The sequence below is a fragment of the Pseudolabrys sp. FHR47 genome, from assembly GCF_005153485.1.
Taxonomy (GTDB): Bacteria; Pseudomonadota; Alphaproteobacteria; order Rhizobiales; family Xanthobacteraceae; genus Pseudolabrys.
In genome coordinates this window covers 2,007,587-2,061,437 of the sequence record NZ_CP039740.1, presented here as the reverse complement: position 1 = coordinate 2,061,437, position 53,851 = coordinate 2,007,587, and the positions used below count along the sequence as shown (strand labels likewise).

General features: G+C 63.8%; 57 protein-coding genes and 1 tRNA gene (2 of these 58 cut by a window edge). 25 read left to right on the top strand and 33 right to left on the bottom strand.

Going from position 1 to position 53,851, the window contains the following annotated elements; genetic code table 11:
* The 4 genes from E8Q40_RS10145 to E8Q40_RS10130 all read right to left on the bottom strand — a co-directional run.
* Positions 1–670, bottom strand: partial view of a ribonuclease activity regulator RraA gene (locus E8Q40_RS10145; RefSeq protein WP_137046666.1) — the 5' portion only. The gene continues 59 nt to the left of window position 1, outside the view; only the first 670 of its 729 coding nucleotides appear in the window; its start codon is at positions 668–670; its stop codon lies beyond the left edge, outside the window.
* Between the two features lie 39 nt (positions 671–709).
* Positions 710–1,273, bottom strand: a complete 564-nt coding sequence (locus tag E8Q40_RS10140) for a VUT family protein (RefSeq protein WP_137044306.1) — start codon at positions 1,271–1,273, stop codon at positions 710–712.
* 13 nt (positions 1,274–1,286) lie between these two features.
* Positions 1,287–2,012, bottom strand: coding sequence for a 7-cyano-7-deazaguanine synthase QueC (gene queC, locus E8Q40_RS10135; RefSeq protein WP_137044304.1), 726 nt, complete (start codon positions 2,010–2,012; stop codon positions 1,287–1,289).
* 136 nt (positions 2,013–2,148) lie between these two features.
* Positions 2,149–2,964, bottom strand: coding sequence for an aldo/keto reductase (locus E8Q40_RS10130; RefSeq protein ID WP_137044303.1), 816 nt, complete (start codon positions 2,962–2,964; stop codon positions 2,149–2,151).
* 295 nt (positions 2,965–3,259) lie between these two features.
* Between E8Q40_RS10130 and E8Q40_RS10125 the strand changes: the two genes are divergently transcribed.
* Together E8Q40_RS10125 and E8Q40_RS10120 are read left to right on the top strand one after the other, a co-directional pair.
* Positions 3,260–3,592, top strand: coding sequence for a cupredoxin domain-containing protein (locus tag E8Q40_RS10125; protein WP_137044301.1), 333 nt, complete (start codon positions 3,260–3,262; stop codon positions 3,590–3,592).
* Positions 3,593–3,615: 23 nt separating this feature from the next.
* Positions 3,616–4,440 (top strand): FTR1 family protein, encoded by an 825-nt coding sequence (locus E8Q40_RS10120; protein ID WP_137044299.1) that lies wholly within the window; start codon positions 3,616–3,618, stop codon positions 4,438–4,440.
* Here the strand turns inward: E8Q40_RS10120 and E8Q40_RS10115 are convergent.
* From E8Q40_RS10115 to E8Q40_RS10105, 3 genes are all read right to left on the bottom strand, one after another.
* Positions 4,437–4,721 carry a DNA-binding transcriptional regulator gene (locus tag E8Q40_RS10115; protein WP_137044297.1) on the bottom strand — a complete coding sequence of 95 codons (285 nt, stop codon included), beginning with the start codon at positions 4,719–4,721 and terminating at the stop codon, positions 4,437–4,439. The genes E8Q40_RS10120 and E8Q40_RS10115 overlap by 4 nt on opposite strands.
* 161 nt (positions 4,722–4,882) lie before the next feature.
* Entirely contained in the window at positions 4,883–5,971 is a 1,089-nt protein-coding gene (locus E8Q40_RS10110; protein ID WP_137044296.1) for a hypothetical protein, read from the bottom strand.
* Positions 5,968–7,272, bottom strand: a complete 1,305-nt coding sequence (locus tag E8Q40_RS10105; protein ID WP_246663064.1) for an APC family permease — start codon at positions 7,270–7,272, stop codon at positions 5,968–5,970. Before E8Q40_RS10105 ends, E8Q40_RS10110 begins: the two co-directional genes overlap by 4 nt.
* Positions 7,273–7,526: 254 nt before the next feature.
* Between E8Q40_RS10105 and E8Q40_RS10100 the strand changes: the two genes are divergently transcribed.
* Positions 7,527–8,645, top strand: coding sequence for an alpha/beta hydrolase (locus tag E8Q40_RS10100; protein ID WP_137044292.1), 1,119 nt, complete (start codon positions 7,527–7,529; stop codon positions 8,643–8,645).
* A gap of 9 nt (positions 8,646–8,654) precedes the next feature.
* Here E8Q40_RS10100 and E8Q40_RS10095 read toward each other — a convergent pair whose 3' ends face one another.
* The 3 genes from E8Q40_RS10095 to mgtE form a co-directional block, all read right to left on the bottom strand.
* Positions 8,655–9,827: an isovaleryl-CoA dehydrogenase gene (locus E8Q40_RS10095; protein ID WP_137044291.1), complete on the bottom strand. Its 1,173-nt coding sequence runs from the start codon at positions 9,825–9,827 to the stop codon at positions 8,655–8,657.
* A gap of 148 nt (positions 9,828–9,975) precedes the next feature.
* Positions 9,976–11,745, bottom strand: coding sequence for a bifunctional diguanylate cyclase/phosphodiesterase (locus tag E8Q40_RS10090; RefSeq protein WP_205995759.1), 1,770 nt, complete (start codon positions 11,743–11,745; stop codon positions 9,976–9,978).
* A 264-nt stretch (positions 11,746–12,009) separates the two neighbouring features.
* Positions 12,010–13,419: a magnesium transporter gene (mgtE, locus tag E8Q40_RS10085; RefSeq protein WP_137044287.1), complete on the bottom strand. Its 1,410-nt coding sequence runs from the start codon at positions 13,417–13,419 to the stop codon at positions 12,010–12,012.
* Positions 13,420–13,640: 221 nt separating this feature from the next.
* On the opposite strand from mgtE, the gene E8Q40_RS10080 reads away from it, so the two are divergent.
* The 4 genes from E8Q40_RS10080 to E8Q40_RS10065 all read left to right on the top strand — a co-directional run bounded on the left by E8Q40_RS10080 (position 13,641) and on the right by E8Q40_RS10065 (position 16,344).
* Complete coding sequence (locus tag E8Q40_RS10080) at positions 13,641–14,420, top strand: polysaccharide deacetylase family protein (RefSeq protein ID WP_137044285.1); 780 nt, start codon at positions 13,641–13,643, stop codon at positions 14,418–14,420.
* A gap of 200 nt (positions 14,421–14,620) precedes the next feature.
* The gene (locus E8Q40_RS10075) at positions 14,621–15,604 is read left to right on the top strand and encodes a polysaccharide deacetylase family protein (RefSeq protein WP_137044283.1); all 984 of its coding nucleotides are present in this window, start codon (positions 14,621–14,623) and stop codon (positions 15,602–15,604) included.
* A 92-nt stretch (positions 15,605–15,696) separates the two neighbouring features.
* On the top strand, positions 15,697–16,110 hold the full coding sequence (locus E8Q40_RS10070) for a DUF3830 family protein (RefSeq protein WP_137044281.1): 414 nt from the start codon (positions 15,697–15,699) through the stop codon (positions 16,108–16,110).
* Between the two features lie 149 nt (positions 16,111–16,259).
* A tRNA-Leu gene (locus tag E8Q40_RS10065) sits at positions 16,260–16,344 on the top strand.
* Between the two features lie 78 nt (positions 16,345–16,422).
* Here E8Q40_RS10065 and E8Q40_RS10060 read toward each other — a convergent pair.
* On the bottom strand, positions 16,423–16,665 hold the full coding sequence (locus tag E8Q40_RS10060; protein WP_137044279.1) for a FliM/FliN family flagellar motor switch protein: 243 nt from the start codon (positions 16,663–16,665) through the stop codon (positions 16,423–16,425).
* Positions 16,666–16,744: 79 nt separating this feature from the next.
* Between E8Q40_RS10060 and lipB the strand changes: the two genes are divergently transcribed.
* The gene (gene lipB, locus E8Q40_RS10055; RefSeq protein ID WP_246663063.1) at positions 16,745–17,482 is read left to right on the top strand and encodes a lipoyl(octanoyl) transferase LipB; all 738 of its coding nucleotides are present in this window, start codon (positions 16,745–16,747) and stop codon (positions 17,480–17,482) included.
* On the opposite strand, the gene E8Q40_RS10050 is transcribed toward lipB, so the two are convergent.
* On the bottom strand, positions 17,449–17,874 hold the full coding sequence (locus tag E8Q40_RS10050; RefSeq protein WP_137044278.1) for a 4-oxalocrotonate tautomerase family protein: 426 nt from the start codon (positions 17,872–17,874) through the stop codon (positions 17,449–17,451). The genes lipB and E8Q40_RS10050 overlap by 34 nt on opposite strands.
* Positions 17,875–17,954: 80 nt before the next feature.
* On the opposite strand from E8Q40_RS10050, the gene E8Q40_RS10045 reads away from it, so the two are divergent.
* The gene (locus tag E8Q40_RS10045) at positions 17,955–18,827 is read left to right on the top strand and encodes a LysR family transcriptional regulator (protein ID WP_137044276.1); all 873 of its coding nucleotides are present in this window, start codon (positions 17,955–17,957) and stop codon (positions 18,825–18,827) included.
* Positions 18,828–18,964: 137 nt separating this feature from the next.
* Positions 18,965–19,894, top strand: coding sequence for a PepSY domain-containing protein (locus tag E8Q40_RS10040; protein WP_246663062.1), 930 nt, complete (start codon positions 18,965–18,967; stop codon positions 19,892–19,894).
* On the opposite strand, the gene E8Q40_RS10035 is transcribed toward E8Q40_RS10040, so the two are convergent.
* From E8Q40_RS10035 to E8Q40_RS10025, 3 genes are read right to left on the bottom strand one after another with little or no spacing between them, the layout of a single operon-like run.
* Positions 19,864–20,163 (bottom strand): acylphosphatase, encoded by a 300-nt coding sequence (locus E8Q40_RS10035; protein WP_137044272.1) that lies wholly within the window; start codon positions 20,161–20,163, stop codon positions 19,864–19,866. The genes E8Q40_RS10040 and E8Q40_RS10035 overlap by 31 nt on opposite strands.
* Before the next feature lie 13 nt (positions 20,164–20,176).
* A complete protein-coding gene (locus E8Q40_RS10030; protein WP_137044270.1) occupies positions 20,177–20,638 on the bottom strand; it encodes a gamma-glutamylcyclotransferase family protein in 462 nt (153 codons plus the stop codon).
* A gap of 27 nt (positions 20,639–20,665) precedes the next feature.
* The gene (locus tag E8Q40_RS10025; RefSeq protein WP_137044268.1) at positions 20,666–20,986 is read right to left on the bottom strand and encodes a hypothetical protein; all 321 of its coding nucleotides are present in this window, start codon (positions 20,984–20,986) and stop codon (positions 20,666–20,668) included.
* Between the two features lie 169 nt (positions 20,987–21,155).
* Between E8Q40_RS10025 and E8Q40_RS10020 the strand changes: the two genes are divergently transcribed.
* The gene (locus E8Q40_RS10020) at positions 21,156–22,460 is read left to right on the top strand and encodes a chloride channel protein (RefSeq protein ID WP_137044267.1); all 1,305 of its coding nucleotides are present in this window, start codon (positions 21,156–21,158) and stop codon (positions 22,458–22,460) included.
* 13 nt (positions 22,461–22,473) lie between these two features.
* Here the strand turns inward: E8Q40_RS10020 and E8Q40_RS10015 are convergent, their stop codons facing one another.
* Entirely contained in the window at positions 22,474–24,489 is a 2,016-nt protein-coding gene (locus E8Q40_RS10015; protein ID WP_137044265.1) for an acetyl/propionyl/methylcrotonyl-CoA carboxylase subunit alpha, read from the bottom strand.
* Between the two features lie 57 nt (positions 24,490–24,546).
* Positions 24,547–25,848, bottom strand: a complete 1,302-nt coding sequence (locus E8Q40_RS10010; protein ID WP_168197794.1) for a DUF4010 domain-containing protein — start codon at positions 25,846–25,848, stop codon at positions 24,547–24,549.
* 193 nt (positions 25,849–26,041) lie between these two features.
* Between E8Q40_RS10010 and E8Q40_RS10005 the strand changes: the two genes are divergently transcribed.
* A complete protein-coding gene (locus tag E8Q40_RS10005) occupies positions 26,042–26,701 on the top strand; it encodes a peroxiredoxin (RefSeq protein ID WP_137044261.1) in 660 nt (219 codons plus the stop codon).
* 132 nt (positions 26,702–26,833) lie between these two features.
* Entirely contained in the window at positions 26,834–27,235 is a 402-nt protein-coding gene (locus tag E8Q40_RS10000; RefSeq protein WP_137044259.1) for a PaaI family thioesterase, read from the top strand.
* A 3-nt stretch (positions 27,236–27,238) separates the two neighbouring features.
* Here the strand turns inward: E8Q40_RS10000 and E8Q40_RS09995 are convergent, their stop codons facing one another.
* Positions 27,239–28,159, bottom strand: coding sequence for a DMT family transporter (locus tag E8Q40_RS09995; protein ID WP_246663061.1), 921 nt, complete (start codon positions 28,157–28,159; stop codon positions 27,239–27,241).
* 195 nt (positions 28,160–28,354) lie between these two features.
* Here E8Q40_RS09995 and E8Q40_RS09990 point away from each other — a divergent pair, with 195 nt between their 5' ends.
* The gene (locus E8Q40_RS09990) at positions 28,355–28,687 is read left to right on the top strand and encodes a hypothetical protein (RefSeq protein ID WP_137044257.1); all 333 of its coding nucleotides are present in this window, start codon (positions 28,355–28,357) and stop codon (positions 28,685–28,687) included.
* A gap of 72 nt (positions 28,688–28,759) precedes the next feature.
* Here the strand turns inward: E8Q40_RS09990 and E8Q40_RS09985 are convergent, their stop codons facing one another.
* Positions 28,760–29,899: a calcium:proton antiporter gene (locus E8Q40_RS09985; protein WP_205995757.1), complete on the bottom strand. Its 1,140-nt coding sequence runs from the start codon at positions 29,897–29,899 to the stop codon at positions 28,760–28,762.
* 246 nt (positions 29,900–30,145) lie between these two features.
* On the opposite strand from E8Q40_RS09985, the gene E8Q40_RS09980 reads away from it, so the two are divergent.
* The gene (locus E8Q40_RS09980) at positions 30,146–31,234 is read left to right on the top strand and encodes an amidohydrolase family protein (RefSeq protein ID WP_168197793.1); all 1,089 of its coding nucleotides are present in this window, start codon (positions 30,146–30,148) and stop codon (positions 31,232–31,234) included.
* Positions 31,235–31,337: 103 nt separating this feature from the next.
* On the opposite strand, the gene E8Q40_RS09975 is transcribed toward E8Q40_RS09980, so the two are convergent.
* Positions 31,338–31,655: a hypothetical protein gene (locus tag E8Q40_RS09975; RefSeq protein ID WP_137044254.1), complete on the bottom strand. Its 318-nt coding sequence runs from the start codon at positions 31,653–31,655 to the stop codon at positions 31,338–31,340.
* A gap of 234 nt (positions 31,656–31,889) precedes the next feature.
* Here E8Q40_RS09975 and E8Q40_RS09970 point away from each other — a divergent pair, with 234 nt between their 5' ends.
* A complete protein-coding gene (locus tag E8Q40_RS09970; RefSeq protein WP_246663060.1) occupies positions 31,890–32,765 on the top strand; it encodes a hypothetical protein in 876 nt (291 codons plus the stop codon).
* A 62-nt stretch (positions 32,766–32,827) separates the two neighbouring features.
* Here E8Q40_RS09970 and E8Q40_RS09965 read toward each other — a convergent pair whose 3' ends face one another.
* Positions 32,828–33,409 carry a hypothetical protein gene (locus E8Q40_RS09965; protein WP_137044252.1) on the bottom strand — a complete coding sequence of 194 codons (582 nt, stop codon included), beginning with the start codon at positions 33,407–33,409 and terminating at the stop codon, positions 32,828–32,830.
* Positions 33,410–33,606: 197 nt separating this feature from the next.
* Here E8Q40_RS09965 and E8Q40_RS09960 point away from each other — a divergent pair, with 197 nt between their 5' ends.
* Positions 33,607–34,758, top strand: a complete 1,152-nt coding sequence (locus E8Q40_RS09960; RefSeq protein WP_137044250.1) for a DUF4189 domain-containing protein — start codon at positions 33,607–33,609, stop codon at positions 34,756–34,758.
* Between the two features lie 592 nt (positions 34,759–35,350).
* Here the strand turns inward: E8Q40_RS09960 and E8Q40_RS09955 are convergent.
* From E8Q40_RS09955 to E8Q40_RS09935, 5 genes are all read right to left on the bottom strand, one after another.
* Positions 35,351–35,650, bottom strand: coding sequence for a hypothetical protein (locus E8Q40_RS09955; RefSeq protein ID WP_137044248.1), 300 nt, complete (start codon positions 35,648–35,650; stop codon positions 35,351–35,353).
* Positions 35,651–35,691: 41 nt separating this feature from the next.
* Positions 35,692–36,102: a GFA family protein gene (locus E8Q40_RS09950; protein WP_137044246.1), complete on the bottom strand. Its 411-nt coding sequence runs from the start codon at positions 36,100–36,102 to the stop codon at positions 35,692–35,694.
* 59 nt (positions 36,103–36,161) lie between these two features.
* Positions 36,162–36,746 (bottom strand): hypothetical protein, encoded by a 585-nt coding sequence (locus tag E8Q40_RS09945; RefSeq protein ID WP_137044245.1) that lies wholly within the window; start codon positions 36,744–36,746, stop codon positions 36,162–36,164.
* Positions 36,739–37,626 carry a hypothetical protein gene (locus E8Q40_RS09940; RefSeq protein WP_137044243.1) on the bottom strand — a complete coding sequence of 296 codons (888 nt, stop codon included), beginning with the start codon at positions 37,624–37,626 and terminating at the stop codon, positions 36,739–36,741. Before E8Q40_RS09940 ends, E8Q40_RS09945 begins: the two co-directional genes overlap by 8 nt.
* Positions 37,627–37,695: 69 nt before the next feature.
* The gene (locus E8Q40_RS09935; protein WP_137044241.1) at positions 37,696–39,222 is read right to left on the bottom strand and encodes an acyl-CoA carboxylase subunit beta; all 1,527 of its coding nucleotides are present in this window, start codon (positions 39,220–39,222) and stop codon (positions 37,696–37,698) included.
* 120 nt (positions 39,223–39,342) lie between these two features.
* On the opposite strand from E8Q40_RS09935, the gene E8Q40_RS09930 reads away from it, so the two are divergent.
* The 3 genes from E8Q40_RS09930 (at position 39,343) to E8Q40_RS09920 (ending at position 41,980) form a co-directional block, all read left to right on the top strand.
* Positions 39,343–40,989, top strand: a complete 1,647-nt coding sequence (locus E8Q40_RS09930) for a tetratricopeptide repeat protein (protein WP_137044239.1) — start codon at positions 39,343–39,345, stop codon at positions 40,987–40,989.
* Between the two features lie 77 nt (positions 40,990–41,066).
* Positions 41,067–41,582 carry a Dps family protein gene (locus E8Q40_RS09925; RefSeq protein WP_137044237.1) on the top strand — a complete coding sequence of 172 codons (516 nt, stop codon included), beginning with the start codon at positions 41,067–41,069 and terminating at the stop codon, positions 41,580–41,582.
* 11 nt (positions 41,583–41,593) lie between these two features.
* Positions 41,594–41,980, top strand: coding sequence for a DUF4260 domain-containing protein (locus tag E8Q40_RS09920; RefSeq protein ID WP_137044235.1), 387 nt, complete (start codon positions 41,594–41,596; stop codon positions 41,978–41,980).
* Between the two features lie 46 nt (positions 41,981–42,026).
* Here the strand turns inward: E8Q40_RS09920 and E8Q40_RS09915 are convergent, their stop codons facing one another.
* Genes E8Q40_RS09915 through E8Q40_RS09905 form a run of 3 tightly spaced genes read right to left on the bottom strand, consistent with a single transcriptional unit; the run spans position 42,027 to position 44,917 of the window.
* Positions 42,027–42,983: a threonine/serine dehydratase gene (locus tag E8Q40_RS09915; protein WP_137044233.1), complete on the bottom strand. Its 957-nt coding sequence runs from the start codon at positions 42,981–42,983 to the stop codon at positions 42,027–42,029.
* A gap of 5 nt (positions 42,984–42,988) precedes the next feature.
* On the bottom strand, positions 42,989–43,960 hold the full coding sequence (locus tag E8Q40_RS09910; protein ID WP_137044232.1) for a hypothetical protein: 972 nt from the start codon (positions 43,958–43,960) through the stop codon (positions 42,989–42,991).
* 42 nt (positions 43,961–44,002) lie between these two features.
* A complete protein-coding gene (locus E8Q40_RS09905; RefSeq protein WP_137044230.1) occupies positions 44,003–44,917 on the bottom strand; it encodes a LysR family transcriptional regulator in 915 nt (304 codons plus the stop codon).
* 139 nt (positions 44,918–45,056) lie between these two features.
* Between E8Q40_RS09905 and E8Q40_RS09900 the strand changes: the two genes are divergently transcribed.
* On the top strand, positions 45,057–45,521 hold the full coding sequence (locus tag E8Q40_RS09900; RefSeq protein ID WP_137044228.1) for a DoxX family protein: 465 nt from the start codon (positions 45,057–45,059) through the stop codon (positions 45,519–45,521).
* A gap of 176 nt (positions 45,522–45,697) precedes the next feature.
* On the opposite strand, the gene E8Q40_RS09895 is transcribed toward E8Q40_RS09900, so the two are convergent.
* The gene (locus E8Q40_RS09895) at positions 45,698–46,471 is read right to left on the bottom strand and encodes an ATP12 family chaperone protein (RefSeq protein WP_137044227.1); all 774 of its coding nucleotides are present in this window, start codon (positions 46,469–46,471) and stop codon (positions 45,698–45,700) included.
* A 316-nt stretch (positions 46,472–46,787) separates the two neighbouring features.
* Between E8Q40_RS09895 and E8Q40_RS09890 the strand changes: the two genes are divergently transcribed.
* The 4 genes from E8Q40_RS09890 (at position 46,788) to E8Q40_RS09875 (ending at position 52,568) form a co-directional block, all read left to right on the top strand.
* Entirely contained in the window at positions 46,788–48,590 is a 1,803-nt protein-coding gene (locus tag E8Q40_RS09890) for an FAD-dependent oxidoreductase (protein ID WP_137044225.1), read from the top strand.
* Positions 48,560–50,404 carry a 2-oxoacid:acceptor oxidoreductase subunit alpha gene (locus E8Q40_RS09885; protein WP_168197792.1) on the top strand — a complete coding sequence of 615 codons (1,845 nt, stop codon included), beginning with the start codon at positions 48,560–48,562 and terminating at the stop codon, positions 50,402–50,404. Before E8Q40_RS09890 ends, E8Q40_RS09885 begins: the two co-directional genes overlap by 31 nt.
* Positions 50,401–51,456, top strand: a complete 1,056-nt coding sequence (locus tag E8Q40_RS09880; RefSeq protein ID WP_137044221.1) for a 2-oxoacid:ferredoxin oxidoreductase subunit beta — start codon at positions 50,401–50,403, stop codon at positions 51,454–51,456. Before E8Q40_RS09885 ends, E8Q40_RS09880 begins: the two co-directional genes overlap by 4 nt.
* A gap of 161 nt (positions 51,457–51,617) precedes the next feature.
* The gene (locus E8Q40_RS09875) at positions 51,618–52,568 is read left to right on the top strand and encodes an aldo/keto reductase (protein ID WP_137044220.1); all 951 of its coding nucleotides are present in this window, start codon (positions 51,618–51,620) and stop codon (positions 52,566–52,568) included.
* Between the two features lie 112 nt (positions 52,569–52,680).
* Here the strand turns inward: E8Q40_RS09875 and E8Q40_RS09870 are convergent, their stop codons facing one another.
* The 3 genes in view from E8Q40_RS09870 to E8Q40_RS09860 are tightly spaced (each overlapping or abutting the next) and all read right to left on the bottom strand, a layout consistent with a single transcriptional unit that may run on beyond the window.
* Positions 52,681–53,232 (bottom strand): SRPBCC domain-containing protein, encoded by a 552-nt coding sequence (locus tag E8Q40_RS09870; protein ID WP_137044218.1) that lies wholly within the window; start codon positions 53,230–53,232, stop codon positions 52,681–52,683.
* Positions 53,229–53,666, bottom strand: coding sequence for an SRPBCC family protein (locus E8Q40_RS09865; protein ID WP_137044216.1), 438 nt, complete (start codon positions 53,664–53,666; stop codon positions 53,229–53,231). The genes E8Q40_RS09870 and E8Q40_RS09865 overlap by 4 nt, the downstream gene beginning before the upstream one ends.
* On the bottom strand, positions 53,659–53,851 hold the 3' portion of the coding sequence (locus tag E8Q40_RS09860; protein ID WP_137044214.1) for a helix-turn-helix transcriptional regulator. It continues 125 nt past the right edge of the window; the window shows 193 of its 318 coding nt (coding positions 126–318); its start codon lies off the right edge, out of view; it ends in the stop codon at positions 53,659–53,661. The genes E8Q40_RS09865 and E8Q40_RS09860 overlap by 8 nt, the downstream gene beginning before the upstream one ends.

Below are 53,851 nucleotides of genomic sequence, written 5' to 3'. Positions count from 1 at the left end.
GGCCGGGCAGCTTCTCGCCTTTCTCCACTTCCTGCACGAGCCAGCTTTCCATCAGCTCGTGCTCGGCGCCTTCATGCGCGACGAATTCGACCAGGTCCCGCGGGACCACCACCGCGCCGTCGTCATCGGCGACAATGATGTCGTCCGGGAAGATCGCCGCGCCGCCGCAGCCGATCGGCTCGTTCCAGCCGACGAAGGTCAACTGGTTGACGGAAGCCGGCGCCGCGACGCCCTGACACCACACCGGCAAGCCGGTGCCGAGCACGCCGTGCCGGTCGCGCATGACGCCGTCGGTGATGAGCGCCGCGACCTTGCGCTTGACCATGCGCATGCAGAGGATGTCGCCAAAGATGCCGGCGCCGGTCACACCCATGGCGTCGGCGATGCAAATGCAGCCTTCCGGCATGGCCTCGATGGCCGAGCGCGTCGAGATCGGGTTGAGCCAACTCGCCGGCGTAGCGAGATCCTCGCGCACCGGCACGAAGCGCAAGGTGAAGGCCGGGCCGACGATGCGCTTGCCGGTATGGCCGAACGGCATCGCGCCCTTCATCCAGGCATGGCGAATGCCCTTCTTCAGCAGCATCGTTGTGACGGTGCCGGTCGTGACCGTGCGCAGCAAATCGAGGGTCGCCGCGCTCACCGTTGCGGTCGCGGGCGATGTCATGGTCATGGGCTGCACGGGCGTGGTCATGGATATCTCGCTAAAGTTTCAAACGGAGGCGAGGCCAAGCCGCGCGTCACGGCGGCGAAGATAGGCCACCAACGGGATCGCGAACAGCACCATCCAGCTCTTGCCGACCACCTGCCCCGCCAGGAATTCCAGCGAGCCGAAGGCCAGCCAGAGGAATACGATGGAGTCGATCACCAGTCCGACCAGGCCGGAGGCAACCACGGCCATCACCAGCCGGCGACGCGCCAGCGGCGTATAGACGGCGAAATCGGCCAGCTCGGACAGCAGGAAGGCGGCGGTCGAAGCCACCACCAGCGCCGGCGGCGCGATCGCCGCCGAAATCCCTGCCCCGGCAATGATCGCGCCGATACCGAATTCGACGCCAAGGCGGCGCTGCACCAGATCGCGCAGCACCAGCGCCGCGCCGATCATCAGCACGCCTGAGGGCGCCATGAGATTCGGCGCCACCGGGATCAGGCACGGGCTGTTGGCGGGGCATACCGTGCCGACGTTTCCGATCATCCAGTTGGCGGCCGGAATCGTGAGACAGAACAGCACGAGGAAGATCGCGCCTTCGACGTTCTTGCGTATTTCGATGGTCATTGCGAGGACTGTTTCAATTCGGATTATCGGCGAGGAATTTATCGTAGCCCTGCCGGCGCAGGTCGCAGGCCGGGCACGTGCCGCAGCCATACCCCCAAGCGTGGCGGTGCGAGCGGTCGCCCAAGTAGCAGGTGTGGGTATGTTCGACAATAAGGTCGAGGAATGCCCGCCCCGCGATATCGCGGGCCAAATTGCGGGCCATGGCGAAAGTTCCTGCCTTATCGACCCACATCAGCGGGGTATGGATGGTCACTTTCCGGTCGAGCCCGAGGCTGAGCGCGACCTGCATGGCCTTGATCGTGTCATCCCGGCAATCGGGATAGCCCGAATAATCGGTCTCGCACATGCCGGCGACGATGTGACGGGCGCCGCGCCGGTAGGCAAGCGCAGCGGCGAAGGTGAGGAAGATCAGATTGCGCGCTGGCACGAAGGTGTTGGGCAGCCCGCTGTCGGCAAAGGCGATGGCGGTCTCGCGGGTCAGCGCAGTATCGGAGATCGCCGCCAGCGCGTCGAGCGTCACCATATGGTCCTCGCCCAGCCGCTGCTGCCATTCGGGCTTGAGCGCGGCGATCAGTTCGCGCAGCCGCGGCCGCACCTCCAGTTCGACGGCATGACGCTGGCCGTAACGAAAGCCGACAGTCTCGACCCGCGCGAAGCGATCGAGCGCCCAGCCGAGGCATGTCGTCGAATCCTGCCCGCCCGAGAACAGGACGAGCGCGGCATCATTGGCGATGGTCATAAGCTAGATTCCTCAGACGTCATCGCCCGCGAAGGCGGGCGATCCAGCGCTTGAAAACCAAGGGCTGGATGGTCCGCGTGCGCGGACCATGACAGCAATACGCATAATTGCGCCTTCTCACATTCGCACAGCCGGTTCAATCCCACTCCGGCGACCAGGCGAGGTTGACGATCCGCTTCTGCGTCACCGACAGCGCCGCGATCTCGGCCATTTCGGCCGGCGACAGCGCAAAGTCGAAAATGGCGAAGTTCTCTTCAAGCCTTTCGCGCTTGCTGGTCCGCGGGATGACGACGATGCCCTGCTGGATCAACCAGCGCAGTGACACCTGCGCCGCCGACTTGCCGTGCGCGCGCCCGACGCGCTCAAGCACTGCATGGCCGGACGCCGAGCCGCGCGCAATCGGGCTGTAGGCGACCACCGCCATGCTGTGCGAACGGGTGGCGGCCACGACCTTGGTCTGGTCGAGGAAGGGATGATACTCGATCTGATTGCACACCAGCGGCTCGTCGGTCGCCTTCACGGCTTCGTCCAGCAGCTTCACGGTGAAGTTGGATACGCCGAGTTGCTTCACGTAACCCGCCTGTTTCATCTTCGCCATCGCACCGAGGGTCTCGGCCAGCGGAACGCGATCGTTCGGCCAGTGAATGATGAGAAGATCGATCTCGTCGATATGCAGCTTGCGCAGGCTTTCCTTCACCGAGCGCTCGACATCCTGCGGCGCCATGCTGGTATGCGCGACCTTGGTCGTCACCATCACCTCTGAGCGCTTGCCCGATTTGCGCACGCCCTCCCCAACTTCGGCCTCGTTGGCGTACATCTGCGCCGTGTCGATGTGGCGATAGCCGAGGTGGATCGCCTGCTCGACGAGGCGCGCGCATTCGCGGCCGCGCAGTTCCCAGGTGCCCAGTCCAATGATCGGGATCTTGAAGCCTTTGGCTTCAACGGCTTGCATCGCGACCTCCCCTCATGCGACCCGTACAGGCCTGCCCTTGGTTTCCTCTCGAGGCGCCGGATCGGGCCGCGAGAATGACTCCCCGGTAAGAACCTGCCAACCGCCCATGCGCCAGGACAAACCATCGCGGATGTTGCTCAGATTTAATATTGGCCCTCCGGGCGAACATCACCCGTCCTGTCAGTCAGTTGGCTCCAGGACGGCCTGATTAGAACATTTCCAAACAAATTTAAGGACTTGCGCCGCATCGTGATCGTGATTTGGTGGTGCGACAATCTGTACAGCCGGGGACCTCATGCGCCGCCTCTTCGCCTCTGCCGCTATTGCCGCCGCCCTCGCAATTGCACCGCTCACCGCCAAGGCCGTCGACGACTTCACGCTGACCATCAAGGACCACAAGTTCTCGCCCGCCGAACTCAAGGTTCCGGCGAACAAGCGCGTCACCATCACAGTCGTCAACGCCGACCCCACCCCTGAAGAATTCGAGAGCGACGAGCTCAAGGTCGAGAAGATCATAGCCGGGAATTCGAAAGCCATCGTGCGCGTCGGACCGCTCAAGCCGGGCCGCTACGGCTTCTTCGGCGAGTTTCACGAAGACACCGCCAAGGGCGTCGTGATCGCCGAATAATCGAGATTGAAGAAAGCTTCCCCATGCTTGGCGCCCTGGTCATCGTCTTTCGCGAAGTTCTCGAAGCCGGTCTCATCATCGGCATCGTCATGGCGGCAACGCGTGGCGTCACTGGGCGCGGCCGATGGGTCACGATTGGCGTCGTTGCCGGCATTCTCGGCGCGGCCATCGTTGCCGCCTTTGCCGGTGTCATCGCCGACGCGTTCGAAGGTATCGGTCAGGAGCTGTTCAACGCGCTGGTGCTCGGCGCCGCCGTGATCATGCTGATGTGGCACAACGCCTGGATGGCGAGACACGGCCGCGAGATCGCGATGGAGATGCGTCAGGTCGGTAGCGCTGTGAGCGAAGGATCCAAATCGCTGGCCGCGCTCGCCGTGGTCGTCGGTCTTGCCGTGTTGCGCGAGGGCTCGGAAGTGGTGCTGTTTCTCTATGGCATCTTCGCCCAGGGCACGTCGGCTCTGTCGCTGCTCACCGGCGGTGCGCTCGGCATCCTCGCCGGCGCGGCGTTCACGGGACTCACTTATGCGGGGCTGCTTGCCATTCCGCAGCGCTACATCTTCGCGGTGACGAGCTGGCTGATCGCCCTGCTTGCCGCCGGCATGGCAGCGCAGTCGGCGCAGTTCCTCTACGCCGCCGGCATCATCAACCGGCTCGGCGAGACGATGTGGGATACGTCGTGGCTGCTCACGGAAAAGAGCCTGTTCGGCCAGCTCATGCACACTTTGGTCGGCTACGTGTCGCGGCCGACCGAACTGCAGCTCGTCGTTTATATCGCTGCGCTGTTCGCGATGTTCCTGCTGATGCGGATCGCGCGCTACCGGCCGGCGGCGCGGCCGATCGAAGCCTAACGCCGGCCGCCAAGCGCGGCGAAGGCGGCATCCGGCGAGCGGTCGATCACCTTGAGCAGCGCGCGAGCCGGACCGCGCGGATTACGCTTGCCCTGCTCCCAGTTGCGCACCGTTTCGATCGGCACTTCGATTTTCTCGGCGAAGGCTGCCTGGGTCAGGCCGCAGCGCGCCCGCACCTGGCGGACGAAAGCCGCCGGATCGCGATGCTCGACCGCGATTTCACTGCCGTCCGGGGCAATTTCGACGATGCGCCCATCCGCCTTCAAGCGTACCCGCATCATGGCTTCGGTTCCCATTGGTTAGGTCGTCCAATGGGCTAGGCGATTCGGCCGAAGCAAAAGTTAATGATACGCGCCCCTTTTTCTTTTGCGCATGATCTTGTCCGAAAACCGGTTTCCACCCCCGATCAAGTCGGGGGCAGGCTTTTTCGGGATCACGCGCGTTACTGCGGCTTCTTGACCGCCATCAGCAGGTTGGATTCGCCGGTGCGCCAGCGATAGCCGAGCCCGAAGTCGATCTTGGCAGCCTTGCCGAACACCTCGCGGGCAAGCTTGCTCTGCCGGCCTTCCGGGAAGAGGTCCAGCGGCTCGTGATACTTGCCGAAGGGATAGAGGTCCCAGACATTCCGGTCGAAGTAGCGCAGCGGAATGCCGCTATCGTCCTGGACGATGGTTTTCGTCTGCGCCAGCACGAAAGAGCGGATCTGCGAGAAGTTGTCGGTGTGCATCAGATACGAAGCGCTTTTGTGGAACGCATCGGCGGGCCCAAGCTTGCCGGCGAATTTGAGGAAGCCGCCGCGCTTGACGCCGCCATTGGAAAGATCGGTGGTCAGGTAATAGAGCGTGCGCGCGCGGCCATCCAGACCGGCGAAAGTGATCTTCACGCCGCGCGCCGAGGTCTTGCCCTTCTTGTCGTCCGGCTTCACCTCGCCCTCGTCGTCGACCATCACGAGGCTGGCATCACGAACGTCCATGCCCGAGCGGGCCAGGAAGACGTAGAGGATCGGAATGGTGCCGCGCAGGTTCGAGCCGCCGAGGGTCTCCTGCATCTCCTTGGTGATGAAGAAGCTGACCGCGAGCAGCGTGCGCATCGCATTCTGCAGATTGCCGAGCCCTGGCACCTCGCCGCGCCGCTGCATTTTCATGAGGTCGGGAATATCGCCGGACGGTTCGAGGCCGACCAGCAGATAAGTCGACGCGTCGGGATAGAATGCATTGGCGAACAGGAAGTCCGGCCCGCCGAACATATAGAGCAGCGTCGACTGTGGCGACTTGACGTTGTCGCGCGACCACGCCCGCACTTTCGTCAGCGTGCTCTTTTCGATGCTGGCGAAGGCCGCGTCCATCGTCTTGGCATGGCTGCGCCAATGCGCGCTCTTGGTCAGCGTTTCGAGCGGCGAGCCGACCGACGGCGGCAGGCCGGCGAGGAAGCGCGCGGTGTCGGCCGCCGTGGCCTCGAGGCTGCGCGCAGGCGTGACGACAAGACCGAGCCAGCTCAAAGCGAGCGCGGCGACAAGAGCGATGCGATTCATTTAATGACCGTGGCCTTCTCCGCGGCCGGCACGGCCGCGTGGTTCTGTGCGATGGAGTAGATGACGAGACCCGCCAGCATCAACGCGACGCCGGCCAAAGCCTGGGCCGGACGGCTGACCATGAGGTAGTAGAGCATGAATCCAGTGACGGCGAGGAAGATCAGCGGCGTCACCGGATAACCCCAGGTCCGATAAGGCCGCGGATGGTCGGGCTTTGTGAAGCGCAGCACCATCACGCCGAGCACGGCGCAGAACGAGCACAAGGTCAGGCTGAACTGGATAAAGTCCAGCACCGCCTCGAAGCTCTGCGTCAGCAACAGCAGGCTCGCCACCACGAGTTGGAAGCCGATGGCGAAAGACGGCACGCCGAAGCGGGAACGCCAGGCGAAAAGGCGCAGCAGCCGGAAATCCTCGCCCATGACCATGGTGACGCGCGGCCCGATCCACATCATCGCGCTGATCGACGAAATGAGCCCGATGCAGATCAGCGCGCCAACCAGATTGCCCCCGAACGCGCCGAAGACATGCTCGCCGACAATGGTCGCGACCTGTATCTGACCGGCGAATTTCGCAACCGGCGTGGTGTAGAGAAACACCGCGTTGAGCGCGACATAGAGCACCAGCACGACGAGGACGCCGGCGAACAACGCGAACGGCAAGGTACGGTGCGGATCGCGGATTTCGCCGATGATGTAGGTCGAGGCATTCCAGCCCGAATAGGCATACATCACGAAAGCAAGATTGATGGCGAAAGCCGCGGTGAATATCTGCCCGAGGTCGCCGGCTGCCGGCGCGAACGAGATCGGCTGCGGCTCGCTATAGGCAAGCCCGGCGACGATGAAAGCGACGATCAGCAACAGCTTGATCACCGTCGAGACATTATGGAAGGCGGCGCCGGTGCGCAGACCGGTCAGATGAAAGGCCGTCGCGATCCAGATGACACCGAGGCCGAGCACCAAAGGCGACACGCCGGGCAGCAAAGGTCGCGCATATTCGCCGAAGGCCATGGCCGCGAGCGCGACCGGCGCGGCGAAGCCGACCGTCGCCGACAGCCAGCCGGCCATGAATCCGACCGCCGGGTGATAGGTCCGGTGCAGGAAGTTGTATTCGCCGCTCGAGCGCGGAAACATCCCGGAGAGTTCGGCGTAACAGGCGGCGCCGCACAGCGCGACAATGCCGCCGACCACCCAGAGCAGGATCAGCGAGAAGCCGGAGCTGAGCGTCTGGACCTGGAAGCCAAGACTCGTAAAAACGCCGACGCCGACCATGTCGGCAATAACCAGCGCCGTCGCCGCGAACATCGTGATACCCGATGCTCCGGCCGCCTCCCCCTTTGCTCCCGCCACGAAACGCCCCCGCGCCGCTCGAGTCGTTAATTCTTTATTGATCATATTGATATGACCTCACGGACGGCAACACCCAAGATGGGACGCTGCCGGAGTGGATGCCGCCGCAATGTCATCCCAAAGGCGTTTTACGTATACAGCGCCGTTGCCGTCCCGAATGGGCACAGCCGCGGGAGCAACCGGCAGGCGATACCGGAGACGATCCGACCTTGCGTGACCACCGCGCAGGCCCAGACGCGCGAACGACACGGCGCCGCCGCGGCTGGATGCTGCTGGTGCTGACGGCCGGCCTGTTCGCGGGCGGCACCGCCTATTCACAGACCAATAGCGATGTTTTTGCGGCGCGCTGGCCGGCCAATGATGTAACGGGCACTGTTGGCGTCAAAACCGTCCCGCTGCCCGCTCCGCGCCCGCAACCCCGCATGGAACGCCAAGCTGCGATCACACCGCCGGCGCACAATCCGACCCGGGCAGCGCCGCGCACCGCGCTGGTCAAATTCGCCTCCGCGCCCTTCCCCTATAACGGCACCGTACCGGCGACCGGTGAGCCGTTCCTCAACGTCACCGAGAACGGCCGCAAGGGACACCGCACCTGGCGCGGCGGCGTGCTGTGGGAAAACACCACCTTCGGCGACAACCGTGTGCTGCTGCACATTCCGCGCGGCTTCGACGTGACGCGTCCAGCCGTCATGGTGGTGTTCTTCCATGGCCACGGCGCCGAGCTGACGCGCGACGTGCTCAACCGCCAGAACGTGCCGGAACAGATCACCGCCTCAGGCATGAACGCCGTGCTGGTTGCGCCGCAATTCGCCGTCGATGCCGCCGACTCCAGCGCCGGCCGCTTCTGGGAGCCCGGGGGCTTCAAGCGGTTCGTCAAGGAAGCTGGCGAGAAGCTCGCCGCCCTCGACAACAACCCGGCCGCAGCCCTGCGCTTCGGCAGTCTGCCGGTGATCATCGTCGCCTATAGCGGCGGCTATTCGCCGGCCGCCTACGCCATTCGCCAGGGCGGGCTCGGCAAGAAGCTCAAGGGCCTTGTCCTGATGGACGGCCTCTATGGCGAGATGGACGACTTCATCCACTTCATCAGAAATTCGAAATCGTCGTTCTTCATTTCATCCTACACGTCGTCGACGCGACGGCAGAACATGGCGCTAGCCGAGCGGCTTAAGGCGCAGCACATCGCCTATGACACCTCGATCCGCAAGAATTTGTGGCGGCGCGGCGGCGTGGCGCTCATCGAAACCGAAAACACCGTGCGCCACCGCGACTTCGTCACCGAAGCCTGGACCGGCAATCCGATCGCCGACATCCTCGACAAGCTGGATTGAGCGGGCGCTTTACCGCGTCTTCTCGAAAATCTCGCGCCCGATCAGCATGCGGCGGATTTCGCTCGTCCCCGCCCCGATCTCGTAGAGCTTGGCGTCACGCAGCAGGCGTCCGGTCGAGAAATCGTTGATGTAGCCATTGCCGCCGAGGCACTGGATCGCCTCCAGCGCCATCCAGGTCGCCTTCTCCGCCGCATAGAGGATCGCGCCAGCGGCGTCTTCGCGCGTGGTGCGGCCGTCGTCGCAGGCTTTCGCCACCGCGTAGACATAGGCCTTCGCGGAATTCATCGTCACATACATGTCGGCGAGCTTGGCCTGGATGAGCTGAAAGCGGCCGATGGCCTGGCCGAACTGATGGCGGTCGTGGACGTATGGGATCACCACGTCCATGCAGGCCTGCATGATGCCGAGCGGTCCCGCAGCCAGCACCACGCGCTCATAGTCGAGGCCTGACATCAACACGTTCACGCCGTTGCCCTCGACGCCGAGCACGTTCTCTTCCGGCACCTCGCAATCGGTGAACACCAGCTCCGAGGTGTCGGAGCCGCGCATGCCGAGCTTGTCGAGTTTCTGCGCCGGCGCAAAACCCTTGAACCCCTTCTCGACAATGAATGCGGTGATGCCGCGCGAACCGGCGGTGCGATCGGTCTTGGCATAGATCACCAAAGTGTCAGCGACCGGCCCATTGGTGATCCACATCTTCGAGCCGTTGAGCACGTAGCGATCGCCGACCTTGTCAGCGCGCGTTTTCATCGACACGACGTCGGAGCCCGCCCCCGGTTCCGACATCGCCAGCGCGCCGACGTGTTCGCCGGATACAAGTTTGGGCAGATATTTCTTCTTCTGCGCGTCGGTGCCGTTGCGGCTGATCTGGTTGACGCAGAGATTGGAATGCGCGCCGTAGGACAGACCGACCGCCGCGGACGCCCGCGACACCTCCTCCATGGCCACGCAATGCGCCAGATAACCGAGGCTGGATCCGCCATATTCCTCGCTGACGGTTATGCCGTGCAGACCGAGCGCGCCCATCTCGGGCCACAGCTCGCGCGGAAAGGTATTGGTGCGGTCGATCTCGTCGGCACGGGGCGCGATGCGGTCGCGGGCGAAATCGCCGACCGACTGGCGCAACATGTCGACGTCGTCGCCGAGCCCGAAATCGAAGCCCGACCAGGCATTGGGGATCATGGAAGTGTCTCCGGCACAGGTTGGAACGGCAACTCTAGCCGCAATCGCCGCGTCCGCGAAACGGCGATACGCCGAAAGTTTATCGTGTCGCTTGTGCCGGCCGCAAACCGGTATCCGCTTCGTCCGGGAAGGTGCGAGTGGAAGAAAGTTACGCCGTCAGCGCCTGATCCGGGTCCGGCAGCGTTTTTCCACCATTGTGCTTCTGCTGCTTCAGCAGCCGGTCGATCGCAACCGCCGGCGCAGGCTTGGCAAACAGGAAGCCCTGCATCTCGTCGCAGCCGGCAAGCCGCAGCAGAACCCGCTGTTGCTCGGTTTCAACGCCCTCGACCAGGATCGACAGGCCAAGCGCCCGCCCGAGCGCGACGATGGCCTGGATGATAACGCCGCCATTGGCGGACGAGCCCAGCGCGGTGACGAAGCTGCGGTCGATCTTGAGCTTGTCGAGCGGAAAGCGCTGCAGATAACTCAGGTTCGAATAGCCGGAGCCGAAATCGTCGAGCGCCACCCGTACGCCGAGCGCATGCAAATCCTCGATGCGGCGAACCATCTCTTCCGGGTTGTCGATCAGAACGCCTTCGGTGATCTCCAGCATCAGCCGCGACGGCGGCACGCCGCTCTCGGTCAATGCCGAACGCACGGTTTCGACGATCGAGCCGTCCCGCACTTGCAACGGTGACAGATTGACGGCGACGTACAGGTCCGGCCAGCGCTTGGCCTCCTGCAAGGCGCGGCGCAGCACGAAAGCGCCGATGACATCCATCAAACCCATCTGCTCGGCGATCGGAATGAACACTGCCGGGCCGATCGCCCCACGCTGCGGATGCGTCCAGCGCAGCAAGGCCTCGACGCCGACGATGCGGCCGCCATGCGCGGCAATGATCGGCTGGTAGTGCAGTTCGAGTTCATGGGCACTGACGGCGCGCGGCAATTCGCGCTGGATAAACTTCTGGTCCGCCGAGACGGTATCGAGCGGCGCTTCGAAAGCGACCCAGGCGCCCGGCCCTTTCTGCGCGGCAGCGCGCAGCGCAAGTTCGGCGCGGCGGGTCAGTTCGCCGCGAGTAGCAGCATGGTGCGGCGCCTTCGCAAAGCCGGCGTGAGCGCTGACGCGCACCACGGTGTCGAACCAGTGGGGCCGCGCGATATTCTCGATTACCGCTGCGACGATCTTGCCGATGTCTGTATCGTTCGGCGTCGTGAGCAACATCGCGAATTCATCGCTGCCGATGCGCGCGCACACCGCCCCTTCGGGCGCCGCTTCGCGAATACGGCCGGCCAATGCGATAATCAGTTCGTCGCTGCCAAGCACACCGAAATTCGCGGCGACGTCCGCCATGCCGTCGATCTCGAACACGGCAAAGACCGTGGTTTCGTCATTCATCCGCTCAGCCAAAGCAAGGTCGAGCAGTTCGAGCAGTTTGGCATGATTGGGCAGGCCAGTGATCTTGTCCATGTCGGCGGCGCGGCGCGCCAGCGCTTCGCTTTCGATCAAATCCCGGCTCGCACGCCGCAGATGCCAGACCGAGAAGCCCGCGAAACCGATAAGCGCCATCGCCAGGACGGCGACGAAAGGCATGATAGCCTTGGCTGTCTCGGCCATTGGCACACTTCTTTGCCAGGTGAAAAACCCGGCGATGCGGCCGCCGGCATCGACCACCGGCTGGATTTCCCGGCCATCGTCGATCGGCGCGACTTCGAACTTCAGATCTTTGAGGCGGGCACTCTGCTCGACCATTCGCACGAAGCGCGGATCGATTTCGCCGGCTTGCTCGAAAAGGGCCCGGAACTCGGCAACAGCGTTGCGGAGCGCGGCGCGTTGCTCCTGGAGTTGGGCCTCGTCATGATTGCGTGCAATCTGATAGCCGACGCCGGTGCTGACCATGGTGGCGATGACGGCCACGAGAGCCAGTATCACAATCATGCGACGCGAGGACGGACCTTTGCCGCGCCATGCGAGCGCGTTCGTCCCGGCCGAGCCCGGACGCAAATCGGCGCTGTCCGCGCCTAAGCCCGGCAGGTCTGTCTCGCCCTTACGCAACACACATACTCCCCCGCGCGAACACCGCGGCATTGAGTAAGGTTTTACCCGGACAGCCTTAATGCAGGGTCAGCAAACGAGGTGAATGAAGAGTAACCATGTCGATGCATGCGCCGAAAAATACAGATAATTCCTGCATTTAAGAGATTAGCGCAGACCGAACCACAGAGACGCGATGGCAAGGAATGAGAAAAAGCCGACCACGTCCGTTACGGTGGTAACGAAAGGGCTCGATGCCACCGCCGGATCGATTTTGAGGCGGTGCAGTCCCAGCGGAATGAGAATGCCGCCGGCCGCCGCCGCGAGCATGTTGCAGATCATGGCAAGGCCGATGACGACGGCGAGCCCGGGCACATCGAACCAGACATAGGCGGCGATGCCGGTGATGACGGCAAACGCGACTCCGTTGAGCAGGCCGACCATCAGTTCGCGGGCGATCACCCAGCGCGCATTGCCGCCGTTCAGTTGCTGGGTCGCCAACGCCCGCACCGCGACCGTCATGGTCTGTGTCGTGGCATTGCCGCCCTGGCTCGCCACGATCGGCGCCAACACCGCCAGCGCCACCATTTTCTGAAGCTCACCTTCGAACAGGCCAAGCACGGACGAGGCCAGAAAAGCCGTGGCGAGATTGACCAGAAGCCAGTTGAAGCGGTAGCGCGCGATGGTCCAGACGGTGTCCGAAAGTTCTTCCTCGGACTTGACGCCGCCGAGCGCCTTCATGTCCTCGTCGGCTTCCTCCTGGATGACGTCGGCGACATCGTCGAAGGTGACGACGCCGACCAGCTTGTCGCCTTCATCCACGACCGGCACCGAGACCATGTCGTAGCGCTGGAACAGATGCGCGACGTTCTCCTGTGTCTCGGTCGGCAGCACGCGTCGGCGCTCTTCATCCATCAGTTCGGAGACCGGCACCGGGCGCTTGGCCCGGAGCAGCCGGTTCAGCGGCACCGCGCCGAGAAAGCGTCCGGTCGCATCGACGACATAGAGTTCGTAGAATTGGTCCGGCAGATCTTCGGTCTCGCGCAAGTGGTCGATGATGCGGCCGACATTCCAGTCCGGCGTCACGGCGATGAAATCCGGCTGCATCCGCCGGCCAGCCGAGAACTCGGGATAGTCGAGGCTGCGGGTCAGCGCGATGCGCTCGTCCGGCGGCACATGGCCGAGAATTTCGTTGCGCTCGTCGCTCGGAATATCAGCAAGAATGGTAACGGCGTCGTCGGTGTCGATGTCTCTGACACCCTCGGCAACGGTTTCGGGATCGAGTTCCTCGAGGATTTCCTCGCGCACCGTCGCGTCGAGTTCCGTGAGCGCGGTGAAGTCGAAATCGAGGCCGAGAAGTTCGACCAGCCGCGGCCGATCGTCCGGCTCCAGCGCGGCCACCACGGCGGCAAGGTCGGATTCGTGGATGTCAGCGACCAGGTCGCGCAGCGTGTCGGTGTCGCCGGTCTCGACGGCCCTGGTAACGCTCGCGACGAAGTCGGAGCGCAGGGCGCCGCTCTCATCGCGCAGCGCGACCTCGGGCTGCGGCTCGTCGATACGCGTCGGTGCCGAGGTCATGGCTGCTCCCGCTCGCCCATTCCCGACCACCCGGGATGGGACCGCCACCGTGGTTCATTCTGGCGAAGGCCGTATGTCGTTTCGCCCCCAAAAGCGACGCGACAACCGCAAAGCGGGCTTGTACGCTTGACCCGCGGGATCGCGCAATCGCAAAGCACGGTCGATGCCGCCTCGTTTGGCCGATTCTCCACCCGTAAGATCGCCGCCCAGGATCGCCGCTGATGCACCGCCTCGTCGCTTCGCTGATATCCTTCCTGGCGATCGTCGCCATGCCCTCCGTCGGGGTCGCCGGTAGCTGCGCCGGCCGGCCGGACGCGCTCGGCACGTCCCGGACCCTCGCCGTCAGCGCGGCCACCACGCCCCGCGTCGGCCGCAAGCATTTCCCCGATACGCTGCCCCTCGCCGACAAGGAACTGGTGCTCACCTTCGACGACGGCCCCTGGCCGACGACCACGCCACGGGTACTCGACGCGCTCAAGGCCGAATGCGTCCGCGCGACGTTCTTCCTGCTCGGGCGCAATACCGACGCCCATCCGGCGCTGGCCCGCCGCGCGTTGGCGGAGGGTCACAGCATCGGGCATCACACCTATTCGCATCCGCTCCTTAGCAACCTCCCGCTCGCCAAAGCCGAGGCCGAAATCAACCGCGGCATCGCGCGCGATGAATTCGCATTGACTGGCGTTGCTCGCAGTACGCCGTCAACGCCGTTCTTCCGCTTTCCGGGATTTGCCTCGAGCCAGCTTTTGCTCGACCGGCTTCAGGACCGTGGCATCGTCGTGTTCGGTGCCGATGTGTGGGCCAGCGACTGGGAGCCGATGTCGCCCGACGTGCAGTTGCAGAAGCTTCTGCGGCGGATCGAGCATGTCCGCCGGGGCATCGTGCTGCTGCACGACACCAAGGCGCAGACCGCCGCGATGTTACCCCGGCTGCTGCGCGAGCTGAGAACCCGCGGCTATCGCATCGTTCATGTCGTGCCGGCGGTTGGCATTGTTACGAACTGAGACAAAACCGTCCCCCGAACTGTTCCCTTTTTGCCGCACCCTCCGAAAATACGTTTGAAAACAAGGTCTCACCTGGCGGCCATGGTTGATTTTCCCTTAATGCGCCAGCCCGGTAACGTTAAGGTCCTGCCCGCCCGCATCCAACGCGCTTCGAAGAAAGCGCGCACGCGGCGCACAGGGGTCTTGGGGGCGTTCGTTCCATGTTTCGTTTGCGTATGGCGTTGCGGCCGGTTTGCGTCGCAATCATCGGCCTTTCCGGCTTGGCAACGGCCACAAAGGCCGAGACCTGCAGCAATCCGGACGCGCTCGGCACCAGCCGTACGGTAACCGTCGATAGCAGTGACCTGCCGCGCATCGGCACGATGCAGTATCGCCGCACGTTGCCGCTCGACGATCATGAAGTGGTCATCACCTTCGACGACGGCCCGCTTCCGCCTTACACCAACCGTGTGCTCGACGCGCTCGCCGCCGAATGCGTCAAGGTCACCTACTTCCTGATTGGCACCATGGCGCGCGCCAATCCCGACCTCGTGCGCCGCATCTACAATGCGGGGCACATCGTCGGCACGCACAGCCATCGTCATCCATTCAACATGGACCAGATGGAGCGGTCGCGCGTCGTCAGCGAAATCGACGGCGGCATCGCCGCGGTCACGGCCGCGCTCGGCGACGAACGCGCGCTGGCGCCGTTCTTCCGCGTGCCGGGGCTCGCCCGATCGCGGCAGATCGAGACCTATGCTGCCGCGCAGGCGCTGTCGGTGTGGAGCGCCGACGAAGTCGCCGACGACTGGCATCGCGGCATCACGTCGGAACAGATCGTGCAGCGCGCGATGGCCCGCATCGAGGCCAGAGGCCACCGGGGTGTGTTGTTGCTGCATGATATACACCCCGCCACGGCGCGCGCCGTGCCAATGCTGCTCAAGCGTCTCAAGGCCGGCGGTTACCGGATCGTGCAAGCGGTGCCGACAGGCGATCGGCCGGCTTCGGTGCCCGAGCGCAGTCCGGTGCTGGTTGCCGCGGCGGAGAAGCCGGGCTGGCCGCGCATCGTTCAACCGCCCAAGCAGCCTGGCAGCAAGGTCAAGATGGCTGCGAAGAAGGATGCCGCGCTGCGCGCCAAACTCGCCAGCCGCAAGTCCCCGACGGTCGTCGCGACCTCGGGCTTTGGCGCGTTCTTCAATCGCTAACGCCGCCAGACGGATTGTCACGCGGCGCCCGCCGGTGCAGCATCGCCCGTGAAAACGGGGCTCGCGGCCCTTCGACCTATCAGGAGCAATTCATGGACAAGCTTCGTATCACCGCCGGCTCATTCGTCTTCGACGCCAAGTTCGAGACCGAACTAGCCCCCAAGACCGTCGCGGTGTTCAAGAAGCTGCTGCCCTACGAGGAGAAAGTCATCCACGTGCGCTGGAGCGGCGAAGGTGTCTGGGTCCCGCTGGGCGATCTGGATCTAGGCCTCACTTACGAGAACCACACCAGCTATCCGCATCCCGGCCAGATGATCGTCTATCCCGGCGGCATCAGCGAGACGGAGATCCTGCTGTCCTACGGCGCCGTGCATTTCGCCTCGAAGCTCGGCCAGCTCGCCGGCAACCACTTCATCACCCTGACCTCGGGCCTCGACCGGCTGTACGAATTCGGCCGCGCCGTGCTCTACGAAGGCGCCAAGCCGATCCGCATCGAGGCGGTGTGAGGCACAAATCGACAGCCCGGCTAACGGTTTGACGGGACGACGAAAAATCCGGCGACGAAGGCTTGGGAAAGCCCCCTCGGCCCTTGTGTGGCGGGACCCTATTTGATACAGGGACCGCCGCTGAGGGTGATTTCGGTCCCCTTTGAGATGCGGCCGTGGCGGAATTGGTAGACGCACTGCCTTGAGGTGGCAGCGGGTAAAACCGTGGAAGTTCGAGTCTTCTCGGCCGCACCAAAATCGAAAAACCGGTTTTGCAAAAGAAAAGCCCCGCTCGCGGGGCTTTTTTCGTCGCTGAATGCGTCTGGAGATGCGTTACCGCATGTCCGGCGAGCGCGGCAGAAGTTCACCGACTTCGACCGCGATGCGGTTGCCGTTGACCACGACGGTGCCCTGCGCCACCGGCAGGTTGTTGGCGAGCACCTTCACGGCGTCGTCTTCGGTGGCGTCGAGCTCGATGATGGCGCCGCGGCCGAGCCGAAGCACCTGATGGATCGGCATGGTCGTCGTGCCCAGCACGACCGTTATGTCGACCGAAACCTTGTCGAAAGTGGCCAAGTTCCCAAATTCCTGTATGTCGTTTTATGCCCGTTCCTGTGACCGAGCTTCGCCAAGGTCGCCCCACTATGGTTAACCGGTGATTAACGCCCGCGATCTCCTCGAAGTCGGCATGCCGGCGGCCAAAGGCGCGCCGCCGGTCGAATGGCGGATTTCCGAGGGTTTGACTCCCTATCCGGAGGCTGTGGCCTTCATGGAGGCCCGTGCCGAGGCGATCAGCCGAGGCGAGGCCCCGGAACTCGTCTGGCTCGTCGAGCATCCCCCGCTCTACACGGCGGGCACCTCGGCCAACCGCGCCGACGTCCTGGACGCCCGATTCCCGGTGTTCGATTCGGGCCGCGGCGGCCAGATGACCTATCACGGCCCCGGCCAGCGGGTCGGCTATGTCATGATCGACCTCAAGCGGCGCGGACCGGACGTGCGCCGCTTTGTCGCCACGCTCGAGGAATGGATCATCCGCAGCCTCGGGGCCTTCAACGTGCGTGGCGAGCGCCGCGAGGACCGCATCGGCGTCTGGGTGAAGCGGCCCGATAAGGGTGATGGCTTCGAGGACAAGATCGCCGCCCTCGGCATCCGCGTGCGCAAATGGGTGACGCTGCACGGCGTCGCCATCAATATCGATCCCGACCTCTCCCACTTCGGCGGCATCGTGCCCTGTGGCGTGTCGGCGCAGCGCTACGGCGTCACCAGCCTCGCCGATCTCGGCCATACGACGACGATGCCGGAATTCGACATCGCGTTACGGAAAGCGTTCGAGGAGCTGTTCGGGGCGACCGCCGACGCTCAGGCCGCGTCCGCCGCCGGCGCTACGAGCTGACGCGCAATATAGCGCCGCCCTTGCGTCAAGCCGCCGAAGCCGTAGGCGTCGTCGCGGACGTCGTGGACGTGCACATAACTCTCTTCATGCAGCGGCCCGAGCAGCCGGCCGAATGCGGCATAGGTCTCGGCGATGAAGGCTGCCTTCTCGTCCTTGGTGTTGGTACCGTCGGTGATGTGGATGTCGAGCCAGACGCTCGCGAGCTTCTGCTCGGCGAGCGAGCGACCGCCACAGAACCAGTCCTCAGGCGGCACCGTGGTGACGATGATGGCGGTCACCTTGGGATCCTTGCCGAGGATGGACGTCGAAAGACGGATGACCTCGGCGGCGACCGCCGCTTTGGCCGGCACGGTCTGATGCGGGCTGGACATTGTGACGGTGATCAGGGGCATTAGCGTTTCTCCATCGAAGGGGATGGACGGAGATCTAGCGCCGACGCTATGATTTTGAAACATCATGGCAGACTATAACAATGATAACCGATCAAAATCATTCGCCGGCCCTCGACATCGACGCCGTTCGCGCCTTCGCCCTGGTCGCGGAGTTGGCAAGCTTTACCCGCGCCGCGCAGACCGTCGGCATGACGCAATCGGCCATCAGCCTGAAGCTGAAGCGGCTGGAAGAACGGCTCGGTCACCGGCTGGTCGAGCGCACGCCGCGCTCGGTACGGCTGACCGGCGACGGCGCCTCGTTTCTGACGCGGGCCCGCGACCTGCTTGCGGCCCATGACCGCGCTTTGAACCTTCAGGATGCGCCGGCGCGGCGGCTGACCATTGGTTTCAGCGACCACGTCCTCGGCCCCGACCTGACATCGCTTCTGGCGCGTATCTCCGCTTTCGATGCCACCTTGCGGCTTGACGTGCGGATTGGTCTGTCCGGCGATCTGGTCGATGCGTTCGAAGCCGGCGAGCTCGATGCCGTCGTCGTGCGGCGCGAACGCCATCGCCGCGGCGGCGAGACGCTAGCCGAAGATGCCTTCGGCTGGTTCGCCGCGCCGGGCTACCGCCAGCCTTCCGGCGAACCGCTCAGGCTCGCCATGCTGGCCGCGCCGTGCGGCGTGCGCAATCACGCGATCCGCACCCTCGACAAGGCGAAGGTCGATTGGGTCGAAGCCTTTACCGGCGGTGGAGTGACCGCCATTGCCGCCGCGGTCCAAGGCGGTCTCGCCATCGCGCCGCTGGCGCGTCGCATCGCGCCGCCGGGCCTGATGGACATTGGCCCGCACTTGAAGTTGCCATCACTCGGCAAATCGAGCGTCGTGCTCTACGCCCGCGCCGCCGATGCGCGGACCGGTGCGTCACTGCGTGTTCTGGCAGCGGCATTTCGCGGCATGACCGCCGCGTGACGAAGCGGACGTCATGGCCCACAGTACTCCGATAAGGACTTCATGACATAACTGTCATGTCTTGCGGCATATCAAGCCGCAGGAAAGAGCCATGCGTAACGTTATTCTATCGAGACCACCCCTCCTCGAGGCTCCCCATGCTCAGGTTCTGGCTGCTGCGCTTTCATCGCTGGATCGCGCTCACGCTCTCCATTCCACTCGCCGTCGTCATCGTCACCGGATTGATCCTGTCCTTCGAGCCGATGGTCGTGGGCGCGGGCAATCCCACGGTTACGCCTGCTTCGATCAGCGCCGCGCTCGTCAAATACGATCCCGAAGGCAAGGCACGTTCCATTTCCGTCCGTGGCTATGACGGCACCTTGTCGATTGGCAACCGCAATCAGGCCACCATTGTCGACCTTGCGACCAACGAGCGAGCCGCCGCGCCGGGCACGCTTGCGACCGTGTTCGGCACATCGCGCCGGCTGCACGAGAACTTCATCTACGATCTGCGCTGGGTCGTGACCGCCTCGACCATCGGCATGCTCGCGATGATCTTGCTCGGAATCGCCATGGGCTGGCCGCGCATCCGCAATTCGGTGTCGGGCTGGCACCAGGGCGCCGCATGGTTCGTGCTGCCGCTGGTGATCCTCAGCCCGCTGACCGGGCTGGCGCTCGCCTTTGGCATCACCTTTGCGTCCCCGGTCGCACGGCCGGCGGGCGCACCAGTGTCCTTGAGTGAGGCATTGAAGATCGTCGGCGCGCAGTATGACCTGTCGCGCATCACCTGGGTTCGTCCGCTCGGGCCGACACTGGCGGCACGCGTCAACGACAATGGCGAGATGCGCGTGTTTGCGGTGACACGCGACGGCCTTAAGCCCTTCGCGCGCAACTGGCCGCGGCTCGTCCACGAAGGCAATTGGAGCGGCATCGTCGCGCCGATGCTGAACGTCATCACTTCAATCGCGCTGATGATCCTGGTGGTGACCGGACTGTGGATCTGGGGACGCCGAAAATTGCGCAAGCGTCAGCCACGGCCGGCGCGCCCTGCCCGCGGTCAGATCGTCGGCAGCACCGAGAACGCCTGACCCGGCACACGCTCCTTCAATGATGAGGCGCTGCCCGCGGCACGATGGATGGCATCGACACGCGCACTGATCGGGCCGCGCCGGCAGGCCTCGATCATGTCATCGACCACCGACGCATCACCGGCGAGCAAAGCTTCGACGGTACCGTCACGGCAATTGCGCACCCAGCCTGTGAGATCGCGCGAGCGCGCCTCGCGCTCGACAAAGGCGCGATAGCCGACGCCCTGCACGCGGCCATGCACAACGAGATGGACGATCACCTCCGCCATCGCCACGCCTCCCTCAGGCCTCGCCCTGCGCAATCACGCGGCTGCCGGTCCAGCGCGATATCGACCAGCGCGCGATGACGCGCACATGACGGTCCGGCAAATCCCATGTACGCGCGGCGGCGGCGCACATCTCGGCATAGCCGGGCTTGGGCCGGCCGGCGACGGCGCGGCGCAGCAGATAGACCATCGCCAGCGCTGTGCGCGAACCGACCCGGACCGGCAAATAGCGCACGAGGTAGATTTCCTTGTGCAGCAGTTCATAGGCATGCAGCGCCGCCATGTCGCGCGGCGTCAGCCGCCACAGCACGCCATGCACGGTTTTTCCCGGCACCCGGCGCACCGAGCCCCAGCCGTCAACGCCGATGAAAAACTCATGGCCCTCAAGCCGCGCCGGGCCGATGGCCCGCGCGCCGGGGCAGCGCGCCGTCATGGCGGCGCGGTGCATGTTGGAGCCGTAGGCAAAGTAGAGAGTCACCCGGCAAGGATAGCAGACGACGGCCTGTCAGTGGACGGTCTCGTCGTCGGATTCCTCGTCCTCATCGAGCTCGACGCCGTCGATGCTGTCGATGCTGTCGATGCTGTCGATTTCGCGCTCGTAGTCCTCCGGCGCGAGATCCTCCTCATCCTCGTCATGGACGGGATGCTGCGGATTGCCGCCATCATCGGTCGGCGTGAAGCCGCCGCCCGCCGGCACCTCCTCGCCGCGCTCGCCGAGCGTCTCGGGGCGCGTTTCCGGCAGATCGCGGCGGCGATCCTCGTCGATAAGGTCGGGAGCGGTGTTGCTTTCGAGATCGGTGTTGCGCGGCTTGCGGGTCGGAGGCATCGGCGATCTCCTTGAGAGCTGTCTTCCAGCCCTCAACGCGCGCCGGCGAAGTGCGGTTCCTGCGGGCGAGGCTTCGTCCAAATTCACGGTTGCCACATCCGGACAGCGGACCTAGAGCTTGACGGCTGTGCGCTGCCCATGCGCCCGCGACTTGATGAGATCGCGCCCGATGATTCCGATCCCCCCAGCCCGTCGCCGCCGCCGCATGAAGGTCCAGGCCGGGCGCTGGCAACGACGGTTACTGTTTCTTATCGGCGGCATCGCCGTCGGCGCTGCCGCCGTGTTGATTGCGCTGCTGGCGGACAAGGCGCAGCACATCTTCGCGCTGCTGATCGGCCAATGGCGTTACGCATCGCTCGCATTGACACCGGCCGGCTTCGTGCTCGCCGTGTTCCTGACCAACCGCTATTTCCCCAACTCCCAGGGCAGCGGCATTCCGCAGGCGATCGCCGCGCGCCGCCTGACCGGTCATGCGGCACGCAAACGGCTGCTGTCGATGCGGGTCGCGGTCGGCAAGATTCTGCTGATGCTGCTCGGCCTGTTGTGCGGTGCCTCCGCCGGGCGCGAGGGCCCGACCGTGCAGGTCGGCGCCTCGATCATGTTCACCGCCGGCGGCCTGTCGGCGCGCCGCCAGTCGGGCCTCGTTCTTGCCGGCGCCGCCGCGGGTGTCGCCGCCGCCTTCAACACACCGCTGGCCGGCATCGTGTTCGGCATCGAGGAGATGAGCCGCAGCTTCGAGAGCCGGTCCAGCCGGCTCATCATCGGGGCGGTGATCGCCGCCGGCCTCACCACGCTCGCCCTGGTCGGCAACTACACCTATTTCGGCCGCACCCCGATGATGCTCGAGAATGGCATCGACTGGCTGGCGGTGCCGATCTGCGGCGTAATTGGCGGCGTCGCCGGCGGCCTGTTCAGCCGCTTCGTCATCGCCATGGCGCGCGGCATTCCCGGTGTCATCGGTGGCGCACTGAAGAAGCGGCCGCTTCTGCTGGCCGGGTTATGCGGACTAGGCGTCGCGCTATGCGGTATCGCATCCGGCGATATCGTCTACGGCACTGGCTACGAGCAGGTGAAGACCGCGCTTGAGAACGGCACGCCGCTGCCGGATAGTTTCGGCCTACTGAAGCTTCTGGCCACCGCGTTGACCGCGGTCAGCGGCATTCCCGGCGGCATCTTCGCGCCATCGCTCGCGGTCGGCGCCGGCATCGGCAGCGATATCGCACAGTTTTTCCACGGCACGCCTGTCGGGCCGATCATCATTCTCGGCATGGTGAGTTATTTCGCCGGCGTCGTGCAGGCGCCGATCACGGCCTTCGTTATCGTGACCGAGATGACCGACAACCACGCCATGGTGGTGCCGGTGATGGCCGCGTCGGTGATCGCCTATGCCTGCTCGCGCGCGGTTTGTCCGGAAGGCATTTATCACGCGCTGGCGCGAGGCTTCCTGCGCGAAGAGACGTCCGCCAGGACCTAACGACGCAACAGCGTCAGGCGAATTCCAAAATCACCGCGTCCACCGCCAGGCTGTCGCCGGGCTTGGCGTTGATTTTCTTGACCGTGCCGTCGATCTCGGCGCGCAGCACGTTTTCCATCTTCATGGCCTCGACCACGGCGACGGTCTCGCCGGCCTTCACTTCCTGGCCTTCGGCAACGGCGATGGAGACGACGAGACCCGGCATCGGGCACAGCACCAGCTTGGCCGTATTGGCCGCCTGCTTCACCGGCATCAGCCGCGCATAAGCGGCCTCGCGCTCGGTGAAGACATAGGCTTTGGCCTCGACGCCGCGATAAGACAACGCGAAGCCGTTCGGGATGGTGCGCACCTGCACCGCGACCGGCTTTGAATCCAGGGTGCCGGCCCATAGTGCCTCGCCCGGCTTCCAGCTCGACTCCAGATGACGCACGGCATTCTTGGTGCCGTCCTTGCCGTCGAAGCGAACGCCAATGGTGCCGTTCTCCCGCCTGACCTCGAGGCGATATTCCTGATCGCCAAGCCAGACTGCGCGATTGGCGTCGCGCGTCACCGCCCGTCCGCTCATCTGGCCGGAGATCTGCCGCTTGCGCTCGCCGAGGACGTGATCGATCGCGGCTGCCACGGCGGCAATGACTTCGGCGCGCTCGCCGTCCGGCGCCTGCGGGTGGAAACCTTCGGGGAATTCCTCGGCGATGAAGCCGGTCGACAGCTTGCCGGACTTCCAGCGCGGATGCGCCATCAACGCCGAGAGGAACGGAATGTTGTGGCGGATGCCGTCGATGACGAAGGCATCGAGCGCATCGCCCTGCGCCTCGACCGCTTCGGCGCGCGTCGGCGCGTGCGTGACGAGCTTGGCGATCATCGGATCGTAGAACAGCGAAATCTCGCCGCCCTCATAGACGCCGGTATCATTGCGCACGGTGATGCCGTTGATGACTTGTTCGACCGGCGGACGGTAGCGCGTCAGGCGCCCGGTGGACGGCAGGAAGTTGCGGTACGGGTCCTCGGCATAGACTCTGGATTCGACCGCCCAGCCCTTGAGCTTCACGTCCTCCTGCTTGATCGACAGCTTCTCGCCGGCGGCGACGCGGATCATCTGCTCGACGAGATCGATGCCGGTGATCAGTTCAGTCACCGGATGTTCGACCTGCAGGCGCGTATTCATCTCGAGGAAGAAGAAGCTCTTGTCCTGCCCGGCGACGAACTCGACTGTGCCGGCGGAATCGTATCCGACGGCCTTGGCCAAAGCGACCGATTGCTCGCCCATCTTCCTGCGCGTCGCCTCATCGAGCAGCGGTGACGGCGCTTCCTCGATGACCTTCTGGTTGCGGCGCTGAATCGAACATTCGCGCTCGCCGAGATAGATGACGTTGCCGTGCTTGTCGCCGAGCAGCTGAATTTCGATGTGACGCGGATCGGTGATGAACTTCTCGATGAACATGCGGTCGTCGCCGAATGACGACTTGGCTTCCGAGCGCGAGCGGGCAAAACCTTCGGCGACTTCCTTCTCTGACCAGGCGATGCGCATGCCCTTGCCGCCACCGCCGGCCGAGGCCTTGATCATCACCGGATAGCCGATCTCATTGGCGATCTGCACCGCCTCCTTCTCGTCGGCGATCACGCCGAGATAGCCGGGCACGGTCGAGACCTTGGCGGCGGCGGCCGCTTTCTTGGACTCGATCTTGTCGCCCATGGCGGCGATGGCCTTGGGGTTGGGGCCGATAAAGACGATGCCGGCGGCCTCAAGCGCCTTGGGGAAAGCCTCGCGCTCGGACAGGAAGCCGTAGCCGGGGTGAACCGCCTCGGCGCCGGTTTCCTTACAGGCGGCGATGATCTTCTCGATGATCAGATAGCTCTGCGCCGCCGGCGGGGGACCTATGAGCACGGCCGTATCGGCCATCTCAACGTGCAGCGCGTCCTTGTCGGCCTCCGAATAAACGGCGACCGTCTCGATCCCCATCTTGCGGGCGGTCTTGATGATACGGCAGGCGATTTCGCCGCGATTGGCAATCAGAATGCGCTTGAACATGAAGGTGGTCGGTCCCCGCCGCTAAACCGAGGCACTCTGCGGCACTGCAATAAAATGTCAATGCGGGACGGCAAACCCGGCCGAGACCGCCAGCCAGAGGCCTATCGCGCCGGCCAGCCAGCAGAGGACCGTCATCGCCGCCACCTCGACCGCGAAGCGCCCTCGCCCCATGACGGCGGCCAGGACGAGTTTGCTGGCGGTGTTGGCGACCACGGCGACCAAAATCGTCATGCTGGCGGCAATCCAGTCCAGCGGGGCCGGCACCAACCGGCTGGTCGCCGCCGTCACGGCATCGACATCGGCTAACCCCAGGGCAACCGCGCCAAGCAGAGTGCCGCCGGTGCCGAAGGTCTCGGCAATCAGCCGGCCGGCGACCATCGTGACGCCGAGCAGCACCGCAAAACCGACCACCGGCCAGAAGCTGAATGGGTTGCTGAACGCGTCGGGCCGAACCCGGCCGCCATGGCCGGCATCGCGCCAATACACCGTGACGATGGCATAGCCCGCCGCGACAAGCGCAGCGGGACCGAGCGCCGGCCCGACGAGCGCCAGCAGCCCGGGCTGCAATGCCGCAACGATGGCGGTCACGCGCAGGAACGACAGCGCGGTGGCGATCGCCACGCCCGAAGCCAGCAGCCCCACAGCCCCCTCGCCCGCAACGGCGCGACGGGCATTGGCGACGGTGACCGCGGTCGACGACACCAGCCCGCCGGCCAGCGCACTGACCAACACACCGCGCTCGGTGCCGAACACCTTGACCGCGGCGTAGCCGAGAAACGACACGCCCGCGAGCACGATGGCGATGAGCCAGACTTCGCGCGGGTTGATGCCCGGATCGGGGCCGATGGCCGTATCGGGCAAGACGGGAAGGACGATGAAGCTCATGGCCAGCAGCACCAGGACAGAACGCAACTCCGGCCATGTGATGCGTTCGATCCAGCCATGGACTTCGGTGCGGATCGCCAGCACGCCGGTCATCGCGACCGCGGCGGCGGCCGCCACGCGGCTGTCGCCAGCCACGGCAAGCGCGCCGAGGGCAAAAGTCAGGAGACCGGCCAGGATGGTCGTCGCGGAAAAGCTTCCGGCAGCACGGTCGGCGTCACGCTGCAGCACCGTGAAGACGGCCGCATAGACGGCGAAGCCCAGTCCGATGACGATGCCGGCGCCATAGCCCGGCCCCGCCAATTGGGCCAGCGCGGCGATGACGCCGCCGAGCAGACCGCAGAGTGTAAAGGTGCGAATACCGGCCGCCCGCGACCCCGGCGTCATAGTGCGCGTCTTCCAGCCGCGCTCGACGCCGACCAGCAGGCCGATACCGAGAGCGATGGTCAGACGCAGCAGAAGGTCGTCAATTGTCATTGCGAAATCCGGCCTATGGTTCGCGCAGGGCAGATGAATATGCTGCCCTCGAGGCGTCATGTAAAACCGGTATCCCCTCCTGATCGGATGCGAGGGTGAAATTTCCCTTTTCGCGCCACGCCTGTTTCGCCCCGATGGCTATCCTTATATAAGGGCCAGCGAATTCTAACCCGATCAGCGTTTGGAGACTGCAATGACCCTGGCAATCGGCGATATCGCGCCGGATTTCGAAGCGGACGCCACCGAAGGCAAAATCCGCTTCCATGAATGGCTCGGCGATTCATGGGCGGTGCTTTTCTCGCACCCCAAGGACTTCACGCCGGTCTGCACCACCGAACTCGGCACCATGGCGCGGCTGAAGCCGGAGTTCGACAAGCGCAACACCAAGATCATCGGCCTGTCGGTCGATCCGGTCGACAACCACGCCAAGTGGTCGGTCGACATCAAGGAGATCGTCGGCTTCGCGCCGAACTATCCGATGATCGGCGATACCGACCTGAAAGTGGCCAAGCTCTACGGCATGCTGCCGGCGTCGACTTCGGGCACCTCGGAAGGCCGTACCCCGGCCGACAACCAGACCGTCCGCAACGTCTTCGTCATCGGCCCGGACAAGAAGATCAAGCTGATCCTGGTCTATCCGATGACCACCGGCCGCAACTTCGACGAGATCCTGCGCGTCATCGACTCCCTGCAGCTCAATGCCAAGCATCGCGTCGCGACGCCGGCGAACTGGAAACAGGGCGAGGACATCATCATCACCGGCGCGGTGAGCGACGAGGAAGCCAAGAAGATCTGGCCCGGCGGCTACAAGCAGCCCCGCCCCTATATCCGCATCGCGCCGCAGCCCAAGTGAGGGTCGAGTGAGGGCGAAGTCAGCGGCGAAATAGGCCGCGACAGCGCGAACCCGGTTTGGCTATAGATCGAGGGCGCGGGCACCAACCCGCGCCCTTTTGCTTTTTGCCTGGCCGGTCCGGAGCTCTTTCGAATGTCTGTCAACGAAGTCGCCTTCAAGCAACCGCCCTTTGCCGACTACCTCGGCCTGAAAGTCACCCACATGTCGGCCGACAAGGTCACCGCCGAACTGCCGATGCGCGAGGATCTCAACAACCGCTTCAACATCATGCATGGCGGTGCCATCATGGCGCTGGCCGATAATCTCGGCGGCACCGCGACCTCGGCCAATCTGAAGCCCGGCCAGACCACGACGACCATCGAGAGCAAGACTAATTTCTTTGCCGCCATCCCGGTTGGCGACACGGCTTACGCCGAGTGCACGCCTCTGCATCGCGGCCGCACCACCATGGTCTGGCAGACCCGCATCACCCGCAACGACGGCCGGCTTTGCGCGCTGGTCACGCAGACGCAGTTGGTGATGGAGAAGAAGTAGCCGTTATTTGGCACGTGACGCCGCGGCCGGCTTTGCCGGTCCGGCGCGATTGACGATGAGCACACCGGCGGCACACACCACCATGCCGAAAATCGACAGCGCGTCGAGTTTCTCGCCGAACAAGAAATAGGCCATCAGCGCCGTGGTCGCCGGCACCAGATAGAACAGGCTGGCAAAGCGCGTCGCCGCCGAACGGCGGATCAGCCAGTACATCAGGCCGATGGTCGCGATCGACAGGACGACGGCCAGCCAGGCCAGCGCCGCGACCAGCTCAACGCTCCAGTGAATGACGCGGGTCTCGAATGCGAAGGCGATGAGCCAGAACGCGACGGCAACGCCGAGATACTGGATGGTGTTGCCGCTGCGCCAGTCGATGCCGCCACTGAACCGCTTCTGGTAAAGCGAGCCGAGCGTGATCCCGATGAGCGACACGACGCTGGCGATCCAGCCGAGCGTGCTCGCTTCGGCCAGCATCTGACGATCGTGCAGCACCAGCGCGACGCCGCCGAGGCCGAGCACGAGGCCAACCCACTGCTGCGGCGTCACCTTCTCCCCCATGAACCGGTTGGCGATGGTCGAGGTGAGGATCGGCTGCAGGCCGGGAATGAGCGCCGAGATGCCGGCGGGCACGCCCTGGGCGATCGCAAGAAATACGCCGCCGAGATAAACGCCGTGCACCAGCAGGCCGGAAACAAAACTGTGACCGATGTCCGCTCTTGTCAGCAGTGGCGCGCGAGAGACCACCGCGATGAGAGCCATCAACACAACGACAGCCGAGAACCGCACGGCAAGGAAGGTCATCGGCTCGATGTAAGGCAGGCCGAAGCGCGTGCCGATGAAGCCCGTACTCCACAGGAGGACGAAAAGGATCGGCGCCGAGGCGACCGCCAATTTCGATAGCCGCAAATCCGGCATAGCTGACATGTTGTGAGAAAGTTCCGGCTACCATAGCCCGGCATGGGCAGGAAACGGCGCTATAGCATTTCGTAGAGGCGCAACACACCATTTGTTCCGACGGAAACGGGATGTTCCACCGGTTCGGCGCACGCAACTTTTGCGTCATACGGACGTTCTTTGTCTCAAGCCACTGCGCAAATTGTGGAACCAGGAGGAACTGCCATGAGCGACCCACGTCTCAACGATCCGCGTTTCGATACGCGCCCGACCGATCCGACCTTGCGCAATGCGGAATTCCGCCGCGCCGGTTCGAGTTCTACAAGTTCGACTTGGGCTTGGGTCGGCGGCATCGCCGCCGTGATCCTGATTGCGATTCTCGTGATGGGCAATTGGCATACGGGCACTGACACCGGCACGCCGGTGACCGCGAACAATCCGGCCGCCACCGCGCCGGCTGGCTCGCCTCCTGCCCGCAACGTGACGCCACCAAGCACGACCGGCTCGGGCGCTACGTCGCCTGCTCCGAGCCAGCCGGCGCCGCAGAACAATCAGTAAGGCTGACCGGCAACGCCGCTGAACGACGCCGCGCCTTCACGGGCGCGGCTTCTTTTCTGTGCTCGTTATTCTTCAATTGAAGATGAGCACCAAAAAGGTCGCGAACAGGACAAGATGGACACCACCCAGCAGGATGTTGGTCGGTGCGCCGGAGAACGTCATCTGCGAGATCACCAAGGTGAGACCGAGCAGGATCGCCTGGGCCGGCGGCAGACCGAGATCGAGCGGCGTTCCGGTCACGAGGCTGATGATCAGCATCGCCGGAATGGTCAGACCGATGGTCGAGAGCGCGGAGCCGAGCGACAGATTGACCGAGCGTTGCAGGTGATTGTGCGCCGCCGCCCGGAACGATGACAGCCCTTCCGGCGACAATACCAATATGGCGATGACGATACCGCCGAGCGCGGTCGGCGCGTGCAGCTTTTCCAGGCTGAAGTCTATGATGCCGGCGAGCGGTTCGGCGAGCAGCACCACCGGCAGCAGCGACAGCACCAGCAGCATTGCGTGCGCCCAGACCGGATAACGCGCGGTGGCGTGATCGTCGTTGGTTGCCCCGCCCGCTTCGGTGAAGAAGGCGCGATGCCGCATGGTCTGGATCGCCAGGAAGCCGGCATAAAGCGAGCCGGTCAGCACGGTAAAGACAACCGCCTGCCACCATGTCAGCGCCGCGCGCGACGCCGAATACGTGAAGGTCGGGAGCACCAGAGAGATCACCGACAGGCTGGTGATGACGGCGAGGAAAGCGATGGCGCCCTGCAGGCTGTATTGCTGCTGCTTGTGACGCAGCGCACCGATGATGACCGACGTGCCGACCATGCCGTTCAGCACGATCATCAGCACCGCGAACACGGTGTCGCGCGGCAACGTCGGATTGGGGTCGCCTGAGAGCATGACCGTGGCCATGATCGTCACTTCGATCGTGACCACCGACAAAGTGAGGATCAGCGTGCCATAGGGCTCGCCGCAGAACTGTGCCAGCGCCTCGGCGTGGCGCACCACGGCAAAGGCACACCAGATCATGACCGCGAACATCCAGACAAACAGCGTGGCGGTGACAGCGAGATTGCCGAAGTTCGCGACCCAGCCGTGGCCGATGGTGAAAATCAGCAGCGTCGTTGCAACACCGACCAACATAGGCAGTTCGGCGCGCAGCACGGCGGCCATAGAAGGCCCCGCGGCTCCGGATTTCTTGGCGTCGGCTTCGGCGGTCATGAAGTTCCAGGAGTTGCGAATCGCGCGGGACGGATCGGTATCAACATCCTAACATGCCCGCCGCACGCCCACGGCGCCGTCCCACGAATGAACCCGCGCAAATACTACGGCGGTTCGTTGGGCAATGCGGCGCCACCATCGCGCCGCAGCATCGAACTTCGTTTCTTGCCCCGCCCGCACGCGCTAGTCTTGACCACGATAACAACAAAGGCCGGGCACCATGTCCGCCGATCAGGGAGGTCGTCCATGCGCGCTGCGTCATCGCGGCTGTCGTCGCTCTGCAATTGCGGCCAGGTTCACGGCGCGTTCAACCGCCGCGCATTTCTCGCCGGCGGGGCCGCGGCCTTCGCCTGCGCGGCGACACCACTCGCCGGTTTCCTGCCCAAGGCCTATGCGCAGGCCAAAGGCAGCATCATCGATGTCCATCACCACATCTCGCCGCCGAGCTGGGTCGCGGGTTTGAAAAGCGTGAAGATGGATTCGCCGCCGGTGAACAACTGGTCGGTCGAGAAGACCCTCGATGACATGGACAAAGGCGGCGTCGGCGTCGCCATCACCTCGCCAACCACGCCGCAGGCCTCGCCGTTCGATGCGCCGACAGCGGCGCGCATCGCCCGCGAGTCCAACGAATTCGCCAAGAAGCTGGAAAGCAACCATCCGAACCGCTTCGGCACCTGGGCGATGCTGCCGCTGCCGCATGTGAACGAGAGCCTGAAAGAAATCGAATACGCCTTCGACACGCTGAAGGTGGACGGTGTCGGCGTGATGACCAGTTACGGCAACAAGTGGCTCGGCTATGCCGAATTCGAGCCGGTGTGGGCTGAGCTGAACCGCCGCAAGGCCACCGTCTATACGCACCCGACCGCCGCCAATTGCTGCGTCAACCTGGTGCGCGATATCGACCCCGCCCTCATTGAATTCGGCACCGACACGACGCGTTCGATCTTCACCATCATTTTCTCCGGCTTCGGTGAGAAATATCCCGACATCAACTGGATCTGGTCGCATGGCGGCGGCTCGATCACCGCGTTCTACGAGCGCTTCACGGTGCAATCGATTGCCCGGCCTCCTTATGCCGGCAAGGTGACCCGCGCGCAGATCGACAAGCAGATCGGCCGCTTCTATTACGACACCGCGGCCATCCCTAACGAAGTGACACTGTCGGCGCTTGCCAAGATGGTGCCGGCCTCGCAGATCGTGTTCGGCACGGATTATCCCTATCGCCGTGCCGCCGAATACATCAAACCGATCGAAAGCTTCTTCAAGCCTGATGAAGTGACGATGATCAAGCGCGACAATGCGCTGAAGCTGGTGCCGCGGCTGAAGACGGCGTGAGCATGTAGCCCGGTGACAGGCTCAGCGCAATCCGGGGCGGCAAGCGCCGACCCGGATTCGCTTACGCTCATCCGGGCTACAGCTTCCCATTGATGCCGGCCCGCTAATGCAGCCCGACGAAACGGCGTAACGTTTCCACCGTCGCTTCGGCGTCGCGCGGCTCCTCCGTGGTGAGCACGGTGGTCTCGCCCGAACGCCGGTGCAGCACGCTGTGATAGATCGTGGCGCCGGACAGACCGTCCTGCTCCGACTTCACCGCGATGTCGTCGATGTCGCCGAGCGGGAACTCGACCGGCGCCGCGTTCCAGAACATCAGCTTCTTGCGCTGGAGCACGGCTTTGCCGGCGGCCTTGTCGAGTGTCAGGGTCGTCGTGCCGTCCGTTAGAACGACTTTGTTGGTTCCAGTCTCAATGTTGGCCATCGGGCCCTCCTTTGAGTTGGTTCCTTTCCCTTTGCAACGTTGTTTATAGCACAAAAGATGCGAGTCGAGTGCGCGGCGTGAGGTCGCGCGGCGTCGGATGACAATGATGTGACGCCCAGGCGCTGCCAAACGTCGCATCGCAACAAACCGGCCGGCGGCCGCCGCGCGTTACGCACCTGTCACATTGGCGCGCGAGACACGTTGCACCTGCCATCGTTCAAAGGATCAATCACCATGACTACCCGCCGCACCATGCTCCGCACCGGCGCCGCCGCCGCTTTCGTGCTCGCCGCGCTGGCCGCGCCCGCCTCCGCGCAGACCATCGACAACAGCGCGCTAACCTCGTCCGACTTCCGCCCCCATGCCCGCACCTTCGGCCTCGTCTACACGCTGCCGGCCGAGGTCAACGCCACGCTCGCCGCCACCGTCGGCGGCCCGCTCAAGGAAAAGCTACTCAATGCCGGCCTCGCCACCGAAGCGGCGATGTTCAACATTCCGCACGTCACCGTCGTGCATGTGCATAACGCCGATCCGGCGACGCCGGACAAGATGCTCAAGGCGCTGCCGAAGCTGCCGCCGGTGCTGACCGTGACGCTCAAGAACTTCTACACGACGGAAGCGGCTAAGGGCGCCGGCCGGCCGTGGTGGCTCGACCTCGGCATCGTCAAGGAAGGCGCGAGCTACGAGGCCATGCACGCCTTCAACACCGCCGCCACCGCCGCGCTGACCCCGCTGCGCGACGGCCCGCTGCCGCGCTGCACCGGCCCGGTCTATGCCGCGATGGGCGACGCCGCCAAGGACCTGGTCAAGACGGTGGGCGTCTCCGGCGTCAATATCGTCAAGGACGGCAAGGAAGTGCGCTCGTATAACCCGCACAACACGCTGGTCTACAGCATGGCGAAGTTCACGCCCGAAGTTCAGGCGGCCATGAACCAGACGGCCAAGCAGTTCAACCAGATCCTGCCCGACGGCATTCCGGTCACGTTCAAGACGGTGTCGATCGTCGAACTCGGCTTCGCCGGCAATGTGCTGCGCGAGATTTATCGCATCGATCTGGAGACCGGCAAGGCTCTCGCCGTCGCCACCGGCAAGATGGCAGCGCTGAACTGATCGCTCGACGACTTCGGCGGCCGGCGCATTATGTGCCGGCCGTCTTTCGTCCTACCGGACAATTACTTGATCCCCGCCGGACAGGCACGCGCCGCCACGCGCGTGTCGCAGACACCGACCTTCTTCAGGTACAACGTCCAGGTCGCCGTCTGCTCCTTCGACGGCGTCGCCTTGAACGCCTTCTGCACGACGTAGAAGCTGTCCTTGCCGGCGATGGCCTTCATGAAGGTGAACTCCGGCTTGCCGGTGTCCTTGTTGAGCGGGCAGGACGACAGCCACATCGTGATCGGATAACCGTTCTCGACCGCGCTCGCGATCGGCGCGCTTTCGGCGCCGGGACAGGACTTGCTCCACAACGCCGTGATGCGATCGCGAAACTGCTCCGGCGTGGCTTTGAGGCCGTTGAACACCTGCACCGTGACCATCTCGGTCCAGTCACGAACGCTCTCGGCCTTGGGCACCATCTCGGTGATCTGCACATTGCCCTGCTTCTTCTGGAAATCGATCTTGTAGCCATCGGGCAACGAGACCAAAAGGTTCTCGCCTTCGAAGCCGAAGGCCGGCGCAGACAGCGCCAGCAGAAGGACGATGGCAGGCAGGCGGAGCATGGCGACTGCAGGCATGCCGGCGAAAGACGGCTTCATGAAAATCACTCGAGATGGCTTGCGCGCATATTCAACGCCGCGGCGGTTGTCATCAAGTCATCGCGTCGGCCCGCGCGCGGATACCGCCGCATTATCACGTTACCATTTGATACGGCCGACATGCCGAACGCATTCCGTTTGCTCAGCATAAGAATTGGCCTAAGCTTCGACAGCCTGTTTCCCACGCGGGGTTCGCCATGCCGAACTATTGCCTCGGGACTTGGCCGGTCGCCATCGTCGCATTTCTCATTGCCATCACCACAACGACGCAGCTCGAGGCCGCCACATGCGGCTCGCCGCCCGACCCGCGCGTCAACACCGGCGGCTACATCAGTTGGTGCGTCTGCATGGGCGGCGTTTACAACACCGGCACGACCGCCTGCGTGGGCGCGCGGGGGCCGAAGACCGGCGGCGGCACGGCCGAAGGGCCCGGCTTCAACTGGCCGGCGCAGCATTGGTATTGCCGGGCGCGCGCCAGCAACGGCGCCAATGGCTGGGCTCGCTACGCCGACCGGAGCCAGGCGGAAAGCGAAGCCGTCAACAATTGCAGCCAGCATTCGGGCGGCCGCGCCTGCCGCGTGGTCGGCTGCAGCCATGTCGGCAACACGGCGGCATCCGACGGAGCAGCCGCTATCGGAGCGAATTGGCAATGCCGCGCCCGCGCCAGCAACGGCGCATCGGGCTGGGGCAGCGCCTCCAGCCGCGCGGGCGCCGAGCGCAACGCGCTGGGCTATTGCGACCGCTACGCGCGCGGATCGGCCTGCCGGATCGTCGGCTGCACGGCGGATGGCCAACCGGTCGCGACAGGCTCGCCCTCTTCGCCTCCACCCGAGCCGCCCGCCACATCGACCGCGCCGGTCACCGCCGCGCCGCCCTTCACCGAGCTGCGCGAGCCGACCGCCAGATGCGGCGGCCGCATCTGTCTCGCCGACCAGACCTGCGGACCTACGAACCGCTGCTACAATCCGAACACGCATTTCTATTGCGGCACGACGCGCTGCGTGAAGGGCCGCAACTACGCCGCCAATACCGCATGCGGCAAATGCGGCGATGCGCCGGCGCAGGCCGGCCGCGTCGCGCCGCTGTCGCCGTTCCCCTTCGGCGCGCAGACCTGCGACCAGTGCTATTGGAAACTGAAGGCCGATATCCGCTTCGGCTGGATCACTGGCCGAAAGCGCGACTACATCCTCGGCGCCATCTCCGGCTATGAAAACTGCAAGCAGAAGGCGACCGGCACCTGCACCGCGCCGGACGGCTTCCGCACCGCGGTGCGCGGCTGCGCCAGCCGGAGTTTCAACGACGCCGGCTCGCGCGCCTGCGTGAGCCAGGTGCTGACCAACGCGCCGTGAGACGCCTGCGCGTCGAACCGATTGCACAGGCATGTGATCGCTTCCTCCTACGTCGCGTGAAAGCCGCTCGTATCGCCGGCGGACATGCGGCATCGCCCGTGTTGTTTGATCGGCGTCGGGTGCGCCGGACTTCCCTGCCCTCATCGCATGATGAGGGAATGGCGCGCCGCGAGGCGCTTCCGTGTCCTTACGTGCCACGCGCGCGCATCGACCGGATGCGAGCGCGCGGGCGCCTCTCGGCGCGCCATCGCGGCGATTTCTGTTCGCGGGGCCGTGCTTCCGGGTGCCGGTCAGCGATCGCGCCTCCTTGTGAGAGGCAACGACCTCCGGCGGGCTTTCGCCCGCCTTCACCGAACCCCCGTCCAGCCATTGAAGGCAGAGCCCCGTAGTGGGCCCGGACGGCTACCCGCGACCTCCCGGGTGCGTGGCTGCGAACCACGCCCGCGGGCGCCGCATTCCACCCCACCCTCACGACGCCTCATGAGAGCGCCCCTCGGTGGATGGAACGAGACTAGGACAGCATACCTTGGGAATGACGTCAACAGGATGGCGGATTATTTTCTGCCTCGCCGCACCAGGCACAGACACCCGCTCAGGTGAGGCTCAGCAGCGTCATGACGACCACCGTGACGATGCGCGCCAGATCCGCCCAGCGGCGATCGCCTTCATAGCGCCCGGCGGACCGCCAGACGGCGACCGCGACAAAGACGTTGTACGGAACCGAGAACGCATAACCCGCGACGAAGGCCGCCAGCGTGTAGCCGTGCAGCAGCAGCGTGAAGAACAGGATCGTGGTTGCGCCATTGACCGCAATGGCGCCGAACACGGCCCAGTTCCAGAACACTTGCGAGAGCGGCACCTCGCCGTGCCAGAGGCGGTGAAGGAGGGACATGGGCAGGAAGGCTACACCACTTTGCGGGCCCGCGTGCGCGCCTACCCCTGCTTGGCAAAATGCTTCGGCGGCGTGTCGGGCGGCAGCGCGACCCAGGCGTGGCGCGTTTCCTCCCACACCGCGATTTGCGGCGCCGGGAATTGAGGATCGGCGAAAGCGCCGATGGCCACGGCGACATGATCGGGAAAGCTCTCGCTAGTCCAATAGACCGTCGAGCCGCAGACCGGACAGAAATTGAAGGTGACCGTGCTGCCGCTCTCGGCTGTGCGCTGCCACTGCGTCGCCTGGCCGGTGACCGCGACCTGCTCATGTTTGAAGCGCGCCTGATTGCTGATCACCGCGCCGGTGCGGCGCTGGCACTCCAGGCAATGGCACATCGAAACGCGCACGGGTTCGCCGGAGATGGTCAGGCGGAGCTGGCCGCAGCTGCAAGAGGCGTGGCGCGTGGGCATGGAATGACTCCTAGAATTTGGACATGGCCGCGCTCCACAGCCTAACTCATGGCTGGGCATCACACATCTTCAGGCCCACCCAATTTTTGCCTACGTTCAAACTCCTTAAACAAACGATTGTAGTCTTCGTAGTGCCAAGTCAGCTTTCGAACCAGATCGATAAGATTCCAAGTCTTGGTACAAACGTAGATCAGCAAGCCGACATCCACTGCGACTACATAAATATTTAGATTGATGCATGGCACAATTCGAACAAGAATCGCCGCCAAAACCGAGAATAGAAGAAGACCAATTTGAAATATCAAAGTCGCCTGAGGCCAGAAAAGAAACTGATCGAAAAGATTCTCGTCTTTGAGGTAACTAGAAAAGGGATACTCAGAAACCATACGCTGGACTTGGGTCATCGTCGCTACTGATACGGAACCTAAAAATCCGGCGACTACCGCTACCGACGACAACATAGTGACCGATTGATCATCCCCGATGGTCAAAGACGAAATTTGCTTCAAAAGAACAACGGCGGCGACCGGAACTCCCACGCTGAGCAACAAACACCACGGAAAAAACGCTCGCCAAGACCTATTGCGCGCCGAAGAACGCAGCGCGTCTGCAAATATCTCCCAAAAATCCGGAGGGCTACTCATCTTTTCCAATATTTTTAAATTTCACCACGATCTGCCTCATCCGATGAACAAACTTCTGAGAGAATGGATACTCTTCTTTTCCTTCAATCTGTATCCGCACGCCAATATTTTCGCCGACAACTTCTTTATCGGCGCTTTCCGACAACTCACGGCGCTGGCTTGGCTTCGGAACCGCAATCTCAACGCCCTTGTCCTCAGTAAACGCTCTGAAGCCGACCTTTGCGTGACCGCTTGTTTGAAGCTCCTGCACTGCGCTCAAAAACCCGCCATTTAACTTGAGCGGATCTGAAATTGCTCCTTGTATCGAACCATTTAATTTTTTGATGTGGTCAAGCTTTCGACTCTCATCTAACTGCTTACCAAGATCACCGGTGTGAGGATTCACCGGAAAGACTTCGTACAACACCTCGACGACACGAAATCTATTGACAGCCTTTCTCAGGTCAAATGTCTCGCTGATTTCGTCGACTGTTAGAAGCAGCTTTTTCCGATGAGCAAGAACTCTATGCAAACGCTGCATCGCTGCATTTGCCCTCACCCCTCCTGTATCGGTACACATGATCATTCTCAAACGCGGGTAACAAATAAATGCCGCGTGTGGATAATCATCGTCATCAACGTTTACACGAGCCGTGATGTCGTCATGACTGTCGTAGGCGGTCACCTCCCTTTTTGTGGAGTGTCTACCGACAAGCCCGATAAAATCGACGCCATAGTTTCGAAGATGCATAAGAACCGAATCTCGCTTTCCGCGATATTCAGCGTATCTTCCATCAATATCCGGCCCCTTGGCCTCGTCAAAAATTTTAAACTGACGATCTGGATTAATCTCTTTTCCTTCAGTGGTACTCAGTTCGTAGCGATATAGCTTGTACTGCATTGCCCCGGCCTCCCCGGAGAGCAGTATGTCATGAAAATAAATTCAACACTAGATTGAGCGCCTCCGACCTCACACCGGCAAATTATCGTGCTTGCGCTTCGGCATCTCGGCCGTCTTGTTCTTCAGCATCGCCAGCGCGCGGGCGATGCGGCGGCGGGTGGAGTGCGGCATGATGACGTCGTCGATATAGCCGCGCTCGGCGGCGACGAAGGGTGACAGGAAGCGGTCTTCGTATTGCTTGGTCTGCGCCGCGATCTGCTCGGGCGTGCCGCCGCGGAAGATGATCTCGACCGCGCCCTTGGCGCCCATCACTGCGATCTGCGCCGTCGGCCAGGCGTAATTGAGATCGCCGCCGACATGTTTCGACGCCATCACGTCATAGGCCCCGCCGAAGGCCTTGCGCGTGATGACGGTGACGAGCGGCACGGTGCACTGGCTGTAGGCGAACAAGAGCTTGGCGCCGTGCTTGATCAGGCCGCCATATTCCTGGTCGGTGCCCGGCAGGAAGCCCGGCACATCGACGAAGGTGACAATCGGAATGTTGAAGGCATCGCAGAAGCGCACGAAGCGCGCCGCCTTGCGCGAGGCATCCGAGTCGAGCACGCCGGCCAGCACCATCGGCTGGTTGGCGACGAAGCCGACCGTGGAGCCCGCGACGCGGCCGAAGCCGATGACGATGTTCTTGGCGTAAGCGGCCGACAATTCGAAGAAGTCGCCCTCGTCCACCACCTTGGTGATGAGCTCCTTGATGTCATAGGGCTTGTTCGGATTGTCGGGGATCAGCGTGTCCAGCGATTCGTCGATGGCGTCGATGTCGTCGAAGGTCGGCCAGGACGGCGGCCCGGCCTCGAAATTCGACGGCAGGAAATCCATCAGCCGGCGCATCTGAAGAAGACAATCGACGTCATTTTCAAATGAACCGTCGGCGACGCCGGACTTGGCGGTGTGCACGCTGGCGCCGCCGAGTTCTTCGGCGGTGACGACCTCGTTGGTCACGGTCTTCACCACATCGGGGCCGGTGACGAACATGTAGGACGTGTCGCGCACCATGAAGATAAAATCAGTCATGGCCGGCGAATAGACATCGCCGCCGGCGCAGGGGCCCATGATGACGCTGATCTGCGGGATGACGCCGGAGGCCATGACGTTGCGGCGGAAGACTTCGCCGTAGCCACCGAGCGCGGCGACGCCTTCCTGGATGCGGGCGCCGCCGGCGTCGAACAGGCCGATGATGGGCGCGCGCGCCTTCATCGCCATGTCCTGCACCTTGATGATCTTCTGCGCGTGGGTCTCGCTGAGCGAGCCGCCGAACACGGTGAAGTCCTTGGAGAACAGGTAGACGATGCGGCCGTTGATGGTGCCCCAGCCGGTGACGACGCCGTCGCCGGGGATTTTGGTTTTCTCCATGCCGAAGTCGTTCGAGCGGTGCTCGACGAACATGTCGATTTCCTCGAACGAGCCCTTGTCGAGCAAGAGTTCGATGCGCTCGCGGGCGGTCAGCTTGCCGCGCTTGTGCTGGGCGTCGATGCGCTTTTCGCCGCCGCCCAGGCGGGCTTCCGCGCGCCGCTCTTCCAGTCTGTCGAGGATGTCCTTCATGGTCGCTTCCGGCCCCTGCCTTGTCTCGTCTCGGCCGGAGAATGTCACAGCCTTGGGTGCGCTGCAAAAGGGCTGTCGGGGTGGCTTCACATCCCCGCCAATCCCCCCTAGAAGCCCCGCATGACCGAGCCGACGACCTCTCCGCAGACCATCGCCCAGATCCTGCAACAGGGCCTTTTCCACCACCGCCAGGGCCAGCTCCGGGCGGCCATGGAGCGGTATATGGAGGTGCTGCGGATCAATCCGGAGCATGCCGAGGCGCTGTATTGCTGCGCCGTGGTCGCCTGCGCCGAGGGCCAGTTCAAGGAAGGCGTCGAGGTCGTGCGCCGGGCCATCAAGTTCGGGCCCGCCACCGCCAAGATGTACAACCTGCTCGGCCAGGCGCTGGACCGGCTCGGCGAGCCGATGGAGGCGATCAAGGCCATCGACCAGGCCATCGCGCTCGACCCCAAGCTCGCCGCCGCCCATGGCAACCGCGCCAATATTCTGGTCGACGCGGGGATGCCGCTCGAGGCTCTGAAAAGCTTCGACACGGCGATTGCGCTCGATCCGGCCTCGGTGCCGGACCTGATCAACCGCGGCGCGCTCCTGGAGACCATCGGCCGGCCGGCCGACGCGCTCAAGGATTACGACAAGGCGCTGATGGGCGCGCCCGGGGATCCGCGTATCCTGATGAACCGCGGCGCGGTGCTGAAAGATCTTGGCCTCATCGAGCTCGCCGGCGGCGCGGACAGCAGCGCGCATTTTGCCGAAGCGATCTCGTCCTACGACCGCGCCATCAAGGCCGCGCCGCGCACGCACGAAGCCTTCGCCGCGCGCGGCCAGCTCAAGCTGCTCACCGGGGACTGGCCTTCGGGCTTTGCCGATTACGATCATCGCGGCCAGTTGCCGGAGCCGACCTACAAGGCCCTGCCCGATCCGCGCTGGCACGGCGAAGAGCGCGAGGGCGAGCGCATCGTGCTCACCGCCGAGCAAGGGCTCGGCGACGCCATCCAGTTCGCGCGGCTGGCGCCGTGGCTGGCTTCGCAAGGCCATGACGTGACGCTCATGGTGCGGCCGGGCCTCAAGGCGCTGATGTCGACCTTGAAGGGCGTCACCATCGTCACCAGCGAGGAAGAACTGCGTGCCGATCCGCGGCCGATCCGCTGGGCGCCGCTGATGAGCGTACCGGGTATTCTCAAGATCGAGGCCGACGCCATTCCGGGCGAGACACCGTATCTGTTCGCCGAAGCGGCGCGCGTTGCCAAATGGCGCGAGACGCTCGGACCGAAGAAAAAGCTGCGCATCGGCATCAACTGGGCGCCGGGCCATGCCGACCGCACCATCCGCTCACGCCGCGATATTCCGCTCGTCGCCTTCAAGGCGATCGCGGACCTGCCCGATGTCGAACTCATTTCGTTTCAGAAAGGCGCGCCGGCCGAGCAGATCAAGGGCGTCGCCTTCCGCGACCTGATCAAGCCGGCCGACGCCGACAACGATCCGAACGCACCGCTCTTCCTCGACACCGCGGCGCTGATGCAGAATCTCGACCTCATCGTCACCGGCGACACCTCGGTGCCGCATCTGGCCGCCGCGCTGGGACGGCCGGTGTTCCTCCTGGTGTCGGCGATCTCCGACTGGCGCTGGCTGCTCAAGCGCGACGACGCGCCGTGGTATCCGACCATGCGCATTTTCCGCCAGGGCGCCGACGGCGACTGGGCAGCGCTGATGACGAAGGTCGCGGCGGCGGTGACCGAAATGCGCAGCCGGACGAACGAACATAGCTGACCGTCACAAAAGCGAAATGGAACTTTGCAGGTTCCTGCCTATTATCGACACATCCCTGCCAACAAAGGATGTGCGTCATGGCTTCTCCCGCCACTCCCCGTTTGAGAACCCCGACCGACCTCGGCGACAACGCCCGCAAGGACATTGCCGGCGCCGTCAACGCCCTGCTCGCCGACGCCTTCGCGCTCTACATCAAGACCAAGAATTTCCACTGGCACGTCAGCGGCCCGCATTTCCGCGACTATCACCTGCTGCTCGACGAGCAAGCGGCGGAGATCCTCGCCACCACCGATGAACTCGCCGAGCGCGTGCGCAAGATCGGCGGCAATACCATCCGCTCGATCGGCGACATCGCCAAGAAGACGCGCATCGCCGACAACGACGCCGCCTATGTCTCGCCCGAGGATATGCTCGCCGAATTGCGCGACGACACTCAGCGCGTCATCACCGCGATGCGCGAGACGCATGATCTGTGCGACGAGCATAACGACGTCGCCACCGCGAGCTTGCTCGAGAACTACATCGACGCCGCCGAGAAGCGCGTCTGGTTCCTCTACGAGATCGGCCGCAAGGGAAGTCCGGACGGGCATTGAGGTCGAAACAGATGAACGACACCGGATCGGTCAACGGCGTCCCTCGGCTCCTGGTGCGCGCCGAGGGCGCCGCGTTGCTTGCTATCGCCGCCCTGCTCTATGCGAAAGCCGGCGAATCCTGGTGGCTGTTCGCCGTGCTGTTTCTCGCGCCGGACCTCAGCTTCGCCGGCTATCTCGGCGGCCCGCGCCTCGGCGCCATTGTCTATAATGGCGCGCATACTCTGATCGTACCGGCGGCGCTCGGTATGGCCGGCCTACTGCTCGCCAATACGCTGGTCATCGCGCTGGCGCTGATCTGGGCCGCGCATATCGGCTTCGACCGCATGCTCGGCTACGGCCTGAAATATGCCGCGGGCTTTGCCTTCACCCATCTCGGCCGCATCGGACGCAACGCCTAGCCGCCGCGCAACGCTGCCAATCACAAACTGCGCCGCCTTCACAGCGTCAGTGTCCAACCCAGTTCTCGAAATCCATCGGCGCGACATTGCTGCCGCACAGAACCGTTGCGACAGTCTTCCCGCGAAAGCGCTCGGGGTTTTCGAGAATGCTGGCAACGCCCAGAGCGCCCGCCGGCTCGACGATCAGACCTGAGTGCCTGTACAAGAGCTTCATCGCCTCAACGATGCTGGCTTCCTCGACCAGCAGCGCGTCGTCGATGATTTCCAGCATGTCGGCGAGAACTTCCGGGATGGTGTAGCGGCCAGCGACACCATCGGCGATCGTATTCGGCGATCCGGATTCGACCACGGCGCCGGCGAGATAAGACCGCGTCAGCGCCGGCGCATTTTGCGGCTGAACCGTCCAGACGCGGGTGTCCGGGCGGCTGGATTTCACCGCTAGGGCAATACCCGTCGCCATCGCGCCGGCGCCGAGCGAAACCAGAACGCAATCCAGAGACGGCAGACTGGCAAGCTCCAAACCGATGGTGCCCGCCCCTTCGCAGGTGTCGATGTTCTTGCTGTCCTCAACCAGGAAGGCGCCGGTCCGCCGCGAATGATCGATCGCGGCATCGAGCGCTTCCTCGATCTGACCCTCCACCAGCATAACGGTTGCACCGAGCGCCTTCATGCGTTCGATCTTCAACGGGTTGGCGGCGGATGACGCAGTGACGGTGACGCCGAATCCCCGGTTGTTGCCGCAATAGGCGAGCGCCTGTCCAAGATTGCCGGCGCTGGCGCAAACCACGGCTCTCTCGCCGCCGGCTTCTTGCCGATTGGCCAGCACCAGTTCGGTCCCGCGCCCCTTGAAACAGCGCACCGGGTTCAACGTCTCAACCTTGAGCACGATGCGGCATCCCAAAACCCGGCTGAGATGCGGGCAGCAATACTGCGGCGTGTTCTGGAAAACGCCGTCGATCTTGTGAACGGCCGTCTTGATGCGGTCGACGCTGAGTCTTGTCATGAGGACTATGCGGCTTCGGCTGCCGGAGGCGACGCCGTCATTCGTTTGTTGAACATCCACAGCCCGTAGGCGACGAGCAGCATCAACACGCCGCCGCCGAGCACCGAGACCGGCGTAGCGCCGAGGCGCTCGAACCATTGCGTATAGAAATGGATGGCGCCGAAGGCGGCGGCGATATTGACCAGCCAGCGGCGGTTCACCGTCACGGCCCAGATCGCGGCGCCGATCAGGGCCGCCGCCCAGACGATGCTGAATACCGAAGGCTGGATGACGATGCTCCGCATCATCTCGGCCGGGTTGTGATCCTTGAAACCGCGCAAAAGAAACAGCGGATCTCCCCACAAAGAGCCGACCCAGAAGCCGAAATTGACGAGCAGGATCGAGGTGCGCGCCACTATGACGGCGAGCCGCTCGTAATCGGCCTTGAGCCGCAGCGAGGCCCGATAGGCCACGAGCGCCAGCACCGAGAACAGCACCACCGTCAACGTCGGCTCGAAGATCGCCAGGGAGTATGTGGCGTGGCTGTAGCCGGTGCGCGCGCCGAGTGTCGCCGACAGCGCGATGACGGCAAGCGACGCAAGCAGACTCGATCGTGCGACGATCGACGCCGCCGCGAGCGAAGCCGTAACGATCAGCATCGATGCGACCGAGCCCTCGCCGAGCCCGATAACGCCGCCTGAGAACATCAGCGCGCCGGTCACCAGCAGGATTTGGCCGAATACCGTCCACTGCACGACATTGTTGAGCACGACGGCGCAGCCGGCGGCGAACATGATGAGGCCCATCACGATCACCGTCTCCGCGCTCGGCAACAGCGCGCCAACGCTGGCGGCGATGGAAATGACGCCGAAGGCGATGAGAATGTTGACGGCGAGCGAGCCGGTGTCGTGCGAGGCCAGCGACTTGAGGCGTTCGGCCTCCTCGGCCGTCAGCTTGCCGTCCTCGACGAGCTTTGACAGATCGAGCGTTATTTTCATGGCGTGCCCCCGAGAGAGTCGCGAGCATATCACGAGCAGCGACTACGCCGCCGCATCCCAATACGGCTTCTCACCGCCAAAACGTTCGGCGAGAAAATCGACGAAGGCGCGCACCTTGGGCGACAGATGCCGCGCCGTCGGATAGACGGCGTTCAAGGTCAGGTCCTGCGCAATGTAAGGATCGAGCACACTGACCAAAGTGCCGGCGCGCAAGTCGTCGCCGACGATGAAGGTCGGCAGATGCACGAAGCCATGGCCATGCAGCGCCGCGACGCGCAGCATATCGCCGCTGTTGGCGCTCATGCGGCCCTTCACTTCAATCGGCCACGGTTTGCCGTCCGGATGAATGAAGCGCCACTCGCGCGTGATGTTGATATTGGTGTTGCTGAGGCAATCGTGGCTTTTGAGATCGTCCGGCGTCTGCGGCACGCCGCGGCGTTTGAGATAATCCGGGCTGGCGCACAGCACGCGGCGAATGCCCGCCAGCCGCCGCGCCACCAGGCTTGAATCGGTCAGGCTGCCGATCCGCACCGCGACATCGACGCCCTCGTCGATCAGATCGACAAAGCGATCGGTCAAAGTGACATCGAGTTCGATCTCCGGATAGCGCGCGAGGAAATCGCCGAGCGCGGGGGCGAGATGCAAAAAGCCGAAACTCATCGGCGCATTGACCCGCAGGCGGCCGCGCGGCGCGGCCTGCAACTGGGTGACCGAGGCATTGGCCTCGTCGAGGTCGGCGAGGATGCGGCTCGTCCGGGCAAAGTAGTCGCGGCCGGCTTCGGTGAGCGTCAGCGAGCGCGTGGTGCGGTGGAACAGCCGGGCGCCGAGATCGGCCTCCAGCGCCGCGACATGGCGGCTGACGGCCGATTTGGACGACCGCAGGCGCCGGGCGGCCTCGGAAAAGGACTGTGTTTCCGCGACCTTGGCGAAGGCTTCGAGGGCGGTGAGCCGATCCATAATTGTTCCGATATATGCAACAGTTTTGTTCCTATAACACAGATTGTTGCAAATCAGAAGTCGCCCTAAATAGCCGCCCAAGAGCCGAGGCGATCCAGCCCGGCGGATCGAATTCAACCCGACTTCTGGAGGCGACCAAATGACTACCGCGACCACCACCGCCCGCCCGATCATCCCGGCGCTGGCTCCTCTCACCAATGCGCTTGCCCCGCTCGGCGAGCCTCTCGTCCGCGTCGCGGCCGGCCTGCTGCTGGTGCCGCATGGCGCGCAGAAACTGTTCGGCGCTTTTGGCGGCTACGGCCTGGAAGCCACCGGGCAGTTCTTCGCCACCAAGCTCGGCATGCCCGCCTCCTTCGCGCTGATCGCGGGCCTGATCGAACTCGTCGGCGGCCTCATGCTGGCCGCCGGCTTCCTCACCCGCCCGGTCGCGGCGCTGATCACCGGCTTCATGGTCGTCGCTCTGACCGTGCATCTGCCGGCCGGCTTCTTCTGGACCGATGGCGGCTACGAGTACCCGCTGCTCTGGGCCATCGTCGCCTTCTCGTTCGTGCTGCGCGGCGCCGGCCGCTACTCGGTCGATGCGGCGATCGCGCGCGAGTTCTAAGCGCGGGTTGCGAACATCGAGCTGACAAGAAAGAGCGGATGCGAAAGCGTCCGCTCTTTCTTTTTTGTCATTCCGGGACGCCGCGAAGCGGCGGGCCCGGAATCCATACTCCGCAGCGCCGGGGTTATGGATTCCGGGCTCGCGGGCCAAATGCCCGCGCCCCGGAATGACAGCCATCATACCAGCTTCAACACCTTCGCCGCCGCCTCATACTCGGCAAAGCGCGCGGCGCGGCGCATAATGGCGGCTTCATCGCGGCCCCATTGCGCCATCTGGAAGTCTTCGTCGACATGCGCGGCGGCCCACAGCGCATCGGCATCGAAGGCGCCGGCATTGAGCGCAAGAGCAATGAGCGCAGAGCCGGTGATGTTGGTGACCGATGCCATGGCGCCAAGACGCCACGGATGTGAGGGCAGCGCAGCGCGCGCGGCGGCAATCGCTTCCTTCGGCTGCTCGGCAAAGACGATGCCCTCAACCAGCACGAAGCGTGCGCCGAGTTCATCGTGCGCCCAGTCGAGAATGGGATTCCACAATTCATTCTGCCGCGCGACGAGCGCGGCCGGCTCATCGGCGCGGTAGCAGAGCAGATCGGAGCCGAGATATTTCACAATCTCGTCGGCCACCGCGTCGGGTGCCAGTGCGATGCCATCGACAATGACATTGGCAAGCCGCGTGAGTGGCATGCGCGCCGGATCGATCTCTTTTTCCTGCGCCTGCCACTCTCCCGCCAGCGCCTCGGCCAAGTCCGGCGATGGCGCCAGAAGCGGCCGGCGCGCCGGCGTCATCACCGGCTTGCCGTCAAGCAACAGAGGATAACCCCGGTCAGTGCCCTCGCCGGCCCGCGCCTCCTTGTAGAAGCGCTTGCGCAGCGGCGCTTTGGCGCCCTGCCGCGCCGAAACCATCGGGTCCTTCGGCTGGTTCTCAAAAATGTCGTTGAAAATATCGCGCATCACATTCCATTTGTCGCATACATCAAATGCACTCTTGCATCGCAACAGTCGATGAAATCCACGTTTTCGCGCCGATTTCGCTCGCCCTCTTAGATGGTTATGCCGCGTTGCGAAAGACGGCCCCGTAGCGTCTCCTGCGACCTCTGCGCCATTTCGGGCGGTAGCCTAAAATTATTCCAAGTCATATGATGATCTTCAAGGAGTCGAGCCTGAGCGTAGAAATCAGGCCGATCTCTGGGGGGATTGGCCGCGATAAGCGGCTGTACGCGAAGCGCGGCGCCAGAGTGCCGTCGCGTCACTCGCGGTCGAGGACGAAATGAAGACGACGGACATTTCCGACCCGCAGTACTTCCACAAAGTGGTCGACTGCCAGTATGCCTGCCCGGCGCATACACCCGTTCCCGAATATATCCGGTTGATCGCGCATGGGCGGTATTCCGACGCCTACATGATCAACTGGCAATCGAACGTGTTTCCAGGTGTGCTCGGGCGCACCTGCGACCGTCCCTGCGAACCGGCCTGCCGGCGCGGCCGCGTCGAGGAAGAGCCGGTGGCGATCTGCCGATTGAAGCGCGTCGCCGCCGATTTGAAGGACGACGTCGCGGCCCGCATGCCGCCGAAGCCGCAGAGGAAGAACGGCAAGCGCATCGCGCTGGTCGGCGGCGGCCCGGCATCGCTCACCGTGGCGCGCGATCTCGCTCCGCTCGGCTATGAATGCGTGGTGTTCGACGGCGATCAAAAAGCCGGCGGCATGATCCGCTCGCAGATCCCGAAATTCCGTTTGCCCGATAGCGTCATCGACGAAGAGACCGGTTACATCCTCAATCTCGGCGTCGAATTCCGTGGCGGCACACGGATCGAGTCGATGAAGAAACTGCTGTCGGAAAATTTCGACGCCATCTTTGTCGGCACCGGCGCGCCGCGCGGCCGCGACCTCGACATTCCCGGCCGCAAGGAAGGCGCGGCGAACATCCATATCGGCATCGACTGGCTGTCGTCTGTGTCGTTCGGACACATCAACAAGATCGGCAAGCGCGTCATCGTGCTCGGCGGCGGTAACACCGCGATGGACTGCTGCCGCTCCGCCCGCCGTCTCGGCGGTGACGACGTGCAGGTCGTGGTACGCTCCGGTTTCGAGGAGATGAAGGCCTCGCCGTGGGAGAAGGAAGACGCCCAGCACGAGGGCATTCCGATCCACAATTACCTGGTGCCCAAGGAATTCACCCACGCGAATGGCAAGCTCACCGGCATCACCTTCGAGAAAGTGAAGGCCGAGTTCGATGCGAAAGGCCGACGGAAACTCGTGCCGGCAGGTGAGCCGGACCAGCACTTTCCCTGCGACGACGTGCTGGTGGCCGTCGGCCAGGAGAACGCGTTCCCCTGGATCGAGCGCGACATCGGTATCGAATTCGATCAGTGGAACATGCCGAAGGTCGACTCGACCACCTTCCGCTCGACGCATCCGAAAGTGTTCTTCGGCGGCGACGCCGCCTTCGGGCCCAAGAACATCATCTGGGCGGTGGCGCATGGCCACGAGGCCGCGGTGTCGATCGACAAGATGCTCAACGGTGAGGACATCACTGAGCGCCCCCTGCCCGCGGTCGAGGTCGTTAGCCAGAAGATGGGCATCCATGAATGGTCCTATGACAATGCCATCGAGCCCGACCACCGCTTCAAGGTGCCGCTGCGCGATCTGGGAACGGCGCTGAAGGACATCAAGGCCGAGGTCGAACTCGGCTTCGATGCCAAGCTGGCGCTCAAGGAAGCCGGCCGCTGCCTGAATTGCGACGTGCAGACGGTGTTCTCCGCCAATCTGTGCATCGAATGCGATGCCTGCGTCGATATCTGCCCGATGGACTGCATTACCTTCACGCCGAATGGCGAGGAGAAAGAGCTGCGCCAGCGGCTCATGGTGCCGGCGCTCAATCTCAGCCAGGACCTTTACGTGCAGGACGGGCTCAAGACCGGCCGCGTCATGGTCAAGGACGAGGACGTCTGCCTGCATTGCGGCCTGTGCGCCGAGCGTTGTCCAACCGGCGCCTGGGACATGCAGAAATATTTGCTGGAAATGACCCACGCAGGATCGTCATGCCGACCGCCACGCCGCTCAGCCGCGTAAACGACTTCGTCGTCCGCTTCGCCAACGTTAACGGCTCGGGATCGGCGAGCGCCAACGAGATGTTCGCCCGCGCCATTCTGCGCATGGGCATCCCGGTGGCGCCGCGCAACATCTTCCCGTCGAACATTCAGGGTCTGCCGACCTGGTACGAGGTGCGCGTCACCGAGGACGGCCATCTCGGCGCCCGCGGCGGCACTGATCTCATGGTGGCGATGAACCCGCAGACTTTCGACAAGGATATCGCGAGCATCGAACCCGGCGGTTATCTGCTCTACGACTCCACCAAGCCTTATCCGCCATCGAAATTCCGCGACGATATTACGGTCATCGGTGTGCCGCTGACCGCGATCTGCAATCGCGAATACACCGATCCGCGCCAGCGGCAGCTGTTCAAGAACATCATCTATATCGGCGTCCTGACCGCGTTGCTCGAACTGGACGTCGCAGCGGTCGAGCAGCTCATCGCCGAGCAGTACAAGGGCAAGGACAAGCTGATAGGGCCGAACGTCAAGGCGCTTCATATCGGCCGCGATTACGCCATTCTCAATCTGGCGCATCCGATCGGCCTGCGCCTGCGCAAGACCGACAAGGTCGGCGACAAGATTTTCGTTGAGGGCAACTCCGCTGCCGCGCTGGGCGCGGTCTATGGCGGCGCCACGGTCTGCGCCTGGTATCCGATCACGCCGTCATCTTCGCTGGCCGACGCCTTCACCAAATGGTGCGCCAAGTACCGCGTCGACCCGGAGACCAGACGAGCCAAATACGCCATCGTGCAGGCCGAGGACGAACTCGCCTCCATCGGCATGGTGATCGGCGCCGCCTGGAATGGCGCGCGCTCATTCACCGCCACCTCCGGCCCCGGCATCTCGCTGATGCAGGAATTCATCGGGCTTGCCTATTTCGCCGAAATTCCGGCGGTGATCTTCAACGTGCAGCGCGCCGGCCCGTCGACCGGCATGCCGACCCGCACGCAGCAATGCGACCTCATCTCCTGCGCCTATGCCTCGCACGGCGACACCAAGCACGTGATGATCTTCCCGGAGAACCCGGCGGAAGCCTTCGAGATGGGCGCCATGGCGTTCGATCTCGCCGACCGCCTGCAGACACCAGTCTTCGTCATGCTCGATCTGGAGATCGGCATGAACCATCATTTGTGCCGGCCTTTCCAGTGGGACGACAGCCGCACCTATGACCGCGGCAAGGTGATGACCTACGAGGAACTCGAGGCCGGCAAGGATTTCGGCCGCTATCTCGACGTCGATGGCGACGGCATTCCCTACCGCACCTATCCCGGCACGCATCCGACCAAGGGCTCGTTCTTCACCCGCGGTACCTCGCGCGACCGCTACGCCAAATACACCGAGGAAGGCGGGCCTTACGTCGACAACATGCAGCGTCTGCTGCGCAAGTTCGAAACCGCCAAGGACATCGTGCCGAAGCCGCTGATCGCCAATGCGGCCAAGCCCTCCAAATACGGCGTCATCTATTTCGGCTCGACCGCGCCGGCGATGGACGAGGCGATCCACATGATCGAGGCGCGCGGCCATGGCCTCGACCGCATGCGTCTGCGCGGCTTCCCGTTCCACTCCTCGGTCAACTCCTTCGTCGCCGACCACGACTTTGTCTTCGTCGTCGAACAGAACCGCGATGCGCAGCTGCGCTCGCTGATCGTCAACGAATGCGGCATCGACCCGGTGCGGCTGGTGCCGATCCTGCATTTCGACGGCACGCCGATCACCGCGCGCTACATCGCGAAAGCGATCGGCGACCACCTCGACCAGATGACGATGAAGCCCGCGAAAGTAACGTCATGACCTATCTCGCCAAGCCGAAATTCCATCACCCGGGCCTGCCGAAGAACGAACTCGGCTACACCCACCGCGATTATGAAGGCACGGTATCGACGCTCTGCGCCGGCTGCGGACATGACTCGATCACCGGCGCCATCATCCAGGCTTGTTTCGAGCTGGCCATCGAGCCGCACCGCGTCGCCAAGATTTCCGGCATCGGCTGCTCGTCAAAGACACCGACCTATTTCCTCGGCAATTCGCACGGCTTCAATTCGGTGCACGGCCGCATGCCGTCGGTGCTGACCGGCGCCAATCTCGCCAACCGCGACCTGATCTATCTCGGCGTCTCCGGCGACGGCGACAGCGCTTCCATCGGGCTCGGCCAGTTCGCGCATTGCCTGCGGCGCGGCGTCAACATGACCTATATCGTCGAGAACAATGGCGTCTACGGCCTGACCAAAGGCCAGTTCTCGGCCACCGCCGACCGCGGCTCCAAGTCGAAGCGCGGCGTCATCAACACCGACAATTCCATCGACATGGTGGCCATGGCGCTGCAACTGGGCGCGACCTTCGTTGCCCGCTCCTTCTCCGGCGACAAGCAGCAACTGGTGCCGATCATCAAGGCCGCCATCGCGCACAAGGGCGCGGCCTTCCTCGACGTCATTTCGCCTTGCGTCGCCTTCAACAACCACGCCGGCTCGACCAAGAGCTTCGACTTCGTGCGCGAGCACAACGAGGCGGTGAACCGGCTTGACTTCATTTCCACGCGCATGCCCATCGAGCTTCAGCAGGAACCGGGCACAGTGGAGATCGTCGAGCAGCATGACGGCTCCAAGGTCGCGCTGCGCAAGCTCGACGCCGATTACGAAGTCCACGATCGCGCCGCCGCGCTTGGCTTTTTGCAACACCATGCCGCCAAGGGACAGATCGTTACCGGCCTTTTGTTCGTCGAGAAGGAGTCGGAAGACCTACACGCCCACCTGCACACGGTGGACAAGCCGCTCAATGCGCTGGGCACCAAGGACCTCTGCCCCGGCTCGGCGGCGCTCGACGCCTTCAACGCAAGCATGCGCTGATACGACAACCCTCCTCTGTCATGGCCGGGCTTGTCTCAGGCACCTGATCGGCCTCATGGTGAGGAGCGCTCCACAGGAGCGCGTCTCGAACCATGTGGCCGCCCCATCCTTCGAGACGGCCGCTTCACGGCCTCCTCAGGATGAGGCGGAAGAAGGTCCCCATGCAACACCGCCCCCTCGGCCGCTCCGGCCTCTCCATCGCGCCGCTGATGCTCGGCGGCAATGTGTTCGGCTGGAGCGCCGACGAGACGACCTCGCACAAGCTGCTCGATGCTTTCGTTGACGCCGGCTTCAACGCCATCGACACCGCCGACAGCTATTCGCGCTGGGTGTCGGGGCACACCGGCGGCGAGTCCGAAACCATCATCGGCCACTGGCTGAAAAAATCCGGCAAGCGCGGCAAAGTCGTCGTCGCGACCAAGGTCGGCAACGACATGGGCCAGGGCCGTTGCCTCAAGAAGGACTACATCCTGAAGTCGGCCGATGAATCGCTGAAACGCCTGCAGATCGAGACCATCGACCTCTACCAGAGCCATTTCGACGACGAGGTGACGCCGGTCGAGGAAACGCTCGAGGCCTACGCCACGCTCATCAAGGCCGGCAAGGTGCGAGCCATTGGCGCGTCAAACCTGTCCCCGGCGCGGCTCAAGGCTTCACTCGACGCCAGCGGCAAGCACGGCCTGCCGCGTTATGAGACGCTACAGCCGCTCTACAATCTTCACGACCGCGCCGGCTACGAACGGGACTACGCGCCGATCGCGGCGACCGAGCAGCTCGGTGTCATCCCCTATTACGGTCTGGCGGCCGGCTTTCTCACCGGCAAATACAAGAACAAGGAAGAAGCCGCGAAAAGCCCGACGCGCGGCGGCAAGGTGAAGAACTATTTCGACGCCCGGGGCGTCGCCATCCTCGAGGCGCTTGCTGACGTTGCCAAGGCGAAATCCGCGACGTCGGCGCAGGTCGCCCTCGCGTGGCTCATGGCGCAACCCACCATCACGGCGCCGATCGCTTCCGCCACCACGCTCGATCAGCTTCACGACATTCTCCGCGCGGCGAAACTTATGCTGTCGAAGGAGGATATGACGACGCTGGACAAGGCGAGCGCCTATTGACGCGGTCATTCCGGGACGCGCGTGTGACGCGCGGACCCAGAATCCATATTCACGAACCGGGGTTATGGATTCCGGGCTCGCGACCTACGGCCGCGCCCCGGAATGACAGAGGTTATTTCTTCAACCACGGCTTCTCGTCAGCCGCCTTCTGCACGGCCGCGACGAATTCCGGCGCCGGGCCTTCGCTCATGTCGAAGGTGAGTGGATTACCCGTCTCCAGCAGGCTCTTGAGTCCGCTGATGATCTTCGGCCAACCTTCTTCGCCGCCGATCATGATCTCGCGCGGCACGTCCCAGTCGTGCGACTCTGTCATGGTCAGCCGTGTCACCGCGCCGGCGGGCTCGATGTCATAGGTAACGAGCGTAGTCGGCAATTCCGAGAATGGCGGCATGTTCTGGATGTCCCAGCTCACGCACAACCGGCGCGGCGGCGACCAATCCACGACCTCGCCGGTGATATGCTCACGGCCGTCCGGCCACAACAGGCGGAAGCGGCCGCCCGTGCGTGGTTCGACCTCGGCCGACAGGCCAAAGAAATACCGCGTGGTGAACGATGGATCGACCAGTGCCTGCCAGACCTTCTCCGGCGTTGCGGCGATGTAGGTGCGATAGACGCTCTTGGGTTTGAAGGAGGTCGGATCGAGCATGGTCTGTGGCCGGTTCATAGCAGTCCCCTCCCGGTCTCGATAAAACTCTTCAACGATGACAGAACCACCGGCCAGCCTTCAGTGATGCCGCGCTCCATCTCGCCGTCCGGCTCGAGATCGGTATGACTGACGGTCAGACGCACCATGTCGTCCTTGTGCGCCTCGATGTCGAACGCAACCCGCGACACCTTGCCGGACTGATCGGCCTCGCCGGGAAATGCCCATGTTATGACGAGACGACGTGGTGCATCGCTTTCGAGAACTGTACCGATGAGGTCAATCTTCTTCGACGCGTCGATGCGCCGATGCTCCCAGGCACTGCCCACGGTCCAGTCGGACACATTGCTGTGGCCCCAATAACGGCCACTCAGTTCCGGGTCGGTGATTGCGCGCCACACCTCGGCCGGCGTGGCACGGATATAGGTGACGTAGACATGCGACGCCTTACTCATCACGCGCCTCCAACGCTTTCTTCAACTGGCTCAACGCGTCGAGGCGCGAGCGCTCGAATTTCCCGATCCAGCGTTCGGCGATCTCGTGGATCGGCACTGGGTTGAGATAGTGCAGCTTCTCGCGGCCACGCTTGATGGCCGCGATCAGGTTCGCCTCCTCCAGGAGGGCGAGATGCTTGCTCACC

What these genes read in the sequence shown, in the direction of transcription:
- E8Q40_RS10140 (WP_137044306.1), bottom strand. Translation starts at nt 1,273, where the DNA reads ATGACCATCGAAATACGCAAGAACGTCGAAGGCGCGATCTTCCTCGTG.
- queC (WP_137044304.1), bottom strand. Translation starts at nt 2,012, where the DNA reads ATGACCATCGCCAATGATGCCGCGCTCGTCCTGTTCTCGGGCGGGCAG.
- E8Q40_RS10130 (WP_137044303.1), bottom strand. Translation starts at nt 2,964, where the DNA reads ATGCAAGCCGTTGAAGCCAAAGGCTTCAAGATCCCGATCATTGGACTG.
- E8Q40_RS10125 (WP_137044301.1), top strand. Translation starts at nt 3,260, where the DNA reads ATGCGCCGCCTCTTCGCCTCTGCCGCTATTGCCGCCGCCCTCGCAATT.
- E8Q40_RS10120 (WP_137044299.1), top strand. Translation starts at nt 3,616, where the DNA reads ATGCTTGGCGCCCTGGTCATCGTCTTTCGCGAAGTTCTCGAAGCCGGT.
- E8Q40_RS10115 (WP_137044297.1), bottom strand. Translation starts at nt 4,721, where the DNA reads ATGATGCGGGTACGCTTGAAGGCGGATGGGCGCATCGTCGAAATTGCC.
- E8Q40_RS10110 (WP_137044296.1), bottom strand. Translation starts at nt 5,971, where the DNA reads ATGAATCGCATCGCTCTTGTCGCCGCGCTCGCTTTGAGCTGGCTCGGT.
- E8Q40_RS10105 (WP_246663064.1), bottom strand. Translation starts at nt 7,272, where the DNA reads ATGTTCGCGGCGACGGCGCTGGTTATTGCCGACATGGTCGGCGTCGGC.
- E8Q40_RS10095 (WP_137044291.1), bottom strand. Translation starts at nt 9,827, where the DNA reads ATGATCCCCAATGCCTGGTCGGGCTTCGATTTCGGGCTCGGCGACGAC.
- E8Q40_RS10090 (WP_205995759.1), bottom strand. Translation starts at nt 11,745, where the DNA reads ATGATTGTGATACTGGCTCTCGTGGCCGTCATCGCCACCATGGTCAGC.
- mgtE (WP_137044287.1), bottom strand. Translation starts at nt 13,419, where the DNA reads ATGACCTCGGCACCGACGCGTATCGACGAGCCGCAGCCCGAGGTCGCG.
- E8Q40_RS10080 (WP_137044285.1), top strand. Translation starts at nt 13,641, where the DNA reads ATGCACCGCCTCGTCGCTTCGCTGATATCCTTCCTGGCGATCGTCGCC.
- E8Q40_RS10075 (WP_137044283.1), top strand. Translation starts at nt 14,621, where the DNA reads ATGTTTCGTTTGCGTATGGCGTTGCGGCCGGTTTGCGTCGCAATCATC.
- E8Q40_RS10070 (WP_137044281.1), top strand. Translation starts at nt 15,697, where the DNA reads ATGGACAAGCTTCGTATCACCGCCGGCTCATTCGTCTTCGACGCCAAG.
- E8Q40_RS10050 (WP_137044278.1), bottom strand. Translation starts at nt 17,874, where the DNA reads ATGCCCCTGATCACCGTCACAATGTCCAGCCCGCATCAGACCGTGCCG.
- E8Q40_RS10045 (WP_137044276.1), top strand. Translation starts at nt 17,955, where the DNA reads ATGATAACCGATCAAAATCATTCGCCGGCCCTCGACATCGACGCCGTT.
- E8Q40_RS10040 (WP_246663062.1), top strand. Translation starts at nt 18,965, where the DNA reads ATGCTCAGGTTCTGGCTGCTGCGCTTTCATCGCTGGATCGCGCTCACG.
- E8Q40_RS10035 (WP_137044272.1), bottom strand. Translation starts at nt 20,163, where the DNA reads ATGGCGGAGGTGATCGTCCATCTCGTTGTGCATGGCCGCGTGCAGGGC.
- E8Q40_RS10025 (WP_137044268.1), bottom strand. Translation starts at nt 20,986, where the DNA reads ATGCCTCCGACCCGCAAGCCGCGCAACACCGATCTCGAAAGCAACACC.
- E8Q40_RS10020 (WP_137044267.1), top strand. Translation starts at nt 21,156, where the DNA reads ATGATTCCGATCCCCCCAGCCCGTCGCCGCCGCCGCATGAAGGTCCAG.
- E8Q40_RS10015 (WP_137044265.1), bottom strand. Translation starts at nt 24,489, where the DNA reads ATGTTCAAGCGCATTCTGATTGCCAATCGCGGCGAAATCGCCTGCCGT.
- E8Q40_RS10010 (WP_168197794.1), bottom strand. Translation starts at nt 25,848, where the DNA reads ATGACAATTGACGACCTTCTGCTGCGTCTGACCATCGCTCTCGGTATC.
- E8Q40_RS10005 (WP_137044261.1), top strand. Translation starts at nt 26,042, where the DNA reads ATGACCCTGGCAATCGGCGATATCGCGCCGGATTTCGAAGCGGACGCC.
- E8Q40_RS10000 (WP_137044259.1), top strand. Translation starts at nt 26,834, where the DNA reads ATGTCTGTCAACGAAGTCGCCTTCAAGCAACCGCCCTTTGCCGACTAC.
- E8Q40_RS09995 (WP_246663061.1), bottom strand. Translation starts at nt 28,159, where the DNA reads ATGTCAGCTATGCCGGATTTGCGGCTATCGAAATTGGCGGTCGCCTCG.
- E8Q40_RS09990 (WP_137044257.1), top strand. Translation starts at nt 28,355, where the DNA reads ATGAGCGACCCACGTCTCAACGATCCGCGTTTCGATACGCGCCCGACC.
- E8Q40_RS09985 (WP_205995757.1), bottom strand. Translation starts at nt 29,899, where the DNA reads ATGACCGCCGAAGCCGACGCCAAGAAATCCGGAGCCGCGGGGCCTTCT.
- E8Q40_RS09980 (WP_168197793.1), top strand. Translation starts at nt 30,146, where the DNA reads ATGCGCGCTGCGTCATCGCGGCTGTCGTCGCTCTGCAATTGCGGCCAG.
- E8Q40_RS09975 (WP_137044254.1), bottom strand. Translation starts at nt 31,655, where the DNA reads ATGGCCAACATTGAGACTGGAACCAACAAAGTCGTTCTAACGGACGGC.
- E8Q40_RS09970 (WP_246663060.1), top strand. Translation starts at nt 31,890, where the DNA reads ATGACTACCCGCCGCACCATGCTCCGCACCGGCGCCGCCGCCGCTTTC.
- E8Q40_RS09965 (WP_137044252.1), bottom strand. Translation starts at nt 33,409, where the DNA reads ATGAAGCCGTCTTTCGCCGGCATGCCTGCAGTCGCCATGCTCCGCCTG.
- E8Q40_RS09960 (WP_137044250.1), top strand. Translation starts at nt 33,607, where the DNA reads ATGCCGAACTATTGCCTCGGGACTTGGCCGGTCGCCATCGTCGCATTT.
- E8Q40_RS09955 (WP_137044248.1), bottom strand. Translation starts at nt 35,650, where the DNA reads ATGTCCCTCCTTCACCGCCTCTGGCACGGCGAGGTGCCGCTCTCGCAA.
- E8Q40_RS09950 (WP_137044246.1), bottom strand. Translation starts at nt 36,102, where the DNA reads ATGCCCACGCGCCACGCCTCTTGCAGCTGCGGCCAGCTCCGCCTGACC.
- E8Q40_RS09945 (WP_137044245.1), bottom strand. Translation starts at nt 36,746, where the DNA reads ATGAGTAGCCCTCCGGATTTTTGGGAGATATTTGCAGACGCGCTGCGT.
- E8Q40_RS09940 (WP_137044243.1), bottom strand. Translation starts at nt 37,626, where the DNA reads ATGCAGTACAAGCTATATCGCTACGAACTGAGTACCACTGAAGGAAAA.
- E8Q40_RS09935 (WP_137044241.1), bottom strand. Translation starts at nt 39,222, where the DNA reads ATGAAGGACATCCTCGACAGACTGGAAGAGCGGCGCGCGGAAGCCCGC.
- E8Q40_RS09930 (WP_137044239.1), top strand. Translation starts at nt 39,343, where the DNA reads ATGACCGAGCCGACGACCTCTCCGCAGACCATCGCCCAGATCCTGCAA.
- E8Q40_RS09925 (WP_137044237.1), top strand. Translation starts at nt 41,067, where the DNA reads ATGGCTTCTCCCGCCACTCCCCGTTTGAGAACCCCGACCGACCTCGGC.
- E8Q40_RS09920 (WP_137044235.1), top strand. Translation starts at nt 41,594, where the DNA reads ATGAACGACACCGGATCGGTCAACGGCGTCCCTCGGCTCCTGGTGCGC.
- E8Q40_RS09915 (WP_137044233.1), bottom strand. Translation starts at nt 42,983, where the DNA reads ATGACAAGACTCAGCGTCGACCGCATCAAGACGGCCGTTCACAAGATC.
- E8Q40_RS09910 (WP_137044232.1), bottom strand. Translation starts at nt 43,960, where the DNA reads ATGAAAATAACGCTCGATCTGTCAAAGCTCGTCGAGGACGGCAAGCTG.
- E8Q40_RS09905 (WP_137044230.1), bottom strand. Translation starts at nt 44,917, where the DNA reads ATGGATCGGCTCACCGCCCTCGAAGCCTTCGCCAAGGTCGCGGAAACA.
- E8Q40_RS09900 (WP_137044228.1), top strand. Translation starts at nt 45,057, where the DNA reads ATGACTACCGCGACCACCACCGCCCGCCCGATCATCCCGGCGCTGGCT.
- E8Q40_RS09895 (WP_137044227.1), bottom strand. Translation starts at nt 46,471, where the DNA reads ATGCGCGATATTTTCAACGACATTTTTGAGAACCAGCCGAAGGACCCG.
- E8Q40_RS09890 (WP_137044225.1), top strand. Translation starts at nt 46,788, where the DNA reads ATGAAGACGACGGACATTTCCGACCCGCAGTACTTCCACAAAGTGGTC.
- E8Q40_RS09885 (WP_168197792.1), top strand. Translation starts at nt 48,560, where the DNA reads ATGCCGACCGCCACGCCGCTCAGCCGCGTAAACGACTTCGTCGTCCGC.
- E8Q40_RS09880 (WP_137044221.1), top strand. Translation starts at nt 50,401, where the DNA reads ATGACCTATCTCGCCAAGCCGAAATTCCATCACCCGGGCCTGCCGAAG.
- E8Q40_RS09875 (WP_137044220.1), top strand. Translation starts at nt 51,618, where the DNA reads ATGCAACACCGCCCCCTCGGCCGCTCCGGCCTCTCCATCGCGCCGCTG.
- E8Q40_RS09870 (WP_137044218.1), bottom strand. Translation starts at nt 53,232, where the DNA reads ATGAACCGGCCACAGACCATGCTCGATCCGACCTCCTTCAAACCCAAG.
- E8Q40_RS09865 (WP_137044216.1), bottom strand. Translation starts at nt 53,666, where the DNA reads ATGAGTAAGGCGTCGCATGTCTACGTCACCTATATCCGTGCCACGCCG.